Source organism: Janthinobacterium sp. 64 (assembly GCF_002813325.1).
GTDB lineage: Bacteria > Pseudomonadota > Gammaproteobacteria > Burkholderiales > Burkholderiaceae_D > Janthinobacterium.
Window position 1 is genome coordinate 1,027,802 of record NZ_PHUG01000001.1, and the last position, 54,168, is coordinate 1,081,969.

A 54,168-nucleotide genomic window follows, 5' to 3' on the forward strand; every position below is an offset into this window, starting at 1 on the left:
CACCATTTCGGCAGGCATCGCCATGGGCGTGCCGCAACGCCGCGCGGAAGAATTCAGCTTTGCCCTGGCCGTCGTGCTGACGCCGGCCGTGCTGGCCAAGGAAGGCTGGCGCTTTTACCAGGCCGTGGCAAATGGCAGCCTGGACCATCTGGAACACGGCAACAGCCTGCTGCACCTGCTCGGTCCCAGCCTGCTGGGCATGCTGCTCTCGTTCCTGGCCGGATTGCTGGCGCTGCGCTGGCTGTCGCGCTGGCTGGAACAGGGTCGCTGGCATTTCTTTGGCGCGTATTGCCTGGCCGCTTCCATGGTGGTGCTGTACGTAGGGTAAAATCGCCGGGTTTCCAGTTTATACACACATCCCAGCCAGGTTTTACAGAAAGCCAACGATGAATTTCGCCGCCACCGCCGCCCTCTCCCTTGCCATGTCCACCGATGCCTTCGCGGCCGCCGTGGGCAAGGGCGCCGCCCTGCACAAGCCGCAATGGCGCGAGGCGCTGCGCACGGGCCTGATCTTTGGCGTCATCGAAGCCATCACGCCACTCATCGGCTGGGCCTTGGGCAGCGTGGCCGCGCCCTACGTGGAAGCATGGGACCACTGGATCGCCTTCAGCCTGCTGGGCATCATCGGCTTGCTGATGATACGCAATGCCCTGTCCGACGCCGACGAGGACGAAGCGCCTGCCCAGTCGCACTCGTTCTGGGTGCTGACCGTCACAGGCCTGGCCACCAGCATCGACGCCATGGTGGTGGGCGCTGGCCTGGCCTTGCTGGGCGCCAACATCGTCGTCACGGCCGCCGCCATCGGCTTTTCCACCTTCGTCATGGTGACCCTGGGCGTGATGCTGGGCCGCGTGCTGGGCACGGTGGCGGGCCGGCGCGCCGAACTGGTGGGCGGCCTGGTGCTGATCATCATCGGTTGCGTGATCTTGTACGAGCATATCGGCCATCCGGCCTGACGAAGGGCCGAGCAACGGGCGCGCACGCCACAGGTGCCGGCGTGGCCGGCGGCGCGCTTTGTGCTACAGTCATTGCTCTGCATTCCTGTCTCGCAAGGTGACCATCATGGAAACTCTGGAGCTGCTTTTTGCCGCGCTGGTGCGCGAAACGGCCGTATCGATACGCGACCACCATGTCCCTTTTGCCATCAAGCACGACGAACGCGCCTATTTCGAGTGGATGGACGGGCACCCGATCAATGGCTATGTCCAGGAAGCGTATCGGGAGATCGAAGAAACCGCCCAGCAAATCCGCGCCATTCGCGCGGGGTGATGACGGCTGCCGCAAGCTACTGCGCGGGGGGCTTTGCGGCCTGCGATGCTCACCGTACTTATGTACGGTTGCGCTTCTTAGCCGCACATCCCCTCCGCTCGCTACGCTTGCGGCAGCCGTCGAGACGTTAGCTGAACCTTGGCTAGAATTGGCGGTCTTGATCAAAATCAAATGGCCCACTATTCCTATCGAATTGATGGCCCAATGCCGTGACAATGGGATTGGAGGTGAGGGACATGGATCAGCAACAAAAGCACCAGATCAGGGGTTATGAATTTCATGTGGCGGGAGCGCTGGAGAAGGATGGGCGCTACCGGGGCATGATTTTACTCAGCAAGCGCGGCGATACCCAGCAGGTGTATGCCAAGCCCGTACTGATCGAAACGCCGAGCAGTTTCAAGTCCGTGCATGCAGCCCTGATAGAAGCATCGGCGTATGCGCAGGAACTCATCTATAACGGCGCCATCAAGGCCTTGTTGCCAGCCGATGCTCAACTTGCTGGAAAACAGGCGCCGCAGCCTCCGGATTTCGTCGGCAACTGACGCAGGCAAGCCCATCCGGTCGTCCGGGGCGGCGCGTATAATGACGCGCTTTCCCGGATAAAAACTCAACACCATGGAATTTGTAAATTTACCGCTGGTCTTCCTCGTCGGCTGCGCGCTGATCGCCTTGCTGGCCAAGAAAAAGGGCTACTCGTGGTATCTGTTTTTCTTCGCGATTGCCGTGCCCGCCCCCCTGTTACTGCTGGCCTTGCCTTACGTACTGGGCGTGGAAACCGCATCGCTGACCTCCGTACGCCTGGGCGCCGCCCTGCTGCTGCCGCTTGCCGGCCTGGTGATGGCCCTGTGGGGCAAGCGCTAAGGCGATTTCAGCGTGCCGGCACGCCATCGGCCAGGCGCCAGCCGATCGACAAGGCCAATTGCTGCGCCTCTTTTTCATTGCTGCAATCGTCATAGTCGCAGGTATCCGCATACGCGCCGCGCGCCTGGTTCTGGCTGACATACGAGCCGACCCAGCGGCCGTCGCGGCGCTGGCTGGCCGTGGCGCTGATGGTAAAACCTTTGTGGATGGTGGGATTTTCAAAAGACATATTTCCTCCAGTGCAAGAAACGTCAATAAGCTGACTGGTCCCTACTGTGCGCCACGCGCCGCTGGCGGTCTGTACGTTTGATCACACACAGGTAGCGCGCACGCGGCTGCCCGCGCGTGGCCGGGCGATCGGGTATGATTTCGCCATGTGTGGACGATTCGATCAAAATGACACGGCGCGCGTGCTGGCGTCGTCTTTCGGCTGGACCGACGCGGTGTTCGACAGCGAGGCCGAGCCGCACCTAAACGTCTCGCCCGGCACCTACCGCCCCGTGCTGCATATCGAGGATGGCGTGCGCCGGGTCGACGACGTGTTCTGGGGCTACCGGCCCGCCTGGGCTGCACAGGCCGTGCCCGCCCCCGGCAAGAAAAAAATCCCCATCGCCATCAATGCCCGTCTGGAAAAACTCGCTGGCGCCTACTGGAAGCCCTTGCTGCGCGCGGGGCGCGGCATCGTCTGCGTGCATGGCTGGTATGAATGGACGGGAGAAAAAGGCGCGAAGCAGCCGTGGCACATCCACCGCCGCGACCGCGCGCCCCTGTTCCTGCTGGCGCTGGCCCATTTCGGGCCCTGGAAAGTCAGCCGCGAGGAAGCGGGTTTCGTGCTGGTGACGGCCGACAGCCTCGGTGGCATGGTCGACATCCACGACCGCCGCCCCGTGGCCGTCAGCCTGGAAGACGCGCACCGCTGGCTGGCCCCCGAGCTCCCCCCCGAGCAAGCGCTGCACCTGGCGCGCAGCTGCATGCTCGACGTGGAACTGTTCGAATGGCATGCCGTCGACAATCCGCTGGTGCCGTCCACCAAGGCCAGGACACGCTCAACGCCTGCTGCGCAAAGCGCGTTTGACTGGGGAACGGACTAAGGCAGGCGCGCCAGGCGGCGCCACAGCGCCTCCATGGGCCCTTGCCGAAAATGGCGCAGCCAGTAGCGGCTGAGCAGCACCTGCCCCGCCATGATCACTAGCACCAGGCCCAGCATCTCGGCCGGACGCAAACTGGCGCCCCAGCCCAGGCCCGGCCCCTGCAGCAACCAGGTGCCGATCACCGATTGCAGCAGGTAATTGCTCAGCGCCATGCGTCCCACGGGCGCCAGCCATGCCCCCAGCCAGCGCAACATGAACGGGCCAGCCAGCATCAATGCCGCCACGTAGCCGGCCGCCAGCACGGGGCCGCCGGCGAACAGGGCCACTTCGAACAGGGCCGTATCGAACACGGTTTGATAGGGATCAGCGACCTGCCACGCGATGGCGCCCGCCGCCAGCAGATTGAATGGCAAGCCCAGGCCCAGTCCCACGGCGCAAACGCGGCGCCACAGGCGCCGGTGGCGCTGCGGCTGCGTCAGCCAGCCACAACGCACGGACAAGATGCCCAGCAAGAACAGCACGATGACGTGCGGCAGCATGACGGTGGCGTACAGCAAGGAGACGAGGAAATCGTTGGCGCGCAGCCTGGCCACGGCCCATGCGCCGCCTTGCGTGTAGGTGGCGTAACGCTCCGCAAAGCCTTGCAGGTCGCGCGCGATGTCCGGCGCACCGCCCTGCTGGCCCACGGGAATCAACAGGCACATGAATAACAGAAAACCGGCGGCGACCAGCCAGGCGCGGTTGCGTATGCGGCTGAGCCTGGCGGATGCCAGCGGCAGGATCAGCATGCCGGCAACGGCGTATGAAGTCAGCACGTCGCCGCTCCAGATGAGGAAACCGTGCAGCAGGCCGAACACCAGCAGCCAGCGCAGGCGGCGCCGGTAGGCCGCTTGCGCCTGCTCCCAGCTGCCCAGTTGGCGCTGCAGGGAACGTGTCTGCAGGGCAAAGCCGGCGCCAAACAGAAACGCAAAGATGGGATAGAACTTGAATTGCGCCAGCGCCGCGACCAAAAAAATGACAAGCTGGTCCAGCACGGGCGGCTGCGCCGGCAAGGTGCCGTAGCGCAAGGAAATCGTGCCCCAGGCAAAGCCCCAGATATTGACCAGCAAAATGCCAAACACGGCGATGCCGCGCAGCACGTCGAGCTGCAGCAATCTGCCGGGCTTGGCGACCACGGTGTTCAGGGCCGCGCCAGGGTCGGGTAATCGGTGATCTGCAGGCTGAAGCCGGACGCATCCGATTGCAGGCGCGCCTGGCCGCCGAACGGCAAGGTGACACGGCGGCGGATGTGGCCGAATTCCAGCCCCGTCAGCACGGGCACGGGAGAGCGCTGGCGCACATAGGCCAGCATGGCATCGAAATCGTAGCCCCTGTCCATGGGACTCAATTTATAGGCGGAAAAATCACCGAGCACGATCGCGTTCTGGCGCTGGAGCACGCCCGCGTGCAGCAATTGCAGCAACATCCGCTCGACGCGGTACGGGTGCTCGTTGACGTCTTCCAGAAACAAAATGCCGCCATCGACCTGGGGGAAATATGGCGTACCGAGCAGATGCACGAGCATGGCCAGGTTGCCGCCCCACAAGGTACCCACTGCCTCGACCTGCGGATTGTCCTCCGCCGTGCCAGTGACTACATGCGTGGGACCGGCCAGGCAGGACCACAGCTGGTCGAGCGTAAACTGTTCCGTTTCATCGCGCGTAAAATCGTCGCAGAGCATGGGGCCGGCAAAGCTGGCGCGGCCCGTTTTCGCCAGCAAGCCCATGTGGAAGGCCGTGAAGTCGCTGTAGCCGACAAACAATTTACGACTATCGGCCATGGCCTGAAAATCGATGTCGGGCAGGATGCGGCTGATGCCGTAGCTGCCGCGCAAGGCGAGCACCACTTGCACGTCCGGGTCGGCGGCGGCCGCGTTCAGCTGCGCCAAACGGCCCGCATCCGTGCCGCCGAAGCGCTGGAAGGTGTGTTCGGGGTCGTAGTAATTGTGGACGGTGGCGCCTTGCGCCTGCAAGCGGGCGATGCCGCGCGCCACGGCAGCTTCGTCGGGCGCACAACCGCCCGGCGCCACGATGGCGATGCCAATCTCAGGTGTCTTCAAAATGCCCGTGCCTTCAAAAGTGGTCGGCGCGCCAAGTAGCTTTTTAAGCTGGCTGGGAGCGCATCTGGGGCGCCATCTTACCTTGCAGATGCACATCGATCAAGGCGAGCAGGCGCTCGATCAGCTGGGGCGGCATGTCGTGTCCCATGCCTTCGATCACTTCCAGCCGGGCGCCTGGAATCAGCGCCGCCGTATCGATGCCGCAGGCGACGGGGATCAAGGGGTCGTCCGCGCCATGGATCACCAGCGCCGGACAGCTGATGCTTGGCAACAAGGCCGTGCGCTCGCCCGAGGCGGCAATCGCCACCATTTGCCGCGCCACGCCTTCCGGGCAACTGCCGCGCTGCAGCGCCGCCTCGATGCGCTGGTACAGCAGCTTTTCCGACACGGGATAGGCGGGGCTGCCGATGACGCGCACGGTGGCCGCCATGTGCGCCATCAGTTCGGCGCGGCTGGCGTTGCGTTTCGGACGTTGCAATAGCGCATTGCGCGCCGCCCGCGTGGGGCCGGGCAAGCCGCGCCGGCCGCTGCTCGACATGATGGACGTCAGGCTGAGCACCCGCCGCGGCGCGCGCGCCGCCATCACTTGCGCGATCATGCCGCCCATCGACACGCCGATCACGTGCGCCTGAGTAATACGCAGGGCCGCCAGCAAGTCCAGCGCATCGTCCGCCATGTCATTGAGGGTATAGGAAGTTTTCAGGGGCCAGCCGATGAGGTTTTTCACGTAGGCCAGCGGCAGATATGGTTTGCCCGCCTGCGCCATCTTGCTCGACAGGCCGCTGTCGCGGTTGTCGAAACGCACAACCCGAAAACCTTGCTCGACGATGCCTTCGACGAAGTCCGCCGGCCAGGCGATCAGTTGCATGCCCAGGCCCATGACCAGCAGCACGCACGGATCGTTGGGGTTGCCGTGGCTTTCATAAGCTATGTTGAGGCCGTTCGCCATGATGGTTGCCATGATTGCCTCTCGTACAGGAACCAGCACGCAGGCACGATCGCTGCGGCCTTGGACTCAGCATACCACTATTGTGATCTTGCCATCACGACTCATGCGAAAGTCGAACTCAATTGTTGCCGCGCCGGTACGCCGGGCGGCAACGGTGCCGCTACTTACTTGGCCTTAGGCAAGGAATCGGCCAGGTCCACCCAGCTTTGCGGCTGCGGCTTGCCGCGCTCGCGCACGCCGAAGAAGGAGACCACTTGCGTGCCGTCGTTGTCGAAGAACTCGACGGAAGTGACGCCACCGCGCTTGACGACCCAGCCGCTGCGCAGGGCCGTGTCGCGGATGTGCAGGTTGAAGTCCGGGTCCAGCACGTTGAAGAAACCGCCGGCGGCCATGGTTTTTTCGATCTTGCCGCTGTAGATCTGCGTCAGACCTTCGTTACCCAGGAATACCATGATGGCGACCTTGTCCTTCGCCGCGTTTTCCAGCAGGGTGCGCAGCGCTTGCGGCGTCACGCGCTCGACCACGCCGGCCGGCGCCAGGCGCAAGGCCTGTTCACGCGTCAGGTGGAATTCGCGCATGATTTGCGCGAACTGGTGCACGTCCGTCATGTCTTTCCAGGCCAGCTGGAATTCCTTGACGTCGATCTCGGCATCCGGCTTTTCCGCCGCTTTCGGTGCCACGGCCAGCACGTTCAATTCCGCGCTTTGCTGCGGCAGGCGGAAGGTCGCCACCAATTTATCGTAGACGGCCACGCCCGGCTCGTTGCGCACATAAATCTTGTGCACGGCCGTGCCGTTGGCATCAAAAAATTGCAGACTGCGCGTGGGCTTGCCATCGCGGCCCGCTTGCTCCACGGCAAATGCATATTTCCAGTTTTCAAAGTGGAAACGCAGGTCGATCTGGCCGCCCAGGTAGCCACCGGCGATATTGCGCTGGCGCGCTTGCGTTTCCGGGTCCTTGGCGTCGGCCTGCTCGGACTTGTCGCCCGCCTGCTTGAACTTGCTGGCCACGCCCGTCGTTTCGATGACGCCGTTTTCATTGCGCGTGATCGCCTGCACCACGCCCAGGTCCAGCGCGGCGCGCATGATTTCGCGTGGCTGGTTGCCGTCGGCCTGCAGGCGCGTGACGCCCTTGCCGATGTTGGTTGCCAGCAATTGCGCTTCGGACACACCCAGCGCGCGCGCCGCGTCGCGGATCTGCAATTTCGGCTGATCGGTGCGCAACGTGGACCAGCGTTCCGCCAGGGTGGCTGGGGCCGCGCTTGCGTTTGCAATCAGCAGGCTGCCTAGCAGGGATAGAACGAGTTTGGATAACTTCATAGAGAGACCATTCAATCAAACATGGAAAAAAAGAGGGGCAAGCACCCCTCCCCGGTAAAAATTTAGAAATTGACGCTGAGGCTGGCGGCGACGTTGCGGCCCGGCTTGGCATAGCGTTCGATCTCGGCGCGATTGGCGGCCGTGGTGCCGGCGGACAGGCTGCGCGCGGCGGCGTAATCCCAGTACTTGCGGTCCGTCAAGTTGTACACGCCGACGACGATCTTCGCGTTCTTGTGCACGTTCCAGTAGGTCGACAAGTCAAAGATGGTGTACGACGGCACGGTGAAGCGGGGCGCGGTCGTGCCCATCAGCAAGTCATTCGGTGCCTGTTTGTCGCCCGCATGCACGGCCGTCAGGGCCAGGCCGAACAGTTCGCCCACATGGTCGTAGCCAAAGGTCAGGGCCGACTTGGCCGGCGCCACCGAGGCCAGGCCGCCGCTGTCGCCCATCAGGGTATTGAAGGAGCGGCCCTTGGCCACACCGGTCGCCAGGTCGACGTGGTAGCCCTGCATGGCCGGCGCCCAGGCGCCCAGTTCCGCGCGCAGGGTCAGCTCGGCGCCCCAGGTACGGGCATTGCCGATGTTTTCCGGACGGAACAGGCCCTGGGTGATGGTGGGATAGTTGACCGGGTCATCTTCCTGCATCACATACTCGATCATGTTTTTGTATTCCGTCTGGTAGACGGAGGCGTGCATGCTCAAGCCCTTGACGACGTCACCCTTCAAGCCCAGTTCATAGGCCTGGCTGGTTTCCTTGCGCAAATTCGCATTGCCCAGCACGGCATAACCCCTGCCCGTGCCCGTATAGCTGATGGAATCATAGGTGCCCGTGCGTTCGGCCGCCGTCGGCAGGCGCGTGCCGCGCGTCACGGTGGCGTAGGCATTCATTTGTGGCAAGACTTCCACGGACAGGCTCAGGCTGGGCGTGAAATACGTGTCGCTCTGCTTGCGCACCTCTTTGGATGCGCCCGGCACGCCGATGGCATAGCCTTGCAGGTTTTTCGGCGCGTCCTTGCGGTAGTCGGCACGCAAGCCCGGCGTCAGCACGGCTTTCTTGCCAGCAAGATCAAAGCTGAGGTCATCGCGCACATACACGGCCAGCTTGCCCGTATCCATGTCGGCCATGCGGTTCTTGCTGGTGATCTGATGCTGGCCCGTGGCGATGATGCGACGGTCTTCGCGCCACGGACGCCGGGTTTTCAGCTGTTCCAGCTGGACGCCGTACAACAGCGCGTTGTCGGCGTTGAGCTGCTTGAACGCTTCGGACGTGACGCCGATGCTGTCATTCTTGAAGCTCGTTTCAATGGAACGCTGCGCCGGGCTGCCAAAGGTGTAGCGGCCTTGCGTCTTGTCATCGGTGTTCGCATTCTGCAGATACACTTTCGACGTCAGGCGATCGAACAGGGCGAAATCCTTCAGTACCACGTCGTGGCCCAGGCTCACGCGCGTGCGTTTGGTGCTGGAATCCTGCTGCACGCCGGTCGGATAATACGTGCTGACTTTGCTGCGCAGATCGCGCTTGTTCTTGCGCTCGAACATGTCGACCGTCAAATCGAGCTTTTGTTCGCCAGGCAGGGTCCACACCAGCTTGGACAGCAAGGCATTCGAATGCCAGTCATCGGGGTTGGGCGGCGTGGTGCCGCGGCTGTCCGTCTGTTCGCCATCGCGGTGCACGTACACGGCCAGGCCTTGCAGATTGGTGCCGACCCTGGCGGCGCCCGTCAGCGTGTGCGCATTGCTGCGGTCGGCCGTGGCGCGGCCGTATTTATAGGCGACATAATGATCCCGCCCCTCGCCCAGGTAATCTTCGGGCGACTTGGTGATGAAGGCCACGCCGCCGCCCAGGCCGGGATTGGCGCCGCTGGCGGCCGTCGTGCCCGAATCGATGCGCACTTCGCGGAAGGTTTCCGGGTCAAAATAATCACGGCCCGTGGCGAAGGCGTTCAGGGTGTTGCCGTCAGGCTTGGGTGCCGCATCCGGCAGGGAAATGCCGTCGAGCTCCAGGCTGACCCGGTTGCCTTCCAGGCCGCGGATGTTGTAACCGGTATTGCCCGAACCATCCCACACGCTGCCGCTGCCCGAGGCCGCCGCTGGCGCGGTAATCAAAGGCAGGTAGCGCACGATGCCGCCCATGTCCGTGACATTGCGGCGCTCCAGGTCATCCGCCGTGACGACCGTCCTGGTGCCGGCGCGGCGCTCATAGTCCTGCTTGGCATTGACGACGATTTCCGGGAAGACAGGCAGCTTGGCCGGCTCCTGCGCGGCCGTGCCCGCGTTGATGGCGGCATTTTGCGCGCAAACCGGCAGCAGCGGCGCGGCGAACAGGCCCAGCAAGGCGGCGCGCAGCACCAGGTTGTGGCGGCGGGCAGGAACGGGAGATACGACGGGCGCAGCGGAGCGCTGCAGAAGCACTGTAGTCATGATGATCCGGTTTAAGAGTGGAGGCTGGCTCTTGAACCCGGATCGATAACGAAAGTGTTAACGATGCATAAGGAAAGTTTGCTGGCGAAAACAATACTGTAACACGAATCATTCTCATTTGAGAATGACAAAGTAGTCTATACAGATGTTATTTCGCAACAATTATAAAAAATGCCAGCCGGGAGGGCTGGCACGGCTGGCAAGACCTGACTAACAGGCCGGCGGATGGGCCAGCTTGCGCGCTTCCGACTGCGCGCGACGGCGCTCGACAAAGAAACGCTTGAGGAAGGCGCCGCACTCATCGGCCAGCACGCCCCCGATGATCGCCGTCTGGTGATTCAGCGCCGGCTGCTCGAACAGGTTCAGCACGGAACCGCAGGCGCCCGTCTTCGGGTCGCCCGCGCCATACACCACGCGCGCCAGGCGCGCATGCAGCATGGCGCCCGAGCACATCACACACGGTTCCAGGGTCACGTACAGTTCGCAGCCCGGCAAGCGGTAGTTGCCCAGCTTTTCAGCGGCCGCGCGCAAGGCCATCACTTCCGCGTGCGCCGTGGGGTCGTGGCGGCCGATGGGCTGGTTGTAGCCGACGGCGATGACTACACCATCCTTGACGACGACGGCGCCGACGGGCACTTCACCCAGGTCCCACGCGTGCCGGGCCTGCTCCAGGGCCAGCTGCATGTAGCGCGCGTCCTGCGCGCCAGCGTGCGTTTCAGTCATCGGTCACTTCTGCCCAGCAATTCGGCGTTTCATGCAGCACCAGCTTATGCAGGTGCAAGCCGGTGCCGAAATGGTCGGTAAATGCCGCTTTCAGGATCTCGAAGGCGATGCGCGCCAGGTTTTCCACGGTCGGAATGCGGTCGATGACGACGGTTTTATGGTCGGGCAGGCTGGCCAGGAAGTCGCGCACGGCCGTGTCTTTTTCGTAGACGAGGAAGGCGTGGTCCCAGACGTCGACCAGATGCTGCTTGGCCAGGGTTTTCACATCGGAAAAGTCCATGATCATGCCATTGTCGGAATTGCCTTCCGCTTCGATGACCTTGCCGACCAGGGTGATTTCCACCGTGTAGCGGTGGCCGTGCAGGTTGCGGCACTGGCTTTTGTGGTCGGGAATGCGGTGGCCCGCGTCGAATTCGAGCTTGCGTGTAATAGTCAGCATGTTATTTTATTAAGGTATTTGCAGGAGTTTATGGGTTTGCAGGCTCAGCTTCCACTTCGGGTTGCTTTTGCACGTCTCGATGGCCAGCTGCATGTTGTGCGCGGCCAGGGGACCGTCCATCGCCTGCACGAAGAAGTTCTCGAAATCGAGTCCTTCGTAGGCGGCCAGGTCTTGCTGGAACTGGGGAATGACCACCTTGATTTCATTGCCTTTGTGTACGACCAGTGTCGACCCCATCTTCGGGCTGACGCAGATCCAGTCCACGCCGGGCGGCACAGGCAAGGTGCCGTTGGTTTCGATGGCGATGGTAAAGCCCACCGCATGCATGGCGGCTATCAGGGCCGTGTCCAATTGCAGCAGCGGCTCGCCGCCCGTAAACACCACGTATTTGCTCGGTGCATAGCTGGCAGGCCACAGGCTGTCGATCAGCGCGGCCAGTTCCTCGGGCGTCCTGAACTTGCCGCCCAGTTCGCCGTCCGTGCCGACGAAATCCGTGTCGCAGAACTGGCACACGGCCGTGGCGCGGTCGCTTTCGCGGCCCGTCCACAGGTTGCAGCCGGAAAAGCGGCAAAACACGGCCGGACGGCCCGCGTGCGCGCCTTCGCCCTGCAGGGTGTAAAAAATCTCTTTGATGCTATAAGTCACTGTATTTCCTAAGAGCTGGCTGGCGTCATCGCGCAAGGCGAGCGCATCGCGTCCGGCGCGCTGCGCCGTCACCGCAAAAGCCGATTGACAACCCTCTATTATATGCCGCCGCGACACTTCCCGTGCAAATGCCGTGGCCGCCATCTGGCGCCGCGGTGTCAACGGGCAAGAAAGCCACAGCGGCAGGCATAACTGCGTAGCTTTTGCGTTTAGACAATATAAATAACCCATAGTTAATATATTTTCTGTAAGAACATTGCCCGTTGGAAAACATTTAGGGAGCAAGGACATGCTGCAACGCTGGATACGCCTGCCGTACCGCCTGAGCATTCTGGCCTGTCTGGCAGGCAGCGCCCTCGCCGCCTTGCACGCCGGATACGCGGCCGGGACGATGCCGCAAGTCAGCCTCCCCGCCCCTCTGCTGATGGTCTGCGCCATGCTGCTCATTGCGCTGGCGCTGGCGCTGTTGCTGTGGCGCCAGCGCCGCCTGGCGCTGCGCCAGCGGGCGCTGGAACAGCTGCGCGCCGACGCCGAGCAGACGCGCCTGGCCAGCGGACAGCGCAAGGCGCGCGAACAGGAACGCCTGCGCATCGGGCGCGATATCCACGACGACCTGGGCCAGCATTTGCTGACCCTGAAAATCGACCTGTCCATGCTGCAGGCCAGCGCGCATGGCGCGACGCCCCAGCTGGCGCGGCAACTGGCCGTGATGGTGCGCAATGTCGACCAAAGCATCGCAGCGCTGCGCCGCGTCATCCACGACCTGCGTCCACCCGCCCTCGATGCCGGCCTGCAAGCGGCGTGCGACGGCTTGCTGGCGGACTTTCAGCGCAGCACGGGCATCGATTGCAGCTGCGATTACCGGCTCGACGCCGCCGCCGGCAGCGCGCACGGCGCCCTGCTGTACCACGCGCTGCAGGAAGCGCTGGCCAATATCGCCCGCCATGCGCACGCCACGCATGTCCAGCTGTGCCTGCAACAAACGGGCGACACCCTCGCCTGCCGCATCAGCGACGACGGCGTCGGACTGACCGGTTCGCCGCCGCGCCTCGGTTGCGGCCTGTCCGGCATGCATGAGCGCGTGGCCGCCGCCGGCGGCAGCCTGCACATCGCCAGCCACAGCGGCGCGGGCACCACCTTGCACCTGTCGCTGCCCCTGCCAGACTGCCGCCACGATGAAGCGATGCTCCATCGCTGAAAATATTGCCCAATATCAACACCATCGCTACTCCACGCTGCATCATGGCCAAGGAGCCAGCCTCCCCCCCATTCACGCCCAGGAAGGATGCATTCATGCCGGATAGTCACGCACATGCCAGCGCATCGCCGTATGGCGAAGCCCAGGGTTTCGCCGTCAAGATGATGGAATTGCTGGTGGTGCCCACCTTTGTCCTCGACGCGCATGGGCGGGTGATGATCTGGAACCGCGCCTGCGAGCAGCTGACGGGGGTGCCGGCGGCCGAAGTGCTGGGCACATGCGAGCCGGGCCGCTGCTTTTACAACGACGAGCGCCCCACTCTGGCCGACCTGCTGCTGGCCGGACGCGGCGGCGACATGCGCGCGCTGCATGCCCAGCAGCAATACCGCAGCAGCACGGGCAGCAATCTGTGTGCGGAAAACTGGTGCGACATGCCGCGCACGGGGCGGCGCCGCTACCTGGCCGTCGATGCCAGCCCCATCTACGGCAATGGCGACGACCTGATCGCCGTGGTCGAAACGCTGCGCGACATGACGGACGAAAAGCGCGCGCACGTAGAACTGGAACGCCTGGCCACGCGCGACGGCTTGACGGGACTGGCCAACCGGCGCTGCTTCGACGACACCATCCTGGCCGAATGGCAGCGCGCCCAGCGGCAAGGCCAGCCATTGTCGCTGCTGATGGTCGATGTCGACAATTTCAAGGAATACAACGACAGCCACGGCCACCAGGGCGGCGACCTGTGCCTGCGCAAGGTGGCCGGCGCCGTGGCCAGCGAAATGCGCACCAACGACCTGGTGGCCCGCTACGGCGGCGAAGAGTTTGCCGTGATCCTGCCGAACCAGTCGCTCAAGGGCGCGGCCATCGTGGCCGAACGCATCCGCCAGCGCGTGGAGCGGCTACAACTGCCGCGCAAGCGCGCCGATGCTGCCAGTGCGTGCGCCTGCGTCACCGTCAGCATCGGCGCCGCCACGGCCCTGCCCGGCCCCGGCACACAACCGGGACAATTGATACACACGGCCGACTGCGCCCTGTACCGCGCCAAGCACCTGGGCCGCAACCGCATCAGCTTGCCGGAAACGACGCTGACGTAAGCAACAAATTCGCGTCCAAGTAACACGATCAAATAACACGACCAAATAACACGACCAAATTTGGTGTATATTTGGTCCTGTCGCAGTTTATCTCATTCGGAGCCGCCATGAACCTCAAGGAACGCATCAAGCCGATCTCCTATCTCAAGGCCAATACGACGGAAATCGTCAACAGCTTTGACGCGGGCCAGGATGAGCCCATCATCATCACGCAAAATGGCGAAGCGAAGATGGTCGTGCTGTCGATGCACGCCTACCAGGAAGGCAAGCGGCAAGCGCAGCAGATGCAGGAACAGCATGCGTTCATGAAATTGATCGCCATGGGCAACCAGGACATCGCGCGCGGCGACGTGGTGTCCGAAGAAGACTTCCTGTCCAGCCTTGACCAAGCTTGAGATGGCGCGCATCGTCGTGCTGAACAGCGCGCAAGCCGATTTCAATGAGCTGCGCAGCGACTTCAAGGCGCGCCATACGGCCGCCGCCTACGCGCAATTCCTCTGCGCTTTCCGGCAATTATTGGCTGACCTGAAAACCTTTCCCGACAGCGGCACGCACGTCGAGGCCGCCCGTGAAGTGGGCATGGATGTGCGGCAACGCCTGTGCGAAGAGATCCGTGTGATCTACCACCACGACCGCGCGCACGGCATCGTGTACATCCGCATGTTCCTGCCCGTCCGGCGCGATTTTCTCAGCCACCTCACCAAGCGCATCCTGCGGCCCGACTCTTAGCCCCTATGCAGGGCGGCACGAATCTTCTATGCTGCGGTGTTGCACTTTCATAACATCCAAAAAAGAAGGAGCCCCCGTGTCAAGAATCATGCCCGCCTTATTACCCGCTTTTGCCCTGGCCCTGTCGGCCATGGCCGCGTCGAACCTGGGCGCCGCGCCCGTCAAACCGGCCACCGCCCACAGCACCCCTGCCAGCAAGGCCGATCTGCTGCCGTTCAAGGCCACGGAAAAGACCCTGGCCAATGGATTAAAGATCATCATCGTGCCGACCGGTTTCCCGAACCTGGTCTCGCTGCAGATTCCCGTGCAGACGGGTTCGCGCAATGAAGTCGAGCCGGGCAAGTCCGGTTTCGCGCATTTTTTTGAACACATGATGTTCCGCGGCACCAAGGCGTATCCGCCTGAAAAATACCAGGAAGTCATCACCCGCGCCGGCGCGCGCCAGAACGCCTATACCAGCGACGACCTGACCAATTACCACACGACGTTTGCCAAGCAAGACCTGGAAACCGTGCTGAAGGTGGAAGCGGACCGCTTCCAGCACCTCGACTACGCGGAAGACGCGTTCAAGACGGAATCGCGGGCCGTGCTGGGCGAATACAACAAGAACAGCGCCAATCCCGTCTCAAAACTGTTCGAAGTCATGCGCGACAGCGCCTACACGACGCATACCTACAAGCACACGACGATGGGTTTTATCCAGGACATCGAAGACATGCCGAACCAGTACGCGTACTCGAAGATCTTCTTCGATCGCTGGTACCGTCCCGAGCGCACCACCATCATCATCGCCGGCGACGTGGAACCGCAGCAAGCCATCGCGCTGGTGGAAAAATACTGGAGCGCCTGGCAGCGTGGCAAGCAGCAGGCGGCCGTGCCCGTGGAACCCGCGCCGCGCGGCCCCGTCTACAAGCACGTGGCCTGGCCCACGCCGACCCTGCCGTGGGTGGCCGTGGGCTTCCACGCGCCCGCGTTTTCCGTGAAGGACAAGGACCAGGCGGCGCTGGCAACGTTGCTGTCGCTGTCGTTCGGCCGCACCTCGCCGCTGTATAAACGCCTGGTGCAAAATGAGCAAAAGGTCGACCAGTTGTTCGAGATGACGCCGGACCGGGTCGACCCGACCCTGGCCGTGCTGGGCGCACGCGTAAAAAACATCGACGACGCCGTCTACGTGCGCGACGCCATCCTCGCCACCGTGGCCCAGTTGCGCGATACGCCAGTGAGCGAAAAAGACCTGGCGGACGCCAAGTCGGCCGAAAAATACGGTTTGATCCGCTCGCTCGACAACACGGAGCAGATCGCCGGCACCCTGGCTTCCTTCGTGCATTTCGACCGTTCCTACGCCACCATCAACCAGTACTACCGCCTGATCGACACGCTCACGCCGGCCGACCTGCAGGCCGCCGCGCGCAAATACCTGACGGACGACGGCCTGGTGGTGACCACCCTGTCAAATCAGCCGATGGCCGCCGCCATCGCCACCACGCCTAAGCTGGCCAGCCTGCTGCCGGCCGCCTCGAACGCGAAATTTGACGTGCTGGTGCAAAAGTCCGCGCTGCCGCAGATCCGCTACAAGCTGCTGTTCGCGGCCGGTTCCGCGCAAGACCCCAAAGGCAAAGAAGGCCTGGCCGCGCTGACGGCCGCCATGGTGGCGTCCGGCGGCTCGTCCGAGCGCAAGATCGACGAAGTCAACCAGGCCCTGTTCCCGCTGGCCGGCAGTTTCAGCCAGCAGACGGACAAGGAAATGACAACGTTTACGGGCTCCATCCACCGGGATAACTGGACGCAGTTCAACGCCATCGCCCTGCCGCTGCTGCTCTCGCCCGGTTTTCGCGAAGACGACTTCCGCCGCCTGAAGGATGCGCAAAAGAACGCGCTGCTGCTGGACCTGAAGGACAATAACGAAGAAGAATTCGCCAAGGAACGGCTGCAAACGAATGTGTATGCGGGCACGCCGTACGGCCACCCGGTGCTGGGCACGGTGGCCGGCATCGACGCCATTACGCTGGACGACGTGAAACAGTTCTGGAAGAGCGCGTATGCGCAAGGCGCCGTCAAGGTGGGCATTTCCGGCGACGTGTCCGACGCCATGACGGCCTCGCTGACGCAGGCGCTGGGCAAACTGCCGGCCGGCCCCGGCTTGGCGGCCACCGTGAAACCCGCGGGCCGCAAGGCGAACGGCCTGGAAGTGGAAATCATCGAGAAGAACACGCGCGCCACGGCCATTTCCTTCGGCCTGCCATTGGAAGTGACGCGCACGCACCCGGACTTCCCCGCCCTGTGGCTGGCGAAAACGTGGCTGGGCGAGCACCGCGCCTCGAATTCCTACCTGTACCAGCGCATCCGTGAAATTCGCGGCATGAACTATGGAGATTATGCGTACATTGAAGCCTTCCCGCGCGGCATGTATCAATTCTTCCCGAACCCGAACCTGGGCCGCAAGGCGCAGCTGTTCGAAATCTGGATCCGCCCCGTGGCGCCGGACAACGCCCACTTCGCCCTGCGCGTGGCCCTGACGGAATTGAGCAAGCTGATCGACAACGGCCTGACGCAGGACGACTTCGCCACCACGCGCGACTACCTGATGAAGAACGTCTTCGTCATGACGTCGACGCAGGACCAGCAACTCGGTTATGCACTCGATTCGCAATGGTATGGCACGCCGGAATTTACCAAGCTGATGCGTGATGGCTTGTCGAAACTGACGGTACAAGACGTCAACCGCGCCATCAAACAGCATCTGTCGGCGAAGAACCTGTCCGTGGTGATCGTCGCCAAGGATGCGGCCGGCCTGAAGGAAAAGCTCGTCAGCGACGCGTTTTCTCCCATCAAGTACGACGGCAACAAGCCCCAATCCCTGCTCGATGAAGACAAGGTCATCGGCGCGATGAAGCTGGGCATCAAGCCGGAAGCTGTCACCGTCACGCCGGCGGCGCAGGCGTTCGCCAGGTAAGCCGGCGCTGTATCAGGCCCATCCGATGCAGGCCGTCGGATGGGCCTGCCTCCGAGGATGAGCAGGCTTGAACACATCAACGACGCTACGGTGAAGGATCCACAGTGCCATGCTGCCATATTGACCATATCGCCATCACGGCGACAACGCTGGAAGCGGGTGCCGAGCTGGTGCGGCTGGCGCTGGGGGTGGAACCTCAGGCTGGCGGAGCGCATGCCCGCATGGGGACGCATAACCTTCTGCTGCGGCTTGGCGATTCTGTCTACCTGGAAGTGATCGCGCCCGACCCCAGCGCGCCGCTACCGTCCAGGCCCCGCTGGTTCGCGCTTGACACCCTGGCCGCCAATGCGGCGCCGGCACTCGCCACCTGGATAGCCCGCACTGCCGATATCGAGGCAAGCGTTGCGGCTTGTTCGGAGCCACTTGGCAATATCGAAGCCATGAGCCGGGGTGCACTGAACTGGCTGATCACCATTCCCGATGATGGCGCATTGCGCCTGAATGGGGTTGCCCCGGCACTCATCGAGTGGCAGGCGGAAGCGCACCCGGCGGCCAGGCTGCAGGATCATGGACTGTCCCTCATCAAGCTTGAACTGTTTCATCCCGAACCGGAACGCATTGCGCGCTTGCTGCTATCGCTGGGCCTTGATAGCCAGGTGGCTGTGCACCCGTCGACAGGGGAACGCGGCCCCCGCCTGGTGGCCCACATCAACACGCCGCAGGGGCTGCGCCAACTGTAAGACCGGCGGACGATCAAGCGCGCCCGCGCTTGCCAACGTCACTCGAACGGATTGGCCACCGACGTCACCTCGGGCGGTGGCAACTGGTCCGGCAGTTCCTGCTTTTCCAGCTGCGCCACCACGTCGGCCAGCAGCTTTTGCAGCTGCTTGGCCAGGGCCAGGCCCGGCTTGTCGAGGGTCAGGTCGATGTCGCCGCTGAGGCTGATGCGGTCGATGCGGTTTTCGATGCTCAGATTGCCGATTTCCAGCACATCGCTTTCATTGGCGTAGGGGACGAATTTCTTTGCGCACATGGTATTTCCTCTCAAAGGCGATTACTTTTTGGACTTGCTATTGATCTTTGGCAAACTCAGCATGCGCAACTTTTGCTGGCGCGTCAGCGACGGTAACAGATCGATGCCTATCCTGTCTTCCAGTTGCGCAATGCTCAGCATTTCATATTGTTTGGTATCGGCGTTTTCTATGAAGTAGGCGGCGCCGGCGCGCTGGCGCGGGCTGTACACGGCCTTGTACAGATGACTGGGCACAATGACTCTTCCCACCTTGCGCAGGTTGCCGCCAATGAAAGCCGGCCCCGTGATCACGTACAGATCGCCCTCTTTCTTCGCCATCTTGCGCACGGCGCCTTCGATGCCGGCCCACACATAGCGGTTGTTGCGCGCATCCTGCGGCACCATGTTGGCCAGGGTAAAGCTGTCGCGCTGGCTCTGGCGGTCCGGCATGTCGCCGTTGGGCGCCATGTGGCCACGGTCGAAGCCGCTGCGCGCATAATCGGCCAGTTCCGCGCGCTGGGCGGCGGGCAGCTTGCGTTCGGCATGGAAGGAGTTTTCGCGCGACAAGTCCTGTGCCGCTTCCAGATTGTTCGCCGTCAAGTGCTCGGCCGACCACAGGGGCGTGCGCGTGATCCCCGAGTGCATCACGCCAAACACGTTGTAGCACAGCTCTTTGGTCGCCACATCCAGCTTGGGGTTGGTGATTTCCGGCTTGCGGCCATCGACATAATGGGCGGGACAGGCATCGGCATGCGCCAGGTTCGCGGCAAAGGCGGACGCCAGCAAGCCGCACGCCAGGGTCAGCCTGGCGATCGATCGTTGAATCATATTTCCCTAAGTGAAATCGTTGCAGGCCAGCATTCTAGCGGACGCCGGCCCTCACCACAAACCGGCACCATCCTGCCGTGCGGCCCGGCACAGAGCTGGCGCAAATAAAGGCCAAGCGGCTGCGCACGGCCATTCATATCTGCTAAGATTGCCTTGATTCGTTCGCATCGACCATTCAAGATCTGGAGAGCATATGATCAAAAAGACCCTGCTGCTGATCGTCGTCGTCGTCGCCGCCATCCTCGGCTATGCCACCACCAAGCCCGACACCTTCAGTGTCCAGCGCGAAATCGTCATCAAGGCCCCGCCCGAGAAAATCGCCGGCCTGATCACGGACTTCCATTACTGGGCCGCCTGGTCGCCATGGGAAAAGCTCGATCCCGCCATGCGCCGCACCTTTACGGGCCCGGCCAATGGCCTGGGCGCGCAATATGCGTGGCAAGGCAATGACAAGGTGGGCGCCGGCCGCATGGAAATCACCGAAGCGGCCCAGCCGGAGCGCACCGTCATCAAGCTCGACTTCCTGAAACCGTTCGAAAGCCACAACACCACCACGTTTACCATGACGCCCGAGGGCGACGGCACCAGGGTGAACTGGACCATGACGGGTCCCAGCCCTTACGTCAGCAAGGTCATGACGGTGTTTGTCAGCATGGACCGGATGATCGGCAAGGATTTCGACAAAGGCTTGAACAACCTGAAGGCGGCGTCGGAGCGCTAAGCCTGCTCACCGCCAGACACAGGGCCTGCAAGGCCCTGTTTTCTTTGCAATTTCATTGCTGGAGTCCCCGTGAAACGTCTCATCCCAAGCGGCCGCCTGCTGGCCCCTCTCATGCTCGCGGCCTGCGCCGCGACCGCCCATGCCCAGGATGCGCCCGCCACAACGCATCCCGTTGCCGCAGACGCAATGGGGCTGGTCAAGGCGGCCGTGGTAGACATGCGCAACTGCAGCAAGGCGAAATACCCGCCGGGCACGCTGCCAGAGGTGGCGCGAGGCACGACTTTCCTGTCCTTGCTGATCGGCACCGATGGTGCGGTGCTGGAATCGCAGCTGGAACGTAGTAGCGGCCACCCCCAACTGGACGAAGCAGCGCGCGCAGCCCTCAGCATTTGCCGTTTCACGCCAGCGCAACAGAACGGCCAGCCAGTACAGCAATGGGCCACCGTCGCTTACGTATGGGAACCGGATGCCAGATAGGCGACGTCAGCTCAGAACTGCTCGATCCAGGCCGCCAGGTGGTCCGGCGTGAGCGCCGGTTCAGCCTGCACTACTTTTCCCTGCAAGCCCAGTTCCGTCTTGCTCAGCTGCAGAGACCAGCCGCGCCGCGCCAGCCACAGCAGGCTGGCTAGCCAGAATGCGTGGATGGACGAGACGGGCGTGGTGGTCGGTGTTTCCAGAAATTCCGTCAGCAAACGGCCATCGAGGAACAGGGCCGTGCCGCCCTGGTTGTGCAGCGCCGCGCCAAACACGGGCAGCAGCATGTCGATCGCCTGCTCCACGCCGCGCCCCGGATGCTCGCGCTCAAGCGTGTCGAGCTGCTGGCGCACGGCGGCGGCAAAGGCGGTGCCGCGGAAGGCTTCTGAACTGACCAGGTCGGCATAATCCATCAACAGCCAGTCCGGCTCGGGCGGCGTGACGCCGGCCGTCAGGGCCGCCGACAGATACGCTTCCACGGGCAGCTGCTGTTCCGGACCGGCCAGGCTGGCGCACAAGGCGTACAGGGTGCCGATGCGGTTGGCGACGGCTTGCCGCTGGCGCACCATCAGCTTTTCGCGCAGCAGCTGGGCGTGTTCATTGCGCAGCCGCGCCAGTTCCAAAGCCTGCTTGATTTCCATGCGCAGCGCCGCGATATCCCACGGCTTCTGGATGTAGCGGTGGATCTGCCCCTGGTTGACGGCTTCCACCGTGTGCTCCAGCTCGGAATACGCGGTGGTCAGAATGCGCACGATGTGCGGATGGCGGTCCCAGCAATACGACAGCAGCTCGTTGCCGTAGGCGCCGGGCATGCGCTGGTCCGACACCAGCACGGCGATGCGCTCGGCTTGCGCGTCGAGGATGCGCTTGCCCTCCTCGACCGAGGTGGCCGTCAGCACGTTGGCCAGCGGCGCGATAGCGCGCTGGAAATATTTGAGGGCGTTGGCCTCGTCATCGACATAGAGTATCGTCGGCAAGCCTAGTGCCGGCTCAAGCTGAGCCGGCAAACGCAGATTGGCGTCAATCATGCTCGTTCCTTATATGTACTGGAAAATTCAGGGTGACCGTGGTGGCACTGCCAGATTCGGTGGCGATATCGAGGTTGCCGCCGAACGATTGCATCATGCGATGGCAAAACACCATGCCCCAGCCCTTGCCTTCGCCGCCGCTGGCACTGACGGGGTCGAGCAACAGCTGTTTGACGATTTCAGGGGCGATGCCGGCGCCGTTGTCGCGCACCGTGATGCGGCCCGCATCGATGCGGATGCCGATCGCCGGATGCTCTTGCTCACCGGCCGAGCGCAAGGCGTTCGCCAGCACGGACGATAGAATCAGCGCAACGCAGTTGGGCGACTCGGCAATGGCGAAATCCTCGCCCTGCTCCACCGTGATGGCGGCGCGCTGGGCCGTGCTCAAGGGATAGCTGTCGAGCAAGGCGGCCAGCAGCTGGCGCGCGCTGCCGGCGCGGCGTCCGCCCTGCATGCCCGGCCCGGCGCTGGCCAGGCGCACCGTGTCGACAAAACTGGCCAGCACGGACAAACAATAGCGCGCATTGTCGTGCATCAAGGCGGCCGCTTCGCCGATCTCGGCCTGTGGTGCAGAGTCCGCCTGCGCGCGGCGCGCGATGCCGCGCGCAAAATTGGCGATGGCCGCCAGCGGCGTGTTCAATTCATGTGCCAGGAAGGCCAGCGACTCCTCCATCGCCACCAGGCCCTGGCGGCGCGCGGCGCGCTCGCGTCCCGTCTGCACGGCCAGTTGCAGCGCCGTTTGCATGGCGACCAGGTCGAGCGGCTTTTCCAGCAGGCGGAACAGCGAGCCGCCGTTGATCAGTTCGAGCAGCACATCCTTGTCCGCATACGCCGTCACCAGCATGCAGACGATGTGCGGATAGCGCTGCGCCACTTCCTGCAGCAGCTCGCTGCCCAGGCGATCGGGCATGCGGTAATCGGTGACGAGCACGTCTATGTTGGCGGCCTCATCTTTCAGCAAGGCCAGCGCCGCATCGACGCTGTGCGCCGTCAGCACGCGGTAACGCGCACCGATGGCGCGCTCGAAGTACTTGCAGGCGAGCGCTTCATCGTCCACGTACAGCACGCTGGCGCGGCTATCGTTGTCCATCAACGGCCCTCCCAGTCGGAGCGCTGCAAGTCGAAATTCATGCTGGCCCAGACACCCAGCTCGCTTTCGGCGCTGAGGGTGCCGCCGTGGCGCTCGATCACGCCATAGCTGATGCTCAGGCCCAGGCCCAGCCCCTGCCCCACTTCGCGCGTGGTGAAGAACGGTTCGAACACGCGCGCCAGGTTTTCCGGGGCGATGCCGGGGCCGTTGTCGCGCACGCTGATGCGCAAACGGTTCTCGTCCCAGCGGGCCGTGATGCGTATCTCGAACGGCGGCGCATTGCCCTTGCGCATGGACAGCACGGCATTGCCCAGCAAATTGATCAGCACGCCCACGATGGCCGCCTCGTCGCCGCGCACCAGGGTATCGACCGGCAAGTCGTGGCTGATGCTGACGTTCTTCGTTTCGTGGCCGACGAGGCGGATGGCGGCGTCGAGCGCGCTGCGGAACTGGAAATGCCCCGTTTCCAGCTGGTTGCCGCTCTTGCGGTAGGCAAAGGTTTTCAAATCGGACACGATGTGCTGCACGCGCAGCATGCCCTGCTTGGCGTCGGCCAGGCATTCGCTCACCAGCGCGCTTTGCCTGGCGGCCGGGTCTTCGATGGCCACCTCGATGGCCATCATGCAGAAATTCACGGGGTTGTTGACTTCATGCAGCATGCCGGCGGCCAGGGTGCCGATGGCGGCCATTTTCTCTTGCTGCAGCATCTGCCCCTTGATATCGGCCAGGCTTCTATTCGTCTCTTCCAGCTGGGTGTTCTTTTGCGCCACTTCCGCCTTCAGCTGGAACAGCATGAAGCGGGCGCGCTCATTGAAATAGGTGAAGACGGCGCTGATGCTGGCCGACATGATCAGGAACAGACAGTTGACGACAAACGTGGCCGGCAAGTCGAAGCCGCCCGCATGCCAGGCGCAAGCGGCCACGTACAGCAGGCAGGAAATGGCGCCGAAGACCATGTTTTGCCACAGGCCGAAGGCCAGCACGATGCCCGAGGAATAGATGGCCAGGGTCATGCCCACGTAATAGATCGAGGTGGCGCCTTCCGTGACGGCGATCATCCAGGCGATCATGATTTGCGGCAGGATCAGCCAGACAAAAGTCAGCCCCTGGATGCGGTCTTGCGCCCAGCGCGTGCGCATGGCCAGCACGACGCAAAAGATCAGCACGGACACGACGATGCGCGCAGTGGTAAACGCCGACTGTTTATCTGGATACAGCGCCGAATCGAGGCCCATGCCCAGCAGGATCAGCACGATGCCCGTATACGCCCCGCCACGGCTAAATTCCAGGCGGAAGTCGCGCAAAACGGCCGTGTAGCCGGCGTGCAGGCCTGGAGTATCCATCAAGGAATGCTCACTTCCGCGAACACATTCACGCCCGTCGCGTCGACATAGATTTTCGGCGCCGTCGCATGTTCGGGCAGCAAGGCCGACAGGCCCGCTTCATTGCGATAGATCAGATGCCATTCCAGCAAATGCTCCATGCCGAACTTGCCCGGATTGTCGGCGTGCACATTCGTCACCAGCAGCCGGCCACCCGGCCCCACGCGCGAGGCAAAATGCAGCAGCAGGCGCGCGCAGACCTTGTCGGACAGGTAGTCGAACAAGCCGGCGCAATACACGGCGTCGAAACTGCCAGGCAAGCCCGTGACGCCCGAGCCGTGGCGCCGCTTGAGCAGGTTGTGCACGGAGTCGTGCACATAATCGATTTCCACCACGCTGCCCGTGCGCTGCATGATGGTGGTCAGGCGCGCGCGCGTCCAGTCCAGGGTCTCGCTGCTGAAGTCGACCAGCTCGAAGGCCAGCCATTGCGCATCGGGGCATGTTTCCAGGAAACGCTGCACCTCGATGGCGGGGCCGCAGCCCACGTTGAGCACCTTATACACGCGCCCGGCAACACGCGCCTCGGCCGCCTTGTGCGCCAAAAACTCCGTCAGGATATCGATGCGGTTGCGGTGCGCCGTGGCGACGGCCGCCTGCAAAAAGGCCGCATTGACGATCTGAAAATACGTGCTCGGCCCCTGGCGCGGATCGTCGAGCAGCTGGTTGACCATCTGGTAGTCACCCGCATAGCCGAGCGGTTTCGTAAACGTGCGAAAGACGAACGGTGCGCGCAGGATCAGCGGGTGCAGCGCCGCCTGGGCGAACGCGCGGTGGGCCGGCGCCCGCTCTTCCTCGACCAGCGAGGCTTCCACCTCGAGCTGGCGCAAGTACAGCTGGGTTTGCTCCATCAGCGGCAAGGCCAGCTCGTCGAAGATGTCGGCGCGCAGGCGGCCATTTTCCTTCGGCAGCGAATCGGACAAGTCGACCTGCTCGACCCAGCGCGCCACTTCCGACAAAAAGGCGCGCATTTCGTTGACGACGATCTGGTAATCGCGGCGGATGCGGAAGCGCTCGCCCCAGCCCGCGACAAAGGCGCTGGACTCTTTCGCCACGGCGCCCTTGACCACCACCACGTCGCTCAGCTCGCGCCACTCGTCGATCAGGGTCACGGAAACGATGGCGGTCAGGCCCGTGTTGACGCTGCTGATGACGACGGCCTTGCCCACATAGGCGTTCTTTGCTCCCATGCGCACCGTCACATCATTGAGCACCTCGCTGACCTGCACAATCGAGTAGGGATTGTAGATTTCCATGACCAGCGAATTGCGCTGCAAGTTGAAAATCGTGCCGCGCACCGCCTCACCCTGGGTGTTACGGAAACTGACGACTGGATCGATCTGCGATTGTGAATACACGATTGGGCATTATCAAGTTGCCCGGCTGCCGGCGCACCACGCTGGGCGCACCAGTTTCCAGGCTGGGTTAAGGCACGGCACCGCGGTCGGCGCCGCCGCACCGGAGCGCCTCAAAGCGCGTCTGTTCGCTCTCTGATCGAGTGTACTATGGATGTGGCATAACGGGCAATTGTTCCCTCAGGAACGACCGTCCATGGCGCTGGCGCGCAACGGCTTCGATCATCCCGCGACGAACAGTGCCAGCGCGTGACGCAGCAACTGCGGCGTTTGCCCCGTCCAGCGCTTGAACGAGCGGCGAAAGTTGGTGGCATCATGAAAGCCGAGGTAGGCGGCCACGGCATCGTTGTCGTAGCCATGCGCCTGGAACAGATAAATCGCCTTGTGCGCGCGCACCTGGTCCAGCTCGGCCTGGAAATGCGTGCCATGGCGCGCCAGGTGGCGCTTCAGGGTGGCGGGGCTGACGCCGAATTCCTGCGCCGTGCGCTCCAGGGTCGGCGCGCAGCGGATGTTCTCCAGCAGGTAGTCGTACAGCGCGCCGAGCAGGCTGGCGGCGGGTACGGGTGCCAGCGCCGCCGACCGCAAGGCCAGCGCGGCCGCCGTCGCATTACCGCGCGGCCAGGGTTTATCGAGCCAGCTGGAGTCGATGAGCATGGCGTCGACCTGGCAATCGAAACGCAGCGCCTGACCCAGGTGCACTTCATGCTGCTCCACGTGGCGGGGCCGCGCGCGGTTGAAGCAGAAGCGCCACGGCAGGGACTCCCCCGCCAGCCAGCGGCACATGGCCGCCAGCGCCGTCATGTGCATTTCCACCAGAAACGGCAGCTGGCTCGGCGCGCCGTACGCATCGACCCAGTACAGCACGTGCAGCTCGCCCGCTGCGCGCAAGCGCGGCTGTAGCAGCGGACACAGCAAGGTATGAAAATCGCACAGGATGCTGAGCGCCTGGCGCAGATTCTGCGCCTGCAGCAAGGCATGGCTGGCCGCGCCGTAATGGCCGGGCAGCATTTGCTGGCCCAGCATGAAGCTGGTGTCGGCACTGTCCAGGCCACGCGCCACGTTGGCCAGCAATTGCAGGTATTGCGCGGCGCTGACCTGGCTTTCCGCAGACGGCAGCGCGCCGCCGTCGAGGCCCGTGCCCTTGAGCAGCGGCGCCACAGCCAGCTCACGGCTGCGCGCGTAGTCGAGCACCAGCGCCGGCTGGTGATGGGCCGCGATGCTGGGGTCGCCTTGCTGGTGCAGCGGCATCAGGCAGGCGCGGCGGCACTGATCCCGGCACCGGAGCGCGGCGTTTCCACGGCCCGGCTCAGCTCGGCCAGCACCACTTCCGGCACGCCATCGGTGAGCGAACAGGCATGGCGCAGGCTCAGGCGGATTTCGCGGTTGTCATTGGCATGGTGGCGCATCTGCCCCACCATGGCGCACAGGTGGCGCGCCTTCACGGCCGCATCCTCGCGCGACACGCCCGGCATCAGCACGGCGAAGCGGTCGCCCGCATAGCGGCACAGCAAATCGTCATTGCGCAAGTTCAGCAACAGCATGTGGCCCACGGCTTGCAGCACGCGGTCGCCTTCGCGATGGCCGTATTCGCGGTTAATCAGGTGAAAACTGTCGATGTCGAGCAAGACCAGTGCGCAATCGAGGCCGGGGCGGCGTTCCTGCTCCAGGCGCATCTGCGTGCGCAGGTAGCTGGCGTCGGCCAGCTGCGTGATGCGGTCGAAGGCGCGGTGGTCGCGGAACAGGCGCTCGCGCTTTTGCAGGTGTTCATTCAGGCGAAACTGTTCCTGGCGCCAGTAATACATGCCGATGGTCAGCACCAGCATGCCAAACGGAATCAGCGCTTCGAGCCAGTTATCCCACACGGCGCTCTTGTCGACGGCAAAGAATTCGTCGAGGCAATCGGCCCAGGACCCCAGCATGATGGCGCACAGGCCGCCGGCGATCAAACTCGTCACCCGTCCCCGTGGACGGCTGCTGAGGGTAAACAAGAACCAGATGCCCGCCATGACGGCCGTGCCGCCTTCGCAGACGATATCCATCCACTTCCAGATGGCAAACGGTTTAACGTGGCCTAGTGTGGCGTACAGAAAAAAGAACAGGGGCAATGCCAGCGCGGCGGCAATCAGACTGTTACGGTGCAACGGCAGCATGTGGGGAACCTTTAAAAGTGGTGCTGTCGCCACGATAGCGCCCGCCCATGACGGCACGATGACATACGCCACGCCCGTGCGGCAGGTGCAAACGGCTCAGCATTACCAGCGCAGCGCGTGCAAATCCGGCACGCCGCATCCCATGCGCCCTGCGGCGGCAGGTCATTTCAGCTCACCACGTTTCATTTCTGGCCGGAAAGCGTCCATCTGCCCTTGTTTTCAGGGTGGCCAGCCCTTGCCTGTCACGCAACCGTCATATTTGCTGCCTAGAATCCGCCCGGTTCCCTACCCCTAACCGAGCTCTTCATGAAAACCTTGCACACTCCGACTCCCTCCCCGCTGCGCCTGACGGCCCTGGCCCTCGCCATCATGGCCGTCTTCAGCGGTCCAAGCCAAGCACAAGCGCAAGATGCGGATGGCTTGCCGGCCGCCACCGTCGTCGTCAGCGGCCAGCGCGCCAGCCTGCGCAACGCCATCGCCGCGCAAGAGAAAGCCGACAACATCATCAGCGTCATCAGCAGCGACGATATCGGCGGCTTGCCCGATAAAAACGCAGCCGAAGCGCTGGCCCGCTTGCCGGGCGTGTCCGTGCAGCGCGACCAGGGCGAAGGCCGCTACATCACGGTGCGCGGCCTGGGGCCGGACTTGAACGCGGTGACCATCAACGGCGCGCTGGTGCCGTCGCCGGAAGCGGGCCGCCGCGCCGTGGCGCTCGACATCCTGCCGGCCGGCCTGATCCGTACACTGGAAGTCTCGAAAACGTTACTTCCAGAAATGGACGCCAATTCGCTGGGCGCCACCATCGAAGTCAAATCGCTGTCCGCCTTCGACTTGCCGGGCAAGCTGCTGTCGGCCAACGTGGGTGCCAGCCATGATGAAAAGACGGGCAAGACCAGCCCCAGCGGCGGCGCCCTGTGGGCCCAGCGCTTCCTCGATGGCAAGCTGGGCGTGGCAGCCGGCCTGAGCGCGGAAAAGCGCTCGTTCGGCTCCGATGACGTGGAAACGGGCGGCGCCTGGAGCAAGGGGAAATTATCCAGCCTGGAGTTGCGCGACTACCTGCCCGTGCGCAAGCGCGGCGCGCTGGCCGTCAATCTCGATTACCGCCCCGAAGCGGGCAACAGCTGGTTCTTGCGCTCTTTTGTGAGCGAATTTTCCGACAATGAAGTGCGCGACCGCCTGACCATCAGCAATATCGCGGGCGGCAGCCTGGCCGAAGGAGCCACAGCCAGCGCGCGCGCCGAGCGCCGCATCCGCCAGCGCAAGTACACGCAGCAAGTGCGCTCGCTGGTGCTGGGTACGCAACAGAAATCGGGCGACTGGACGCTGGACGTGAAAGGCGGCCTGAGCCGCGCCACCGAGGACACGCCGGAATCCCTGAACGACGGCCGTTTCCGCGGCCTCAGCAACTTTAGCGGCATCAGTTTCAATGGCACCGAGCAACCATTGTTGAGCGGCCCCGCCTCGCTGTACGATCCGGCCAGCTACGCGCTCAACGCCATCACCCTGCAAAAACGCTACTCGAAGGACAATGAACACCATGCACGCATCGACCTGGCGCGCAAGTTCGACATCGCCATCCTGAAGTTCGGCGCGAAAGTCAGCCGCCGCGAAAAGACCAATGACACGGACCAATGGGCGTACAACAGCAGCAAGGCCACGAGCGGCAATTACTGGGGCGCCGGTTCCACGTCAATGAGCAACTTCGTGCAAGGCCACAACCTCGATTACGACCTGGGCAACATCGGCGTGGCGCTGGACCCGGCCCTGATACGCGCCCGTGTCGCGGGCCTCGACCGTACCAAGGCGCGCCTGGCCACGGAATCGATCATCAACGACTACCGCATGCATGAAGACATCAACGCCATGTATGTGCAAAACAGCTACGACTTCGACGCCTGGCACATCCTCGGCGGCGTGCGCGCCGAGCGCACCAGCTTTGAGGCTGCCGGCTCGCAAGTGGACAGCGCCGGCGTCGCCACGCCCTTGACGCGCGAACGTTCGTACACCAACTGGCTGCCGAACCTGCAAGCCCGCTATGACGTCGATCAAAAGACCAGCGTGCGGGCCGCGTGGACGCAAGCCGTCGTGCGCGCCAACTTCAGCCAGCTGGCGCCGGGCATCAGCCTGGCCAGCAACACGGAAGCCGTGATCGGCAACCCGGACTTGAAACCGCTGAAAGCCAACAACCTGGACCTCGGTATCGAGCGGGTGCTGGGCAATGACGGCGTGATGTCGGCCTACGGTTTCTACAAGGACATCAAGAATTTTACCTACACGACGAATCTGGCCGGCACGGGTCAGTGGGCCAATTACACCTCGGCCACCTCGTATGCGAACGGCGACGCGGCCAAAGTCAAAGGCATCGAACTGGCCTACATGCAGCCGCTGCGCATGCTGCCGGCACCGTTCAACAAGTTGCTCGTCGGCGTCAACGGCACCCTGAGCACCTCAAGCGCGCAAATCGGTCGCTACGACAAGGCGAGCAAACAACAGATGAATCGCGACATCCGCCTGCCGGGCCAGTCGAACCAGGTCATGAACTTGATGCTGGGCTATGAAACGGGCCCCGTCAGCGCCCGCCTGGCCCTCAACTACAAGTCGCCGTATCTGCTGGAAATGGGCAACGATATTCTCGATCCAAGCCAGGACCATATCGTCGACAGCCAGAAGCAGCTCGATTTCTCGCTGTCGTACCAGATCAACAAGCAGTTCCAGGTGGTCTTTGAAGCGGCAAACCTGAACAACGAGAAATACTATGTCTACCAGGGCACGAAGCAATACAACGTGCAGAATGAACAATACGGCCGCACTTTCAAAGTGAGCCTGAAAGCCAGCGCCTTCTGATGATGATGTTACCTACCATGAAAAAAACCGTACTCTGCAGCGCCTTGCTGGCTGCTTTTTACCTCGCGGGCACGGTGCAAGCCGCGCCGGCCCAGGCTGTTCCTTCCTTCACACAGGAAGCGGAAGAGCTGGCCCGCCTGCCCGGCGGCGGCTGGTTGACGTTAGACAAACACGGCTTGCGCTTGTTCAACGCGGCCGGCCAGGAACAGGACCGCATCGCCGTGCGCGCCAAGCAGCTCGACACGCGCATCGATGGCGGCAAAGTGCTGGCCGTCTTCCTCGAAGCGGACACGCAGCGCCCGCTGCCCGTGACGGTCGATGTGCCGGCCGGCAAGCTGGTCAAGCTGGCGCCGTTTCCCGTGCCGACGTTTTCCGTGGAAGCATCGTGTTTGTACCGCGACGCGCAGCAGCTCGATCATCTGTTCTTGATCGGCAAGGATGGACAAGCGGAACAGTGGGTGATGCAGGGCGAACAGCGTCAGCTGGTGCGCAAGCTGGCCTTGCCGCCGCACGCGAAACATTGCCGGGTCGACGATGGCGCGCAGCGCCTGCTGGTCAGCGAGGCCAACATGGGCGTGTGGGCGTATGACGCCGAATCCGAAGGCATGGGCAAGCGCGAAGTCGTGGCCCTGCGCAAGCCGTATGGCCAGCTGGATGGCGGCGCTGGCGCGCTGGCCGTGTTGCCCGGTGGCGTGGCCGTGCTCGACGGCAAGGCGGAAAAGCTGCGCCTGTTTGCGCATGAAGCTGGCAAATGGACGGCACAGCCAGCCCAGGCGGTGGCCCTGAACGTGCGCAAAGGCGACAGCCAGCTGGCGCTGGACAAGGAATCGCTCTTACTGCGCGGCAAGAACGGTTGGCAAGCGCGGCCCTTGAAGTGGACAGGCAAGGCGGAAACCCAAGCAGCGGTAGCCTTCATCGCCCCGCAAGCGCAGACGGAACCGATGGCGCGCCAGGGCGACGCGGCCGACGACCCGGCCATCTGGCTGGCCAGCGATCCTGCCAATACGCGCATCCTCGGCACCAACAAGAAGCAAGGACTGCTCGTCTACGACCTGCAAGGTAAGCAAACTCAGCTGCTGGAAGTGGGCCGTTTGAACAACGTCGACGTGCGGCAGAACATCAGCTTTGGCGGCAGCAAGGTCGACCTGGCCGTCGCCACCCAGCGCGACGACAACAGCATGATGCTGTTTACCATCAATGCCAGCGGCGACGTGGCGGAAGCGGGCCGCTTCCCTACCGGACTGAAAAGCATCTACGGCATGTGCCTGTATCAACCGGCCGGGGGCGGCGTGCAAGCATTCATCAACGACAAGGACGGCACTTTCCAGCAATACAGCATCGGCCTGGAAGGCAACAAGTTCAGTGCGACTCTGTTGCGCAGCTTCAAGGTCGCCACGCAACCGGAAGGCTGCGTGGCCGACGACGCCAATGCCAGACTGTTCCTGGGCGAGGAAACGCGCGGCATCTGGACCACCTCGGCCGACGCCGCCAAGCCCGATGCCCTCACCATGGTCTTGCCCGTGGGAGCGCACCTGACGGCCGACGTGGAAGGCATGGCCATCTACCGCCAGCCGGGCGCCAAGGCCAACACCGGCTACCTGATCGTCTCCAGCCAGGGCGACAGCAGTTACGTGGTGCTCGACGCCAAAGCGCCGTACAAAGTGCGCGGCCGCTTCAAGGTGGGCTTTAACTTGCCGGCCGGCATAGACGGCACCTCGGAAACGGATGGCCTCGACGTCACGTCCGCCAACCTGGGCGGCGCGTATGCGCAAGGCATGCTGGTGATCCAGGACGGCTACAAGCGCCTGCCGGACGGCCCGCAGAACTTCAAGTATGTGGCGTGGAGGGATGTGGCGAAGGCCTTGAAGCTGGAGTAAGTCAGCAACAGCTGGGGCCGGCCCCTTCGGGAGCGGCCCCAGCACTATGTGCGCGGCATATCGATATGAAATGGCAGCCGCTTGCCGCATAAGTCCACCATGCCCGACACAAGCAGGCGTCGCGCCGACAATTCAATGATGTTGACGGCCGATACGTCGCCGTACTCCATCATATAGATACCCGACTCGTCCGCCTCGGCATGCGTATCGGGCATCCCGATCGCAAACGCTCCTTCCTGCCCTTGCGGCATGCGCAAGCCGTGCAGGAAAAACGCCGGCGGATACAGCGCCCACGACCATGGCGCATCATCGGGCTCGGTCAAGCGCATGAACACATCATCATCCCCATGGATATCGATGTTCAGTTCCACCATGCCAGTGCCGTCTTCTTCCAGGCGAATGCTTGATTTCGCGATATCCACTTCAAAATTGGTGTCGCCGATACTAAAAACAGTCATTCAATACTACTCCGGGTTAGAGGTAACTATACGGCGCGACAGGCAGCAAGTGCGGCTGCAATCGGTGATTGCAACACTGTAAGCTGAATCTGTCGTGACAGAGATGGTCTGCATCGGCTCAACATCATGATGGCAATGATTAACATCGACAGCTTGTCGGTCATCTTTACACTTGCTCCTCGACTGCCACGGGCAATTTCTGAGCAACCCTTGATTTAACAGCGCTCCCACGGACTGGCATGGTTAATGCGTAGCGAGTCCCATGATGCCAACCCGGGAATTTCCATGCTCAATACACTACACAAATCGTTCGCTGGCGCGCTGGCCGCACTCATACTGCTCGCGCTCGCGCTCGCACACAACGCGCACGCGCTGCCGCTACTCACGCTCACGCCAACACAGACCACCATGCCGGTCTCGGCCGGTGGCAGCGTCCAAATCACCGGCAGCATCATCAACCGGACCAACACGGCGCTGGACGCGACTGACCTGTTCCTGAATTTCGGCAATTTCGATCCAGGCGCGCTGACGCCACAGCAAACGTTGGGACTGGTCCTGTTCAGCATTCCCAGTTTTTCGTTCAGGGACAATGTTGCCCTGTTCACTATCGACGTGGCGGCCAACGCGCTGCCCGGCGCGCATACGCTCGACGTGATGCTGCAGGACCTTAGCGGCAACTTCTCCGACGTCGTCAGCTTCAGCTTCCTGGTCGACCAAGTGGTGGCCGTATCGGAGCCGCCCACGCTGGCCATCATGCTGGCCGGCCTGGCCGGCATGACCGGCATGACCGGCATGATGCTTTGCCGTACTCACTCCAACCATGGGGGCAATCATGGCTAGCAAGCCACAGATCGTCACGGGCAACGCCACGGTCATCAACACCGGCGAAGACGTCATCGTCTCGGTCACTGTGACCAACATCGGCAGCGAGACCGCCAGCAAGGTATTCCTGACCGGCGCCACATTGGGTGCGGCACCGCGTATCAGTCCGCAGAATTTTCCAGTGTACATCGGTAGCCTGACGAACGAAGGAAGCGGCAGCATAGGCGCCAGATTCAGCCACATTGGGCTAACGCCCGGCCAGCAATATCTGCTGACCCTGCGCGGCACCTACGAGGCCGGCGGCACGCTGGGCTTCGTCGTCAATCGCTATGTGATGATTCCGCAGCCGGCGCCGTATGCCTCGCCGCGTCTGCGCTCGCATGTGAACGTACTGCTGAGTAACGCCACGTGGACCTACACCATCTTCAACGACGAGCCGCTGGGCAGCTCCTTGTACATCGCCGCCTTCCACCTCGACATCGTGGCACCCACCACCGTCACCGGCACGCCAAACGGCTGGCAGTCCGAGTCCGACCTGATGACCTATGTGGGCTGGATTTCCGGTGATGCCCATATCGCGCCCCAGCAAGCGCTTGGCGGTTTCGAGATCCAAAGTCCGACCGGGCGCTCCGAGTCCACCTCCTACAGCCTGATCTCCTGGGACCATGCGGCCAACAATGCCGGACCGGTGGGGCTGGACACGGTACTGTCGCCATCCAGAGCACGTTAGGTGAACCACATGAAAACCTCAGACCATACAATACTCGATGACATCGCACGCACGCTCGCTGGCGTCACCTCGCGCCGCGCCGCACTGAAAATGGTCGTGTTCGGCCTGGGCGGCATGACCCTGGCCCGGTTCGGTATCGGCAACGCTTGGGCGGCGCGCAATTGCCTGTGCAATAACCGCGTGTACGACTCCGCCCTTGCCTGCTGCACGCCCAACGGCGTGGTGCAAAAGCACCCCATTGCCAATCTGGCGCACTGCCCTTCCCGCACCGCCAACCTGACGCATACCTGCACCGCCAATGGTTGCGGCGCGGCCGGATCGTGGGTGCCGCCGCCGCAAAGTTACTTCGGCGTCAGCTTCGTTCCCGCTTGTAATACTCACGATTGTTGCTATGACAAGTGCAACGAGAACAAGACAGCGTGCGATACCAGCTTCCTTAGCGCGCTTAACGCTATTTGCACCGCCGCCTTTCCCGGCACGGGCAGCATACAGAACATCAAGCGCGGCGGTTGTCTGTCCCAGGCGCAGACCTATTACACCGCGGTGTCCTCGTATGGCCAAAACGCGTATGACGACGCCCAGAGGCTCTCGTGCGACTGCTGCCCGCCTGAGGCTTGCCGCACCTGCGCCGGCGGCAGTTGCGGCGCCTTCCCGGCATGCGTCGGTGGCGGCGACTGCGTGTGCTTTACGACGCCGAATGGCTCGGGCGTCTGCGTGCACGGCAATACTCCTTGTGCCGGTTTGCCCACCTGCAGCTCCAACGACGATTGCCCACCGGGATACGGTTGCGCCGGCTCAAATTGTTGCGGCGGTACCGCACTGTGCGGGCCACTGTGCTCCGACCTGACGAACTCATCGACCATCTCGCCGTTTGGTGGCGCTCGACGTTACGATGGACCTACCCTGGGAGGAAAGAGATAATGGACGCATTTATATTGCCATGCACCGTCTTACGCCTGCTGTTAGCCGGCGTCTTGCTGATGGCCGCTGCCGGCAAGCTGCTGCACCGGCAAGCGTACGCTCAAACGCTGGCGGAATTCGGTATTCCCACTGCGTTGCGGCCGCAGCTGGCGTGGCTGATGCCGATGTGCGAACTGGCGATCGCCTTCATGCTGACGCTGGCGATGTCCACGTGGTGGAGCGCCATCGCCGGCGCCGCACTGCTGGCGCTCTACAACGCCGTGCTGGCGTACAAGCTGCTGCAGGGCCAGCGGCCCAGTTGCAACTGCTTCGGTCAGCAGGACGCCACGCCGATCGGCCCCACTACGCTGCTCAGGAACGGGGTACTGCTGTCGATGGCGGGCGCATTGATTTACGCTGGTCCGGCATACGCGCATGCGCCTTTATGGCCGCATCTGGCCGAGATATTGCTCACGGCGCCGACGCTGTCGCTATGCGTCGCCGTGATGGCGCTGCAATGGTGGCTGCTACAGCATGCGCTGCGCCAGAACGGGCGCCTGATCTTGCGCATGGATACGCTGGAGCTGCGACTCGACGCCGCCAACATTGAGCCACTGCATGCGGTCGAGATGCGGCCGCGCGGACTGGCAATCGGCAGCATGGCGCCGGACTTCGCGCTGCCGGAAATGGGCACCGGCGAATCGATTACGCTGGCGCAGCTCAGGTCTGCCGGCCTGCCGGTGCTGCTGGTATTTTCCGACATCGCCTGCGGCCCTTGTGCCGAACTGGCGCCGCGCATTGAGCGTTGGCATCGGCAATACCAGGGTTGCATCAGCATCGCCGTCATCCTGCGCGTCGATGCCGGACAGCTGCACCGTCCACATACGGCCGGCTCCTGCACCACGCTGCTGCAAGAGGACCGCAAGGTATCCGAGCGCTACGACGCGCTGGTGACTCCGAGCGCTGTTCTCGTGTCCGCCGAGGGAACGATCGCATCGCATCTGGCGCTGGGATCAAAAGACATATACGATCTACTGGAGTCAACCGCACCGCAGATCGATGAAAACCGGAATATCGCCGCTTAAATCCCCACGACAGGCAAGCCGGCTACTGCTGACGGTTGGCATTTGCCTGCACCTGATCACCGCATTATTTCTGGCCAACGGTGGCGGCGTCGTCTTTCGGGCGGCGCTTTGCGCCTGGTCGCTGGCGCCCTACCTATTGCTGGCACTTGCGCAACAGCGCAGCAAGACTTGCGGCGCTCTGCTAGCCGGCGCCTTGCTGATGCTGCTGCTGGACGCGCACACCTTCTGGTCGGTATTCGTGGCCCCGCAAAGCTCCACTGCCGCATTGGCTCTGCTAATGGCGCCGTTGTTCAACCTGTTCTGCATAGCGCCGTTATCGATTGCAGCCAACGTGTGGCTGGGCCGCAGGCGATAATTGTTACCGATGTTAAGAATCAAAATGCTAAAGGCCGTTCGATCAGCAAGGGCTCTTTCTGTCCATGCGCAAGCAATGCTACAACTGTAGCGTATTTTGCAACATGGTCTCCAGAAAAGAAGCCGCGATCCACCCGCCATGTCAGCAAACGCACAGTGAAATCTCCGCAGCTTACCAATCTGCCAGCGACTGCCAGCCTCAGGCGTATTAAAATACCGCCCCATGACCTCCCCCGCCTCGACCTCCCCTCTCCCCGACAGCATTTTGCTCCCTTCGCTGGCCGTATTGGGAGGGCAGATTTCCGTCAACCTGGGGGCGGCGATTGCGAAAAACCTGTTTCCTGTCATTGGCGTGGAGGGGATTACGGCGTACCGGGTGGGGTTTTCAGCCTTGATTTTGCTGGCCATCTTCCGGCCATGGCGTTTCCGGCTGACGCGCAAGGATGTGCTGAACTTGCTGGTCTACGGTTCCGTGCTGGGATTGATGAACTTGCTGATTTACCGGGCGTTTGCGTTGATACCGATCGGCATTGCCGTCGCCATCGAGGTGACGGGGCCGCTGGCCGTGGCCATGCTGTCATCGCGCCGGCCGCGCGATTTGCTGGCCGTGGCATGCGCCGTGTTCGGCCTGTATTTATTGCTGCCACTGCAGGGCAGCCCGGGCAGCCTGGACCCTGTCGGCGTGGCCTATGCGCTGGGGGCGGCACTGTGCTGGGCGCTGTACATCATCTTCGGCAAGCGTGCCTCGACCTTGCAGGGCGGGCAAGCCGTGGCTTGGGGCATGACGGTGGCGGCCATGGTGACGGTGCCCATCGGCATCACCTATTCGGGCACGGCCCTGCTGGCGCCGTCGATTGCCTTGATGGGCCTGGCCATTGCCATGCTGTCCAGCGCCCTGCCGTACTCGCTGGAAATCTTTGCCCTGCGCCGTTTGCCCCAAGGCGTGTTCGGCATGTTCAGCAGCGCTGCGCCCGCCGTCAGCGCACTGGCCGCCATGGCCGTGCTGGGAGAACTGCTGAGTCTGACGCAGTGGCTGGCCATCGCCTGCATCGTGTTCGCCTCGGCCATGGCGGCGTTGGGCGCCCAGGGCGGCAAGCGCTAGAGCGGCATTCCCCCCTCCTGCACCGCTGTCTGCGCCGCTTCCTCGTATCCAAGTCCGTGCTGGCGAGCAGGTTTTGACGTGCGCCTGTAAAATGCGTCATCGCTTGCCACACATTGCCACACATTGCCACACATCGCATGCCCGCCTCACCGATGACATCCACCTTTCGCTCGCTCTTCTCTCTTGCCTCCGCAGGTCTGCTGCTGACGCAGGCCGCCATCACGCAGGCCGCCACCGCTCCCGCCAACCTCACGGGCAATGCCGAAGCGGGCAAGATGGCGTTTCGCAAGTGCGCCTCCTGCCATCAGGTAGGGCCATCGGCGCGCGGCGGCTTCGGTCCCAAGCTGACAGGCGTGATCGGCCGCAGAGCCGGTGCTACCACCGACTATAAATACTCGGCGGCCATGAAAAACGCGAACATCGTCTGGACCGAGCAAAACCTGACCGGCTTCCTGAAAGCGCCCAGCGACTTCATTCCCGGCAATAACATGCGTTTCTGGGGCATTGGCAATGCGCAGCAAGTAGCTGACCTGCTGGCCTACCTGCGCACGCAATAACGCCGTCCCATTTGCACAGGCAATGGAGCCATGACGCCAGATCAAGCTTCCAGCGCTTGCAACACCCCTTTGCGCTTTTTGTGCGCGGCCTCGTAGGCACGCAGCCGCTTGCGCTGGGCCTCAGACAGGCCATCCAACTTGTCGCGGATCTGCGCCACCGTCAACTGCGGGTAACCGGCGATGGGCAAGTCCTGCTGTGACGCATCGGCGCCAGCACCGCCAGCTTTCTTTCGCTGCTGCGCCTCGCTCGTTTCACCGGACTGAGCCCTTTGCTTGTTCACGATGCGCGCCGCGACTTCTTGCTCGCGGCCCGGATAGCGTCCTTCCTGCTTGAAGTCCTTTTCCAGCTTCCTGAATTCGCGCTCGCGCTTGGGATTGGCACCGACAGGCATACGCCCCCCTAGGGCTTGGCTGGCAGCTTGCGCACGCACAGGTAAATGGAATACACCGCCGCCAGCCCCACCAGCACATATACGCCGCGCGAAGCCGTCGTCATGGCGCCGAGGATGCGGGCCACGATGTCGATGTCGAACAAGCCCACCAGCGCCCAGTTCAAGCCGCCCACGATCAGCAGGATCATGGAGATCCAGTCGACCACGTTCAGACGCTTTGCCGTCATTTCCTCGTTTGCCGCACCGTCCGATCCTGCCTGAATATTCGCCATCTCAGCCTCCTGTAAGAAGATACGACCCGCCGCCGGGTCTGTGCAGAAATCAGTGTAGGCGCGGCACCGCCATGCGCCAGTCGGACGATACCGGGGTTCGAGGTAGGACGAGTCTGGAATGAGGAGGGTGATTTTATCTGGCAATCATTTCGACAATCGTTGCCCACTGTTGCTAAACAAGCAGTGACAAATTCCAATATGGAAATATTTATAGATTACTTAGTATTGCACTGCTACACTCATTTCACCCCCGGCAACGTCAGGGGCAACAGCGCCGCACCGACCCGCTCGCATGGGCTGCGGTCACCATGGGACAACAGCTGAGGGGACATGAATATTTCAAACATACGCATCGGTGTACGCCTGACAACGGGTTTTTTGCTGGCATCGCTATTGCTGGCCGTGGTCGTCGGCATCAGCACGTGGCAGCTGGCCACGGTGAGCGGGGAAATCGACGGCAGCGTGAACCAGCGCTATGCGCGCATCGAGCAATTGCAGGCCACGCGCAAGCGCACGCAGGAACAACCCGCCCTGCGCGACATCGACCAGCAGATCGCCACGCAATCGGCGCAGATGCGCACGGCAGCCGAGGCCGCCATGGCCCGCGCGCACGATACCAGCGTGCTGATCATCGTGCTGGGCCTGATCGGCGGCTTGCTGAGCCTGGTTACGGCCTGGTTCATCAGCAGCGGCATCGTGCGGCCCCTGCGGCACGCCGTCAAGGTGGCGCGCAAGGTGGCCGGCGGCGACCTGAGCGGCAATATCCGCGTCGAATCCGGCGATGAGGTGGGCCAGTTGCTGCAAGCGCTGAAAGACATGAATGCCAGCTTGATCACTATCGTGGGCGACGTGCGCGGCGGCACGCAGGACATCGCGGGCGCCTCGGGCGAAATTGCCGCCGGCAACCTGGACCTGTCGCAGCGCACGCAGGCGCAAGCCAGTTCGCTGGAGCAGACGGCCGCCTCGATGGTAGAGCTGACTGGCACCGTCAAGCAAAATGCGGACAATGCGCGGCAAGCCAACCAGCTGGCCCAGTCAGCCGCCGACGTGGCCGGCAAAGGGGGCAAGGTGGTGGCTGAAGTAGTCGACACCATGAGTTCGATCAATGCTTCATCGAAAAAGATCGTCGATATCATCGGCGTCATCGACGCGATCGCCTTCCAGACGAATATCCTGGCCCTGAATGCGGCCGTGGAAGCGGCACGCGCAGGCGAACAGGGACGCGGCTTTGCCGTCGTGGCCGCCGAAGTGCGCACCCTGGCCCAGCGTTCGGCCGGCGCGGCGCGGGAAATCAAGCAGCTGATCGGCGACTCCGTCGAGCGGGTCGACGCGGGCGCGCGCCTGGTCGATACGGCGGGCGCCACCATGCGCGACATCGTGGCCAGCGTGCATCGCGTGACGGACATCATGGGCGAAATCAGCATGGCCAGCGGCGAACAATTGTCCGGCATCGAGCAAGTCAATGCCGCCATCGTGCAGATGGAGCATGTGACGCAACAGAACGCCGCGCTGGTGGAACAGGCGTCAACGGCGGCGGCCAGCATGCAGCAGCGCGCCCAGCAACTATCGGGCACGGTGGGCATCTTCAAGCTGAGCCGTGACCAGCTTCCCACCCAGGCGGCGCACGGCATCAGCCTGGTGGCCGTTCAGGCTACCCAAGCGGTTACCGCGTCTGCAAACCGGCCTGCCGCAAGCGTTAGAGCGCGGCTGAAAGCCTGAGTTCCCCGCCTGCGTTCCCCACTATAGTTGCTTGTACATGATGGTGGTGGCGTCCAGCCGGTCGCTGGCAGGCGCCAGCGCATAGGCGGGGATGCTGCCCGCCACCACGTAGCCGAGCGACAAATACAGCGCTTGCGCATGGTCGCCGCTGCGCGTGTCCAGGGTCAGCAGACTGCGCGGCAAGCGGCGCGCCGGTTCTTCCAGCGCCTGCATCAACTGGCGGGCGAGGCCGAGGCGGCGGTAAGCGGGCGCGACCAGCAGCTTGCGCACTTCGGCCCGGTGCGCCTGGTTGGGATTGGTATCCCAGTCCAGCTGCACGGCGCCAGCCACCCGACCATCGACTTCGGCCACCAGCAGCAGGCGCACGCCGCGCGTGACGGCCGGCAACACGTTATCCGTCCAGAACGCCTGGCTGGCCGCCACGTCGAAGGGAAGAATAAAACCGATGCTGGCACCGTCGTGCACGCAGGCGTGCAGCAGCGCGCCCAGTTCCGGCAAGCTGGCGAGAATATCGGTGGGCGAAAAATGGCGTAGCGATGCGGGCATGGTGGCCTCAGACAAGAAAGAGAAAGTAGCGGGCGCCGCTGTCTGGCGGCGTCGCAAATGCGCTGACGCCCTGCAACTGGTAGCGCAGGCAATCGCCAGGCATTAAATCGTGCGAGCGGCCGTCGACGGTCACGTTCAGCTTGCCTTCCTGCAGCAACAGGTGGTGTTCCATACCGGGCCGGGGCGTCGCCGCGTAGGTGATCGTCACGCCCGCGCCCAGCTCGCATTCGAGCGCTTCGCCGGCCAGGGCGCGCGACGGGGGCGAGACGCAGCGGCGGATAAAACCGCTGTCCGGGTCCGTCCACACGGTTTGCTCAGCCCGCCGCAGCAGCGGTGGAAAATCGTCTTCCACCATGCGCAGCAGGCGCGACATGGCCAGGCCATACGCGGCGCACAGCTTGCCCAGCACGTTTGTCGTCGGGCTGACTTCGCCATTTTCCAGGCGCGACAGGGTGGCGCGGCTGACCTGGCTGAAAGTGGCCAGCTGGTCCAGCGACCAGCCCCGCTCCACGCGCAACTGTTTCAGGCGCGCCGCCAGGCGCTGTTCCGTATCGTTCTCTATGAGTGCAGCATTTTCCATATAAGAGAATTTATCCCATATATGGAAAAACATCAAGCCAGGCGCGAGGCGTGGCGGCACAGCTCCAAGAATCCCGTCAAACGGGGCGAGAGGATCTTCCTGGACTGGCGAATCAGATAAAAGTTGCGCTCCAAGGGCGGCAGCATGGTGTCCAGTTCCACCAGTTGTCCGCTGGCCAGCAGATCGGCCACCACCACGCGCGACAGGCAGGCGATGCCGAGACCGGCCGCCGCGCCATATTTGATGGCTTCCGAGTTACTGAATTCGCCTGCGGCGCGCAGATAGTGCAGATACGGCACCAGCGCCTGCTCCACGGCTTCGCGCGTGCCCGAGCCCGCTTCGCGCAGCAGCCAGCCCGCCTGGTTCAGCTCCGCAAAGCTGAGCAGATGATGCAGCTGCGCCAGCGGATGCGTGGGCGCGGCCACGATCAGCATCTGGTCCGTCAGCCACGGCTCCACGAGCAAGCCCGCTTCATGGCACGGCCCTTCGATCAGGCCGATATCGACACGGAACTCCGCCACGGCGGCGGCGATGTCGGCCGTGTTGGCAATCGTCACTTGCGGGATGCTGCGCCCGTACTGCTGCGCCGCCTGGGCCAGGATCTGCGGCAGCAGATAAATGCCTATCGTCGTGCTGGCGCCGATCTGCAGGCTGACGGGCACGGACGGGTCGGCGCCCGCGAACTGGCGTTCGATGCTGGCGGCCCCGTCGCGCATCTGCCGCGCCTGCGGCAGCAGCAGGCGGCCATTGTCGTTGAGCAGCAATCGCTTGCCCACCCTGTCGAAAAGTTGTGCGCCCAGCAAGGTTTCCAGCTCGTTCAGGGCCGCGCTCGTGGCCGATTGCGACAACGCAATCAACTCGCCAGCCGCGCTGGTGCTGCCCGTGTCCGCCACGGCGAGGAAAATCTGCAACTGCCGCAAGGTCAACGCCATCTCGCATACTCACTTAATAGGTTAAAGATACAAAAACAATCCGTTTTACCATTTAATCGGCGAACTGTACAGTCATGCCATACGAACCAAGAACCATGGAGTACGGCATGTCTTCCTTATCCACAACAACTACAACAAGTGTCAGCGACCGCTATGGCCGCCTTCTGCCGGGCCTGCTGCTGAGCGGCGCCATCGCCTGGGGCGCCATCGCGCTGGGCAAGCTGGAATGGATGCAAAGCCACGGCATGAGCGCCCTGACCCTGGCCATCATGCTGGGCATTGTGCTGGGCAACAGCGTGTATGGCCGCCTGGCGCCCGCCTGCGGCGCGGGCGTGGCCTTTTCCAAGCAGACTTTATTACGACTCGGCATCATCCTGTACGGCTTCCGTTTGACCTTCCAGGATATCGGGCAAGTGGGCCTGGCCGGCATCGCCATCGACGCGCTGGTGCTGGCGTCCACGTTTGGCCTGGCCATGTTCCTCGGCACCACAGTGTTCAAGCTGGAACGCAACTGCGCCATCCTGATCGGCGCGGGCAGCTCGATCTGCGGCGCGGCGGCCGTGATGGCGACGGAACCCGTCGTCAAGGGGCGCAGCGAAGACGTCACCGTGGCCGTCTCCACCGTTGTTGTGTTCGGCACCATCGCCATCTTTTTGTATCCCGTGCTGTACCAGCTGAATCAAGGCTGGCAGGTGCTGGGCGCCACGCCCACGGCGTTCGGCGTGTACATCGGCTCGACCGTGCATGAAGTGGCGCAAGTGGTGGCAGCCGGCAAGTCCATCGGGCAGGAAGCGGCGAATGCGGCCGTGATCGCCAAGATGGTGCGCGTGATGATGCTGGCGCCGTTTCTCGTCATCCTGTCGGCGGTGCTGGCACGCGGCAAGGCCAAAGCTGGCAGCCACGACAAGGCCGCCAAGCTGGCCATTCCCTGGTTCGCCTTCATTTTTATCGGCGTGGTCGCCTTCAATTCGCTGGGCTTGCTGCCAGCGGGCACCGTCGCCACCATTACCGAACTCGATACGGTCCTGCTGGCCATGGCCATGGCGGCCCTGGGCTTGACGACGCATATGTCGGCCATCCGCCGCGCCGGCATCAAGCCCCTGCTGCTGGCCGGCTTGCTGTTCTGCTGGCTGATCGCCGGTGGCGCCGCCATCAACCACGTGGTCGCCAGCCTGTTTGCCTGAAGCTGAGCCTGGTTCAGGCCGGGGCCGCTGACGCAGGAGCCGAAAACTTCGTACAATAGATGTGTTTTGACTCTCAATCCGGCTTCGGCCCCACCCAGGAACATCCATGCATCTCTCGAACTGGCTGCTTTTCTGCAGCGTCGCCCTGCTCGTCACGTTTTCTCCCGGCCCGGCCGTCTTGCTGGCCATCTCGAATGCTATCGCCGTCGGCCCGCGCCGCGCGATGATCAGCAGCATGGGCAATGGTTTTGGCTTGTTCATCATTTCCGGCGTGGCCATGGCCGGCATGGGCGTCGTGCTGGCCACCTCGGCCACGGCCTTCATGCTGCTGAAGCTGGCTGGCGCTCTGTACCTCGTGTATCTGGGCATCAAGCAATGGCGCAGCAAGACCAGCGTCGTGGCCGATGCCCCCGTGGTGGCCGGCGCGGCGAATCCCAATTCGTTCTGGAAACTGTTCCGCCAGGGCTTGACGGTGGCGCTGACCAATCCGAAAGCTATTTTGTTCTTCTCGGCACTGTTCCCGCAATTCATCACGCCGGGCGAACCGGTGGCCATCCAGTTCACCGTGCTGACGACCTCGTTTGTGGCCTGCGCCATGCTGGCCCACTTGTTCTACGCCAACCTGGCGCGCCTGCTGAAAACCCAGCTGGCCACGCCGGGCCGCGCCAAGCTGTTCAACCGCATCACGGGCGGCGCCTTCGTGCTGCTGGGCCTGAGCCTGCTGCGCTTGCGCGCCAAGGCGGCGTAACTAGTCCTTTTCCGTCAAAAACGCCTCGATGCTGGCCGCCAGGGCCAGCGGCGTTTCATTCATCGGATAGTGTCCCGCATTGCCCAGTACTTCCAGCCGGGCTTGCGGGTACCTCGCCAGATAGGTGCGGCGCATCAAGTCCGCATCGAAACGGGGATCGTGTTCGCCCACCAGCGCCAGCAACGGTAGTGCCACGCGCGCGGCCTTGATTTCCTCACTAAAATCCGTCCCGCTCCAGGCGAGGAAATAAGCGGCAAACGCGGCCGTATCCGCACTTTCCCACGAGTACTGCGCCTTCCAGTCCAGCCAGGTGGCAGGCAAGCGCCCTCCCGTGCTGCGGTTGATGATGGCGCGCCGCGCTTGCTTATTGCCGCTGGCATCGAGAAACAGTTGCCGCGCCGCCGCGTCAAAGTCCACGCCGCAACTGGGCACGGGCGCCACGGCCACCAGTTTGCGCAGGCGCAAGGGCGCCAGCAAGGCCAGCCGTTCCAGCGCCATGCCACCCATCGAGTGGCCCACCACGCTGAAGGTGGCCAAGCCCAGCGCATCTGCCAGCGCCAGCGCGTCGCGGGCGACCTCTTCCATCGAATACTGTCCCGCCGCGCCGCGCATGCCGCCATAGCCGCGATTGTCCATGAAGACATAGCTGAAAGCGTCGCCGTCGAGGGCCGCTTCCATCGGCGCAAACGCGTGCGCGTCGCCAAACCAGCCGTGCAGGACGATGACGGCGTGGGGCCCATGGCCTATGCGATGATAGCTATTGTGCATGTTCACTCCCGAAAAAGAGTGCATGGTAAGCGGTCTTTAAACGGCCTGCCTTCGATAGCAGGTCAAATACTGTAGAGTGTGGGCCATGGATGATTTTTATACGGAAGTGCCGCGCCCCTTGATCGCCACGGCGCGCGACTATGCGGCTGATGCCGTCTTTCCCAGCCACAGCCATGCGCGCGGGCAATTCGCCTATGCGGCGCGCGGCGTCATCAGCGTGCACACGCCGCAAGGCAACTGGCTGGTGCCGCCGCAACGGGCTTGCTGGGTACCGGCAGGACTCGTCCACGGCATGCACATGCATGGTGGCGTGAGCATGCACAATGTCTTCATTGACGAGGCAACGATCGCCAGGATGGACTTGCCATCCGAATGCCAGGTGATCGATGCCTCGCCCCTGCTGCGCCAGTTGCTGGCCGAGGCAGTAATGGTCGACGCCCTGTATGCGGAAGCGTCGCGCGCCGGACGATTGATGGCCTTGCTGCTCGATGAAATCGCCGCCATGGCGCCCCTGCCCCTGAGTGCGCCCCTGCCGCAGGAACCGCGGCTGGCACGGCTGTGCATGGACATGCTGCAGCAACCGAGCCTGGACAGCAAGCTCGATGCGATGGCGGCGCAAGCAGGCATGAGCCGGCGCACCTTTACGCGCCAGTTTCGCGCCCAGACGGGCCTGGCCTTTGCCCAATGGCGCCAGCAAGCATGTTTGCTGGCCGCCATCACGCGGCTGGCCGAGGGGCACGCCGTCACCCGGGTCGCGCTCGACCTCGGCTATGCCAGCCCCAGCGCCTTCACGGCCGCCTTCCGCCGCGTGCTGGGCCAGGCGCCCAGCGAGTATCTAGCCTAGGAAATCATGGCGGCGATGCGCTGGCCCAGCGCCTGCGCCAGTTTCTGCACATGGTAGCCATCGACAAAGCCGTGGTGCGCCTGCGCGGAAAACGGCACGCGCATGCGTCCGTCTTTCTGCGCGGGGCCGAACTTGCCCCAGGTAAAGGTCGGGATGTCGGCATCGCGGTGGCGGCAGATCGGGTGCTCGATGGCCGCCAGTTCCAGCCAGGGCAGGCAGGTGATGAAAATATTGTTGCGCTGCTCGCGCTCGCTCTCTCCCTCGCCCGTGTTGATCAGCGCGCAACTCGCTTCGGCGAGGCGCTTCGCTTCCAGGCTGCGCACGATGAATACATCAAGCTGGTCCGTCATGGTGAAACGCGTGTAGTTGAGGTTCTCGTCGCCATTGATGACGGTGTACGAGGCAGGGAAATCGTCGATGCGTATCACTTCGCCCTGGTAGATGCGGTACATGAAATTGTCGATTTCCCTGACCGTATTGAGCAGGCAAAACAGGAAAAAATGAAACACGGGGATGTTCCGCGCCTTGCAGTACGGCCGGAAGTCCGGCACGTCGAGCTGGAAGTTGATGTTGACGAGGGGATTGTCGAACGCGCGGAACAGATCATAGCGGTCGCGCCGCTTTTCAAAATTTTTCATGCGACGAGTGTAGACGATGGTGGTGCTGGCGGGCAAGTCACGCCGTATCGGCTTGCCAGTAACCTGCCAGGGCGGCCAGGGCATCCTGTCCAGGCAGGCTCTCATCCACCTGTACGACAAACGTCAGGAATTGCACGACGGCCTGTCTTTGCGCCGCATTGAAGCCGGCGTACTTCGCGATCGCATACGCGCGCGAATCCTGGTTCCGTTCAGACGGTGAAAGCGCATGTACTGTCATTCCGAGCACATCTGTTTCCCAGCTTGCCCGATGCTGATATGCCACAGCGTAGCGCATGTATGCCGGCAAATAATACAGAAATTCCTCAGCCTCCATATGCGCGAGCAAACCTTCGCCCTCCTCGATTTCAGCATCGGGAATCTCTTGCCAGATCGAATCGACTCGATCCCTGCCGCTTGCAGCCCATTCCCTCTCGCTGATGTCCTCCGACATACCGTATTTATCCGTCAAGAGAAATTGACGCAAAGATGTTTCCGGGCGCTGCGTACCAGCGAACGCGCGTTCAATGCAGGCAATCAGGCTGGCCGCGTCCGCCGCGGCCGTCGATACTTTATCTGAACAACTCATTAAAAATCCTTGGATATCCCCAGAAGCGCCCGGGCCACCTCGGCCACGCCCTCTTCCACCTCACCAGGCGTCGGCATCAGGGCGAAGCGGGTCAATTCCCCGTTCAAGGCATGCTGCGTATCGTGTTTATCGCGCGGCAATGGCAGAGTCATGCGTGGTGTCATATGGCGGCGCCTTGTGCCAGTCCCCGCTGCACCTTCCACGCCAGCGGCAAGGTCAGCAGCAATACGGCCGCCAGCGCCAGCAAGGCCGTGGGCACGCTGGTATGGTCGCCCAATGCGCCGAACAGCACGGGCGACAGCGCCCCGCCGCCGATGGTGCCCGTGTAAAACAGGGCAAACGCGTGCTCGCGCTTGCCGGCCTCGGCCAGTTCCGGCACGGCGCCGTACAGCACGGACGAAGTGCCGTTCAGCGCCAGCCCCAGCAGGGGCAACATGGCCATGACGCCGGCCAGCGGCAGCCACAGGGCCGCAACGATCAGCAGCGAGGTCATCGATTCTGTCAGCCACACGGTCTTCATCATGCCGATGCGCGCCCCCAGGTAGCCGCACAGCAGCTTGCCGAAGGCGCCGCCGACGAACAGCAGAGAGAGCGCCACGCCGATGCCGGCCGTGCCCGCGCCCTTGCTTTTCAGCAGGAATGGCAAAAAGGTGAGAAAACCCATGCGCACGGCGCTGTCCAGGGCGCCCGTCGCCAGCAGCGCTCGGAAGCTTGCTTTGGAGCCTCTGCCAGTGACGGGTTTGACCGCTGTCTTCTGGCTGGCCTGGATGTCTTCCGGTTTCGGCAGCAGCCACCACAGCAAGCCGGCCGCCGCCAGCCCCAGCAAGCCCAGCAGCGAGACGCTGGCTTGCCAGCTGCACACCAGCAGCAGCAAGCCCACCAGCGCGGGGATCAGGGTCTTGCCGATGTCGCCGGCAAAGTTGTAGTGCGACAGCGCTTCCTTCACGCCGCCGCCCGCCTCGTGCGTATCGGTGACGATGGACGAGGCCAGCGGATGCTGCGTGCTGGCACCCAGGCCGCCCAGCAGCAAGGCGAGCAGCAGCATGGCCAGACCGCCCGCCTGCCCCGCGACCAGGTAGGCCACGCCGGCCAGCGCCGTGCCGCCCACCAGCATGCGTTCGCGTCCCCAGCGCCTGGCCATGCGGCTGGCCAGCAGCTGGAAACCGGCCATCATGCCCGAGTACGATCCCCGCAGCAGGCCCACCATGGCGTAACTGATGGCAAACTGCGCCTGCCAGATGGGCAGCAGCACATAGATTACGTCCGTCAAACCGTCATGCACGGCATGCGCGCTGCAGGCGGCGAACAGCGAACGGCGGCGGCGCGATTTGTCGGAAGGATGGGCTTCGGCAGACAAGGCGGCAATGGATGGTTCGGTCATGACTGTACATGCGGGGCATCAGGAGGCGATCAGCTTACTACAAATTGCAAATTGGCATCTTTGCCGTCTCGCCAGCTACTTGCCAGTCCTGACCTGGTCCTCCCACTGTGGGCTTGCGTCACAAATTACGCCGCGCCGACGCCATCGCGTGGTATAACTACGCTGAATTTTCATCAGAAGCGGTGCAACCATGACGTCCTCCAGCGATACATCGGGCCAGACCGGGAAAAAGGCAGGCTGCAGCCAGTGCCGGGACGCCGGGCCGCTCGGCTTCGATTTCACCTTTGCCTATCAACCGATCGTCGAACTGTCCACGCGCTCGATCTTTGGCCACGAAGCGCTGGTGCGCGGCCCCAACGGCGAGTCGGCTTACTCGGTCTTGTCCCAGGTCAATGACGAAAACCGTTATGTGTTCGACCAGGCTTGCCGCGTGCGCGCCATCGAAGGCGCGGCCCGGCTGGGCATCCAGGAATATCTGTCCATTAATTTCTTGCCAAATGCCGTGTACCGTCCCGAAGCGTGCATTCAGGCCACCTTGGCGGCGGCGCGCGAGCACAACTTCCCCATCCGCCGCATCATCTTCGAGGTAACCGAGGGCGAAGAAGTGCGCGACCGGCCTCACCTCGTCAACATTTTTCATGAGTATCGCCGCTTCGGCTTCCAGACGGCCATCGACGACTTCGGCGCCGGCTACGCGGGACTGACCCTGCTGGCGGAATATCAGCCGCACATCATCAAGATCGACATGGAACTGGTGCGCGGCATTGAGGCCAGCGCGCCCAGGCAGGCGATCGTCAGGGGCATCGTCGCCATTTGCAAGGAACTCAACATTCAAGTCCTGGCCGAGGGCATCGAAACGGCCGCCGAACGCGATTGCCTGAGGACGATGGGCATCGACTTGATGCAAGGCTATCTATTTTGCAAGCCGGCATTGATGGCTATCGGCGTGATCGACCCGGCAGCGTGGTGACAGGCGGCAGTCACCACGCCCCGAGCTGTTCCAGCCTTACTTGCCCATCGCATCCTTCTTCATCTCGTCCTTTTTCATTTCATCCTTCTTCATGCCGTCTTTCGCCATGGCATCTTTTGCCATGCCATCCTTGGCCATGTGATCCTTTTTCATGTGTTTCTTGGCCATCGGCTTGTGCATGCCGTCCTTGTCCATCGCATCCTTGTGCATGGCGTCGGCCGTGGCAGGCTTGGCCATCGCGTCTTTCTGCATGGCATCCTGGGCGAAGGCTGCGCCCGACATGAGGATGGCGGAAGCGAGGACGGCGGTGAAGGTGGTGATCGTGGTTTTCATGATAAGTCCTTGTCTCTGGGTTAAATGGGCAAGTGCCCGGTGTGAAAGCGACTGCGGTGCTACAGGTGTTGCCAAAAGTGATCAAGATCCGCCGAACCAGTTGTAGCCCTGATTCTCCCAATACCCTCCCGGATACGCATTCGTGACGAAAATGGCCTGGATGTGCTTGGGATTCTTGTAGCCCAGCTTGGTCGGCATGCGCAGTTTCATCGGGTAGCCGTATTTCGGCGGCAATTCCTGGCCGTCATACGTCAAGGCCATGATGGTTTGCGGATGCAGGGCGGTGGCCATGTCGATGCTCGTAAAATAATCGTCGGCGCACTGGAAGCCGACGTATTTCGCCGTCGTGTCGGCGCCCACCCGCTTGAGGAAATGGGAAAACGGCACGCCGCCCCACTTGCCGATGGCGCTCCAGCCTTCCACGCAGATATGGCGCGTGACCTGCGTTTCCTGCGGCAGGGCGCGCAGCTGCGGCAAGGTCCACGACTTTTTGTCGGCGATCAAGCCGCTCAAGTCCAGGCGCCAGGCGTCGCCATCGACCTCTTCCACTTCATCCTCGCCGTAATAGGCATTGAACGGAAACGGCCGCGTGATCATCGAGTCGGGATAGGTGGGCGCCAGCTTATTCGGGTCGAACAGCCAGCCCTGCACCTTGTCGTTGAAGCGCGACACCGCCGTCAGTGCCGCGTCGATGCTGGAGGCGTCGTTGACATTGCATCCCGTCAGCAACGACAGGCCGCCCAAGGTCAGGCTGCGCTGCAGGAACAGGCGTCGCGACGGTTGTTTAATCTGGCGCAAGGCGTCGGCCAGCATGGCTTGGCCCTCTTCTTGCCCGAGGATGGCTTTTATCATGATCATCTCCTTAGCGGCCGCGCAGCATGGCGACCAGGGTGCGCGGCACCAGCGCCACCATCAGCAGGTGCACGCCGACAAAGCCCGTCAGCAGCGCCATGGCGATGAAGTGGACCCTGCGCGCGCTCTCGTAGCCGCCCAGCAACTCGCGCAGCAGAGGGAATTGCACGGATTTCCACAGTACCAGGCCGGACAGCACCAGCCCGATGCAGTCGAGCATGACGAACAGATAGGCGGCGCGCTGCACCATGTTGTAGCGGCGCGGGTCCGCATGGGCCAGCCTGCCCTTCAGCGCGGCGGCGAAATCGGCCAGCAGCAGGCGCGGCGACAGGGGAAAGAACTGGCGCCGCAGCCGTCCCGATACGATGTTAATCAGCAGATACAGCAAGCCATTCGCCATGAGCAACCACATGGCGGCGAAATGCCATTGCAGGGCGCCGCCGAGCCAGCCGCCCAGGGTCAGCGCGCGCGGCAATTCAAAGGGGAAGAATGGCGCCGCGTTGTAGATGCGCCAGCCGCTGGTGGCCAGCACGACCACGGCCACGGCATTGAGCCAGTGCGTGAGGCGCAGCCAGGCGGGATGGATCACGCTTGCTGGTCCGTTCATCACAGTACTCCCTTCGCGCACGATGCCGTGCTGACGGCTTGCAGGATGGTGCTGCTGTCGGCCCGCTGCACGATCAGGCTGGCCGCCATCTGCGCCATGGCCGGGGCTACCATCGCCACGCTCAGGACGGGTAAAAGCAGTGTTGCAAGGCGGTGCTTGATGTCCATGGTCTTTACCCGGTATATTGAAAAGAAGCGTGCTTGCCTGTCAATTCGCCGCACCCTGTGGATTGGTTACAGCCGCCGGCAAATAATTCGATATTTATTTTTTTCAACGCCTGTCACCAAAGGCCTGCATGCAACGAATACCGGTAAGCGAACACCTGCATGGCACGGAATTGCGGCTGCACGGCTTGATGCTGCGCGGGCTCGACGGCGATGCGGCGGCGTATCGCAGTTTCTTGCAGGCAAGCAGCAGCCATTTGCGCGCGTTTTTCCGGCGCCGCCTGCAGCGCTGGCCGGACGAGGTGGAAGATCTGGTGCAGGAATGCCTGCTGGCCATCCACAACCAGCGCCTGACGTATGACACGGGCGTGCCGCTGACGTCGTGGATCCATGCGATCGCGCGCTACAAATTGATCGACTGGCTGCGCCGGCATGGGCGGCGCGAGGCGCAGCACCAGCCGTATGACGAAGAAGATAGCGCGCAGGAACTGTTTTCCAGCGCCGATGCCGAGGCGGCCGAAGCCAGCCGCGACCTGGGCAAGCTGCTGGCCACCTTGCCGGCGCAGCAGCGCGACGCCATCGTGCATACCAAGCTCGACGGCTGGTCCGTGCGCGACACGGCGGCCTCCATGGGCATTTCGGAAGCCAGCGTCAAGGTGGCAGTGCATCGCGGCTTGAAGGCGCTGGCGGTCAATTTAAGGAGTGAAGGAAGCGCACCATGAAAACCGATGACTTGATCACCATGCTGGCCAGCGGCCCCGACGTGGCCGCCGCGCCGCCGCCCGGCACGCACTGGCGCGCCGCAGGCACCGTGGGCGCCGGCCTGCTGGCCAGCGTGGCCCTGATGGCCATGCTGCTGGGCGTGCGCCCCAACCTGGATCAGCTGGCCCTGCTGCCCGACTTCTGGATCAAGGTGGGCTTTGTCGCCTGCCTCTGCCTGGCAGCCTGGCAGGTCAGCCGCCGCCTGTGCATGCCAGGCGCCAGCACACGCGCCCTGCCCCTGCTGATCGCCATGCCCCTGCTGCTGATGTGGGCGCTGGGTGCCATCATTCTGCAGGAAGCGCCGCCCGAACAGCGGGCCGAACTGTTCTGGGGCGCCACCTGGCGCAGCTGCCCCTTGCTGATCGCCACCCTCTCCTTGCCCATCCTGGCCGCCGTGCTGCGCCTGATGCGCCAGCTGGCGCCCACGCGCCTGCGTCTGGCCGGCGCGGCCGCCGGGTTTGCCGCCGGCGCCCTGGCGGCGCTCGTGTATTGCCTGCATTGCCCCGAGCTGGCGGCCAGCTTCGTCGGCTTCTGGTACGTGCTGGGCATGCTGGTGCCGACCGCCATCGGCGCGGCCCTTGGTCCCAAAGTGCTGGCCTGGTAAGCCCATGGCCTCCTGATCGAAGGCGGCTCTGGCTGGCCGCCTTCGAGGTGCCGACAGCGTCGTGGTAGTGGCGCGTCACGTGCACGCTGCGCTGCTCTTAGCAGCGCCAGCGCACAAGCTGCCTGCTGTTTGCGTTTTCTCAATGGCATCGCGTCTGCCCTTTTTATGATGTCAGTACAGGCTCTTGCGGGATACATACAGGCAAGCTGGCTGCCTGGATTGAGCAATTTTCAAGGAGCGAGCGTGGACCTGGGCGACAGCAGCGGCAAGGCGAGCAAAACCGCCACGGCGGCCGTGCGCAAGCGCGACGTGCTGCCGTATATCCTGCTGTTCATCTTGCTGGCGGGCTTGCTGGCCGTGCTGGCGGGCGCCCTGCTGCCGCCGTACTACCACGCGGTGCCGGCATTGCTGTGGAGCCTGGGCTTTTGCGTCAGCGGCATGCTGCTGGGATTTCTGTTCGGCATCCCGCGCAGCCTGCCATCGGGCACCGTCAACGCCGCGCCGCCCGACGAGCGGGCCAATGGCAAGGGCCGCCCAACGGACGAGCTGCCGGCCGCGGGGGCCGATGCGGTGGCCAGCAATACCCTGTTTTTGGGCACGCCCACGCCCATGGAAATCAATTCCAACCTGGTGGAAGTGTCGGACTGGCTGACGAAAATCATCGTCGGTGTGGGTTTGATCGAGCTCAAAAGCCTGCCCGGCAGCGCGCGCAGCATGGCCGCCTTCATCGCA

General features: G+C 63.1%; 63 protein-coding genes (2 of these 63 only partly in view). 31 read left to right on the plus strand and 32 right to left on the minus strand.

The annotated features are described in order from the left end of the window. The 5 genes from CLU91_RS04515 to CLU91_RS04535 form a co-directional block, all read left to right on the plus strand. On the plus strand, window positions 1–328 hold the 3' end of the coding sequence (locus CLU91_RS04515) for an undecaprenyl-diphosphate phosphatase (protein ID WP_100873179.1). It extends 527 nt beyond the left edge of the window; only the last 328 of its 855 coding nucleotides appear in the window; its start codon lies off the left edge, out of view; its stop codon occupies window positions 326–328. Window positions 329–386: 58 nt separating this feature from the next. Further along, window positions 387–956 (plus strand): manganese efflux pump MntP, encoded by a 570-nt coding sequence (gene mntP, locus CLU91_RS04520; RefSeq protein ID WP_100873180.1) that lies wholly within the window; start codon window positions 387–389, stop codon window positions 954–956. 106 nt (window positions 957–1,062) lie between these two features. Further along, on the plus strand, window positions 1,063–1,269 hold the full coding sequence (locus CLU91_RS04525; protein ID WP_096235588.1) for a hypothetical protein: 207 nt from the start codon (window positions 1,063–1,065) through the stop codon (window positions 1,267–1,269). A 236-nt stretch (window positions 1,270–1,505) separates the two neighbouring features. Beyond that, window positions 1,506–1,811: a hypothetical protein gene (locus CLU91_RS04530; RefSeq protein WP_100873181.1), complete on the plus strand. Its 306-nt coding sequence runs from the start codon at window positions 1,506–1,508 to the stop codon at window positions 1,809–1,811. A gap of 73 nt (window positions 1,812–1,884) precedes the next feature. Then, the gene (locus CLU91_RS04535; RefSeq protein WP_100873182.1) at window positions 1,885–2,130 is read left to right on the plus strand and encodes a hypothetical protein; all 246 of its coding nucleotides are present in this window, start codon (window positions 1,885–1,887) and stop codon (window positions 2,128–2,130) included. A gap of 7 nt (window positions 2,131–2,137) precedes the next feature. On the opposite strand, the gene CLU91_RS04540 is transcribed toward CLU91_RS04535, so the two are convergent. Next, a complete protein-coding gene (locus CLU91_RS04540) occupies window positions 2,138–2,359 on the minus strand; it encodes a hypothetical protein (RefSeq protein ID WP_100873183.1) in 222 nt (73 codons plus the stop codon). Window positions 2,360–2,504: 145 nt separating this feature from the next. On the opposite strand from CLU91_RS04540, the gene CLU91_RS04545 reads away from it, so the two are divergent. Then, complete coding sequence (locus tag CLU91_RS04545; RefSeq protein WP_100873184.1) at window positions 2,505–3,221, plus strand: SOS response-associated peptidase; 717 nt, start codon at window positions 2,505–2,507, stop codon at window positions 3,219–3,221. Here the strand turns inward: CLU91_RS04545 and CLU91_RS04550 are convergent. The 8 genes from CLU91_RS04550 to queE form a co-directional block, all read right to left on the minus strand. Continuing rightward, window positions 3,218–4,396, minus strand: coding sequence for a DUF418 domain-containing protein (locus tag CLU91_RS04550; RefSeq protein WP_232730624.1), 1,179 nt, complete (start codon window positions 4,394–4,396; stop codon window positions 3,218–3,220). The genes CLU91_RS04545 and CLU91_RS04550 overlap by 4 nt on opposite strands. A gap of 5 nt (window positions 4,397–4,401) precedes the next feature. After that, window positions 4,402–5,319 (minus strand): muramoyltetrapeptide carboxypeptidase, encoded by a 918-nt coding sequence (gene ldcA, locus CLU91_RS04555; protein WP_100873186.1) that lies wholly within the window; start codon window positions 5,317–5,319, stop codon window positions 4,402–4,404. A gap of 43 nt (window positions 5,320–5,362) precedes the next feature. Then, window positions 5,363–6,280 (minus strand): alpha/beta fold hydrolase, encoded by a 918-nt coding sequence (locus tag CLU91_RS04560; RefSeq protein ID WP_100873187.1) that lies wholly within the window; start codon window positions 6,278–6,280, stop codon window positions 5,363–5,365. A 152-nt stretch (window positions 6,281–6,432) separates the two neighbouring features. Continuing rightward, the gene (locus CLU91_RS04565) at window positions 6,433–7,587 is read right to left on the minus strand and encodes a hemin-degrading factor (RefSeq protein ID WP_100873188.1); all 1,155 of its coding nucleotides are present in this window, start codon (window positions 7,585–7,587) and stop codon (window positions 6,433–6,435) included. A 62-nt stretch (window positions 7,588–7,649) separates the two neighbouring features. Beyond that, window positions 7,650–10,007: a TonB-dependent hemoglobin/transferrin/lactoferrin family receptor gene (locus CLU91_RS04570; RefSeq protein ID WP_100873189.1), complete on the minus strand. Its 2,358-nt coding sequence runs from the start codon at window positions 10,005–10,007 to the stop codon at window positions 7,650–7,652. Window positions 10,008–10,217: 210 nt separating this feature from the next. After that, window positions 10,218–10,730, minus strand: coding sequence for a tRNA adenosine(34) deaminase TadA (gene tadA, locus CLU91_RS04575; protein ID WP_100873190.1), 513 nt, complete (start codon window positions 10,728–10,730; stop codon window positions 10,218–10,220). Continuing rightward, window positions 10,723–11,169: a 6-carboxytetrahydropterin synthase QueD gene (gene queD, locus CLU91_RS04580; protein WP_035819191.1), complete on the minus strand. Its 447-nt coding sequence runs from the start codon at window positions 11,167–11,169 to the stop codon at window positions 10,723–10,725. Before queD ends, tadA begins: the two co-directional genes overlap by 8 nt. Window positions 11,170–11,178: 9 nt before the next feature. Continuing rightward, window positions 11,179–11,814, minus strand: coding sequence for a 7-carboxy-7-deazaguanine synthase (gene queE, locus CLU91_RS04585; RefSeq protein ID WP_100876576.1), 636 nt, complete (start codon window positions 11,812–11,814; stop codon window positions 11,179–11,181). Window positions 11,815–12,103: 289 nt separating this feature from the next. Between queE and CLU91_RS04590 the strand changes: the two genes are divergently transcribed. The 6 genes from CLU91_RS04590 (at window position 12,104) to CLU91_RS04615 (ending at window position 18,528) form a co-directional block, all read left to right on the plus strand. Next, window positions 12,104–13,012 (plus strand): sensor histidine kinase, encoded by a 909-nt coding sequence (locus tag CLU91_RS04590; RefSeq protein ID WP_100873191.1) that lies wholly within the window; start codon window positions 12,104–12,106, stop codon window positions 13,010–13,012. 95 nt (window positions 13,013–13,107) lie between these two features. After that, the gene (locus CLU91_RS04595) at window positions 13,108–14,106 is read left to right on the plus strand and encodes a sensor domain-containing diguanylate cyclase (protein WP_232730625.1); all 999 of its coding nucleotides are present in this window, start codon (window positions 13,108–13,110) and stop codon (window positions 14,104–14,106) included. A gap of 107 nt (window positions 14,107–14,213) precedes the next feature. Continuing rightward, window positions 14,214–14,501, plus strand: a complete 288-nt coding sequence (locus CLU91_RS04600) for a type II toxin-antitoxin system Phd/YefM family antitoxin (protein WP_100873192.1) — start codon at window positions 14,214–14,216, stop codon at window positions 14,499–14,501. Beyond that, window positions 14,488–14,835, plus strand: a complete 348-nt coding sequence (locus CLU91_RS04605; RefSeq protein ID WP_157814593.1) for a type II toxin-antitoxin system RelE/ParE family toxin — start codon at window positions 14,488–14,490, stop codon at window positions 14,833–14,835. Before CLU91_RS04600 ends, CLU91_RS04605 begins: the two co-directional genes overlap by 14 nt. An 88-nt stretch (window positions 14,836–14,923) precedes the next feature. Then, the gene (locus CLU91_RS04610; RefSeq protein WP_232730626.1) at window positions 14,924–17,788 is read left to right on the plus strand and encodes a M16 family metallopeptidase; all 2,865 of its coding nucleotides are present in this window, start codon (window positions 14,924–14,926) and stop codon (window positions 17,786–17,788) included. A 104-nt stretch (window positions 17,789–17,892) separates the two neighbouring features. Then, on the plus strand, window positions 17,893–18,528 hold the full coding sequence (locus CLU91_RS04615; RefSeq protein WP_100873195.1) for a VOC family protein: 636 nt from the start codon (window positions 17,893–17,895) through the stop codon (window positions 18,526–18,528). A gap of 38 nt (window positions 18,529–18,566) precedes the next feature. Here the strand turns inward: CLU91_RS04615 and CLU91_RS04620 are convergent, their stop codons facing one another. Both CLU91_RS04620 and CLU91_RS04625 read right to left on the minus strand, forming a co-directional pair. After that, window positions 18,567–18,821, minus strand: coding sequence for a hypothetical protein (locus CLU91_RS04620; protein ID WP_100873196.1), 255 nt, complete (start codon window positions 18,819–18,821; stop codon window positions 18,567–18,569). Window positions 18,822–18,842: 21 nt separating this feature from the next. Then, a complete protein-coding gene (locus tag CLU91_RS04625; protein ID WP_100873197.1) occupies window positions 18,843–19,628 on the minus strand; it encodes a DNA/RNA non-specific endonuclease in 786 nt (261 codons plus the stop codon). A gap of 193 nt (window positions 19,629–19,821) precedes the next feature. On the opposite strand from CLU91_RS04625, the gene CLU91_RS04630 reads away from it, so the two are divergent. Both CLU91_RS04630 and CLU91_RS04635 read left to right on the plus strand, forming a co-directional pair. Continuing rightward, on the plus strand, window positions 19,822–20,349 hold the full coding sequence (locus CLU91_RS04630; protein ID WP_100873198.1) for an SRPBCC family protein: 528 nt from the start codon (window positions 19,822–19,824) through the stop codon (window positions 20,347–20,349). 69 nt (window positions 20,350–20,418) lie between these two features. Then, window positions 20,419–20,826: an energy transducer TonB gene (locus CLU91_RS04635; RefSeq protein WP_157814594.1), complete on the plus strand. Its 408-nt coding sequence runs from the start codon at window positions 20,419–20,421 to the stop codon at window positions 20,824–20,826. Window positions 20,827–20,837: 11 nt separating this feature from the next. On the opposite strand, the gene CLU91_RS04640 is transcribed toward CLU91_RS04635, so the two are convergent. The 6 genes from CLU91_RS04640 to CLU91_RS04665 form a co-directional block, all read right to left on the minus strand. Next, complete coding sequence (locus CLU91_RS04640) at window positions 20,838–21,851, minus strand: response regulator (RefSeq protein WP_100873200.1); 1,014 nt, start codon at window positions 21,849–21,851, stop codon at window positions 20,838–20,840. Further along, the gene (locus tag CLU91_RS04645; protein WP_100876578.1) at window positions 21,844–22,941 is read right to left on the minus strand and encodes a hybrid sensor histidine kinase/response regulator; all 1,098 of its coding nucleotides are present in this window, start codon (window positions 22,939–22,941) and stop codon (window positions 21,844–21,846) included. Before CLU91_RS04645 ends, CLU91_RS04640 begins: the two co-directional genes overlap by 8 nt. After that, window positions 22,941–24,284 carry a sensor histidine kinase gene (locus CLU91_RS04650; RefSeq protein WP_100873201.1) on the minus strand — a complete coding sequence of 448 codons (1,344 nt, stop codon included), beginning with the start codon at window positions 24,282–24,284 and terminating at the stop codon, window positions 22,941–22,943. Before CLU91_RS04650 ends, CLU91_RS04645 begins: the two co-directional genes overlap by 1 nt. Next, window positions 24,284–25,678 (minus strand): class I SAM-dependent methyltransferase, encoded by a 1,395-nt coding sequence (locus CLU91_RS04655; RefSeq protein WP_100873202.1) that lies wholly within the window; start codon window positions 25,676–25,678, stop codon window positions 24,284–24,286. The genes CLU91_RS04650 and CLU91_RS04655 overlap by 1 nt, the downstream gene beginning before the upstream one ends. Window positions 25,679–25,897: 219 nt before the next feature. Continuing rightward, complete coding sequence (locus CLU91_RS04660; RefSeq protein ID WP_100873203.1) at window positions 25,898–26,923, minus strand: AraC family transcriptional regulator; 1,026 nt, start codon at window positions 26,921–26,923, stop codon at window positions 25,898–25,900. Beyond that, window positions 26,923–27,825 carry a GGDEF domain-containing protein gene (locus tag CLU91_RS04665; protein ID WP_100873204.1) on the minus strand — a complete coding sequence of 301 codons (903 nt, stop codon included), beginning with the start codon at window positions 27,823–27,825 and terminating at the stop codon, window positions 26,923–26,925. The genes CLU91_RS04660 and CLU91_RS04665 overlap by 1 nt, the downstream gene beginning before the upstream one ends. A gap of 306 nt (window positions 27,826–28,131) precedes the next feature. On the opposite strand from CLU91_RS04665, the gene CLU91_RS04670 reads away from it, so the two are divergent. Further along, window positions 28,132–30,669, plus strand: coding sequence for a TonB-dependent receptor (locus CLU91_RS04670; protein ID WP_100873205.1), 2,538 nt, complete (start codon window positions 28,132–28,134; stop codon window positions 30,667–30,669). A 17-nt stretch (window positions 30,670–30,686) separates the two neighbouring features. Beyond that, on the plus strand, window positions 30,687–32,546 hold the full coding sequence (locus CLU91_RS04675; protein ID WP_100873206.1) for a phytase: 1,860 nt from the start codon (window positions 30,687–30,689) through the stop codon (window positions 32,544–32,546). 44 nt (window positions 32,547–32,590) lie between these two features. Here CLU91_RS04675 and CLU91_RS04680 read toward each other — a convergent pair whose 3' ends face one another. Beyond that, window positions 32,591–32,968: a hypothetical protein gene (locus CLU91_RS04680; protein ID WP_157814595.1), complete on the minus strand. Its 378-nt coding sequence runs from the start codon at window positions 32,966–32,968 to the stop codon at window positions 32,591–32,593. Window positions 32,969–33,289: 321 nt separating this feature from the next. Here CLU91_RS04680 and CLU91_RS04685 point away from each other — a divergent pair, with 321 nt between their 5' ends. The 7 genes from CLU91_RS04685 (at window position 33,290) to CLU91_RS04715 (ending at window position 38,554) form a co-directional block, all read left to right on the plus strand. Further along, the gene (locus CLU91_RS04685) at window positions 33,290–33,844 is read left to right on the plus strand and encodes a hypothetical protein (RefSeq protein ID WP_100873208.1); all 555 of its coding nucleotides are present in this window, start codon (window positions 33,290–33,292) and stop codon (window positions 33,842–33,844) included. Continuing rightward, window positions 33,837–34,556: a hypothetical protein gene (locus tag CLU91_RS04690; protein ID WP_100873209.1), complete on the plus strand. Its 720-nt coding sequence runs from the start codon at window positions 33,837–33,839 to the stop codon at window positions 34,554–34,556. The genes CLU91_RS04685 and CLU91_RS04690 overlap by 8 nt, the downstream gene beginning before the upstream one ends. Window positions 34,557–34,565: 9 nt before the next feature. Beyond that, window positions 34,566–35,477, plus strand: coding sequence for a hypothetical protein (locus tag CLU91_RS04695; protein WP_157814596.1), 912 nt, complete (start codon window positions 34,566–34,568; stop codon window positions 35,475–35,477). Further along, window positions 35,477–36,541, plus strand: coding sequence for a peroxiredoxin family protein (locus CLU91_RS04700; protein WP_198521244.1), 1,065 nt, complete (start codon window positions 35,477–35,479; stop codon window positions 36,539–36,541). The genes CLU91_RS04695 and CLU91_RS04700 overlap by 1 nt, the downstream gene beginning before the upstream one ends. Then, complete coding sequence (locus tag CLU91_RS04705) at window positions 36,516–36,896, plus strand: hypothetical protein (protein WP_100873212.1); 381 nt, start codon at window positions 36,516–36,518, stop codon at window positions 36,894–36,896. Before CLU91_RS04700 ends, CLU91_RS04705 begins: the two co-directional genes overlap by 26 nt. Before the next feature lie 222 nt (window positions 36,897–37,118). Further along, on the plus strand, window positions 37,119–37,997 hold the full coding sequence (locus CLU91_RS04710) for an EamA family transporter (protein ID WP_198521245.1): 879 nt from the start codon (window positions 37,119–37,121) through the stop codon (window positions 37,995–37,997). Window positions 37,998–38,149: 152 nt separating this feature from the next. Beyond that, on the plus strand, window positions 38,150–38,554 hold the full coding sequence (locus tag CLU91_RS04715; protein WP_100873213.1) for a c-type cytochrome: 405 nt from the start codon (window positions 38,150–38,152) through the stop codon (window positions 38,552–38,554). A 41-nt stretch (window positions 38,555–38,595) separates the two neighbouring features. On the opposite strand, the gene CLU91_RS04720 is transcribed toward CLU91_RS04715, so the two are convergent. Both CLU91_RS04720 and CLU91_RS04725 read right to left on the minus strand, forming a co-directional pair. Continuing rightward, window positions 38,596–38,946 carry a hypothetical protein gene (locus CLU91_RS04720; RefSeq protein ID WP_100873214.1) on the minus strand — a complete coding sequence of 117 codons (351 nt, stop codon included), beginning with the start codon at window positions 38,944–38,946 and terminating at the stop codon, window positions 38,596–38,598. Window positions 38,947–38,954: 8 nt separating this feature from the next. Next, a complete protein-coding gene (locus tag CLU91_RS04725) occupies window positions 38,955–39,218 on the minus strand; it encodes a DUF378 domain-containing protein (RefSeq protein WP_198521246.1) in 264 nt (87 codons plus the stop codon). Between the two features lie 330 nt (window positions 39,219–39,548). Here CLU91_RS04725 and CLU91_RS04730 point away from each other — a divergent pair, with 330 nt between their 5' ends. After that, entirely contained in the window at window positions 39,549–40,937 is a 1,389-nt protein-coding gene (locus CLU91_RS04730; RefSeq protein ID WP_100873216.1) for a methyl-accepting chemotaxis protein, read from the plus strand. 21 nt (window positions 40,938–40,958) lie between these two features. Here CLU91_RS04730 and CLU91_RS04735 read toward each other — a convergent pair whose 3' ends face one another. Genes CLU91_RS04735 through CLU91_RS04745 form a run of 3 tightly spaced genes read right to left on the minus strand, consistent with a single transcriptional unit; the run spans window position 40,959 to window position 42,995 of the window. Continuing rightward, window positions 40,959–41,483 carry a GNAT family N-acetyltransferase gene (locus tag CLU91_RS04735; RefSeq protein WP_100873217.1) on the minus strand — a complete coding sequence of 175 codons (525 nt, stop codon included), beginning with the start codon at window positions 41,481–41,483 and terminating at the stop codon, window positions 40,959–40,961. Between the two features lie 7 nt (window positions 41,484–41,490). Beyond that, a complete protein-coding gene (locus tag CLU91_RS04740) occupies window positions 41,491–42,063 on the minus strand; it encodes a helix-turn-helix domain-containing protein (RefSeq protein WP_100876580.1) in 573 nt (190 codons plus the stop codon). A 32-nt stretch (window positions 42,064–42,095) separates the two neighbouring features. Beyond that, entirely contained in the window at window positions 42,096–42,995 is a 900-nt protein-coding gene (locus tag CLU91_RS04745; RefSeq protein ID WP_100873218.1) for a LysR family transcriptional regulator, read from the minus strand. Window positions 42,996–43,102: 107 nt separating this feature from the next. On the opposite strand from CLU91_RS04745, the gene CLU91_RS04750 reads away from it, so the two are divergent. Both CLU91_RS04750 and CLU91_RS04755 read left to right on the plus strand, forming a co-directional pair. After that, complete coding sequence (locus CLU91_RS04750; RefSeq protein WP_232730627.1) at window positions 43,103–44,179, plus strand: YeiH family protein; 1,077 nt, start codon at window positions 43,103–43,105, stop codon at window positions 44,177–44,179. Between the two features lie 106 nt (window positions 44,180–44,285). Further along, window positions 44,286–44,927: a LysE family translocator gene (locus CLU91_RS04755; protein WP_100873220.1), complete on the plus strand. Its 642-nt coding sequence runs from the start codon at window positions 44,286–44,288 to the stop codon at window positions 44,925–44,927. On the opposite strand, the gene CLU91_RS04760 is transcribed toward CLU91_RS04755, so the two are convergent. Next, complete coding sequence (locus CLU91_RS04760; protein ID WP_100873221.1) at window positions 44,928–45,695, minus strand: alpha/beta fold hydrolase; 768 nt, start codon at window positions 45,693–45,695, stop codon at window positions 44,928–44,930. Window positions 45,696–45,780: 85 nt separating this feature from the next. On the opposite strand from CLU91_RS04760, the gene CLU91_RS04765 reads away from it, so the two are divergent. Then, window positions 45,781–46,539 (plus strand): AraC family transcriptional regulator, encoded by a 759-nt coding sequence (locus CLU91_RS04765; RefSeq protein ID WP_100873222.1) that lies wholly within the window; start codon window positions 45,781–45,783, stop codon window positions 46,537–46,539. On the opposite strand, the gene CLU91_RS04770 is transcribed toward CLU91_RS04765, so the two are convergent. The 4 genes from CLU91_RS04770 to CLU91_RS04780 are packed head-to-tail and all read right to left on the minus strand — an operon-like array spanning window position 46,536 to window position 49,144. Continuing rightward, window positions 46,536–47,177: a CatA-like O-acetyltransferase gene (locus tag CLU91_RS04770; RefSeq protein ID WP_100876581.1), complete on the minus strand. Its 642-nt coding sequence runs from the start codon at window positions 47,175–47,177 to the stop codon at window positions 46,536–46,538. The two genes, CLU91_RS04765 and CLU91_RS04770, sit on opposite strands and share 4 nt — an antisense overlap. A gap of 37 nt (window positions 47,178–47,214) precedes the next feature. Continuing rightward, window positions 47,215–47,763 carry a DUF6714 family protein gene (locus tag CLU91_RS04775; protein ID WP_100873223.1) on the minus strand — a complete coding sequence of 183 codons (549 nt, stop codon included), beginning with the start codon at window positions 47,761–47,763 and terminating at the stop codon, window positions 47,215–47,217. Then, complete coding sequence (locus CLU91_RS27765; RefSeq protein WP_157814597.1) at window positions 47,763–47,927, minus strand: hypothetical protein; 165 nt, start codon at window positions 47,925–47,927, stop codon at window positions 47,763–47,765. The genes CLU91_RS04775 and CLU91_RS27765 overlap by 1 nt, the downstream gene beginning before the upstream one ends. After that, on the minus strand, window positions 47,924–49,144 hold the full coding sequence (locus tag CLU91_RS04780) for an MFS transporter (RefSeq protein WP_100873224.1): 1,221 nt from the start codon (window positions 49,142–49,144) through the stop codon (window positions 47,924–47,926). Before CLU91_RS04780 ends, CLU91_RS27765 begins: the two co-directional genes overlap by 4 nt. A gap of 190 nt (window positions 49,145–49,334) precedes the next feature. On the opposite strand from CLU91_RS04780, the gene CLU91_RS04785 reads away from it, so the two are divergent. Next, window positions 49,335–50,114, plus strand: a complete 780-nt coding sequence (locus tag CLU91_RS04785) for an EAL domain-containing protein (protein ID WP_100873225.1) — start codon at window positions 49,335–49,337, stop codon at window positions 50,112–50,114. A gap of 36 nt (window positions 50,115–50,150) precedes the next feature. On the opposite strand, the gene CLU91_RS04790 is transcribed toward CLU91_RS04785, so the two are convergent. From CLU91_RS04790 to CLU91_RS27770, 4 genes are all read right to left on the minus strand, one after another. Beyond that, complete coding sequence (locus CLU91_RS04790) at window positions 50,151–50,447, minus strand: pentapeptide MXKDX repeat protein (protein ID WP_198521247.1); 297 nt, start codon at window positions 50,445–50,447, stop codon at window positions 50,151–50,153. A gap of 81 nt (window positions 50,448–50,528) precedes the next feature. After that, the gene (locus tag CLU91_RS04795; RefSeq protein WP_100873226.1) at window positions 50,529–51,305 is read right to left on the minus strand and encodes a molybdopterin-dependent oxidoreductase; all 777 of its coding nucleotides are present in this window, start codon (window positions 51,303–51,305) and stop codon (window positions 50,529–50,531) included. A 4-nt stretch (window positions 51,306–51,309) separates the two neighbouring features. After that, window positions 51,310–51,906, minus strand: coding sequence for a cytochrome b/b6 domain-containing protein (locus tag CLU91_RS04800; protein ID WP_100873227.1), 597 nt, complete (start codon window positions 51,904–51,906; stop codon window positions 51,310–51,312). Then, window positions 51,906–52,073 (minus strand): hypothetical protein, encoded by a 168-nt coding sequence (locus CLU91_RS27770; protein WP_157814598.1) that lies wholly within the window; start codon window positions 52,071–52,073, stop codon window positions 51,906–51,908. The genes CLU91_RS04800 and CLU91_RS27770 overlap by 1 nt, the downstream gene beginning before the upstream one ends. A 128-nt stretch (window positions 52,074–52,201) precedes the next feature. Here CLU91_RS27770 and CLU91_RS04805 point away from each other — a divergent pair, with 128 nt between their 5' ends. From CLU91_RS04805 to CLU91_RS04815, 3 genes are all read left to right on the plus strand, one after another. Continuing rightward, a complete protein-coding gene (locus CLU91_RS04805) occupies window positions 52,202–52,792 on the plus strand; it encodes a sigma-70 family RNA polymerase sigma factor (RefSeq protein ID WP_100873228.1) in 591 nt (196 codons plus the stop codon). After that, on the plus strand, window positions 52,789–53,436 hold the full coding sequence (locus CLU91_RS04810; RefSeq protein WP_100873229.1) for an NrsF family protein: 648 nt from the start codon (window positions 52,789–52,791) through the stop codon (window positions 53,434–53,436). Before CLU91_RS04805 ends, CLU91_RS04810 begins: the two co-directional genes overlap by 4 nt. Before the next feature lie 243 nt (window positions 53,437–53,679). Beyond that, window positions 53,680–54,168: the 5' end (the start) of a response regulator gene (locus CLU91_RS04815; protein ID WP_157814599.1), read on the plus strand. It continues 732 nt past the right edge of the window; the window shows 489 of its 1,221 coding nt (coding positions 1–489); the start codon lies at window positions 53,680–53,682; its stop codon lies off the right edge, out of view.

Coding starts and splice junctions, on each gene's coding strand:
- mntP (WP_100873180.1), top strand. CDS start 387: ATGAATTTCGCCGCCACCGCCGCCCTCTCCCTTGCCATGTCCACCGAT.
- CLU91_RS04525 (WP_096235588.1), top strand. CDS start 1,063: ATGGAAACTCTGGAGCTGCTTTTTGCCGCGCTGGTGCGCGAAACGGCC.
- CLU91_RS04530 (WP_100873181.1), top strand. CDS start 1,506: ATGGATCAGCAACAAAAGCACCAGATCAGGGGTTATGAATTTCATGTG.
- CLU91_RS04535 (WP_100873182.1), top strand. CDS start 1,885: ATGGAATTTGTAAATTTACCGCTGGTCTTCCTCGTCGGCTGCGCGCTG.
- CLU91_RS04540 (WP_100873183.1), bottom strand. CDS start 2,359: ATGTCTTTTGAAAATCCCACCATCCACAAAGGTTTTACCATCAGCGCC.
- CLU91_RS04545 (WP_100873184.1), top strand. CDS start 2,505: ATGTGTGGACGATTCGATCAAAATGACACGGCGCGCGTGCTGGCGTCG.
- CLU91_RS04560 (WP_100873187.1), bottom strand. CDS start 6,280: ATGGCAACCATCATGGCGAACGGCCTCAACATAGCTTATGAAAGCCAC.
- CLU91_RS04565 (WP_100873188.1), bottom strand. CDS start 7,587: ATGAAGTTATCCAAACTCGTTCTATCCCTGCTAGGCAGCCTGCTGATT.
- CLU91_RS04570 (WP_100873189.1), bottom strand. CDS start 10,007: ATGACTACAGTGCTTCTGCAGCGCTCCGCTGCGCCCGTCGTATCTCCC.
- tadA (WP_100873190.1), bottom strand. CDS start 10,730: ATGACTGAAACGCACGCTGGCGCGCAGGACGCGCGCTACATGCAGCTG.
- queD (WP_035819191.1), bottom strand. CDS start 11,169: ATGCTGACTATTACACGCAAGCTCGAATTCGACGCGGGCCACCGCATT.
- CLU91_RS04590 (WP_100873191.1), top strand. CDS start 12,104: ATGCTGCAACGCTGGATACGCCTGCCGTACCGCCTGAGCATTCTGGCC.
- CLU91_RS04595 (WP_232730625.1), top strand. CDS start 13,108: ATGCCGGATAGTCACGCACATGCCAGCGCATCGCCGTATGGCGAAGCC.
- CLU91_RS04600 (WP_100873192.1), top strand. CDS start 14,214: ATGAACCTCAAGGAACGCATCAAGCCGATCTCCTATCTCAAGGCCAAT.
- CLU91_RS04610 (WP_232730626.1), top strand. CDS start 14,924: ATGCCCGCCTTATTACCCGCTTTTGCCCTGGCCCTGTCGGCCATGGCC.
- CLU91_RS04620 (WP_100873196.1), bottom strand. CDS start 18,821: ATGTGCGCAAAGAAATTCGTCCCCTACGCCAATGAAAGCGATGTGCTG.
- CLU91_RS04625 (WP_100873197.1), bottom strand. CDS start 19,628: ATGATTCAACGATCGATCGCCAGGCTGACCCTGGCGTGCGGCTTGCTG.
- CLU91_RS04630 (WP_100873198.1), top strand. CDS start 19,822: ATGATCAAAAAGACCCTGCTGCTGATCGTCGTCGTCGTCGCCGCCATC.
- CLU91_RS04640 (WP_100873200.1), bottom strand. CDS start 21,851: ATGATTGACGCCAATCTGCGTTTGCCGGCTCAGCTTGAGCCGGCACTA.
- CLU91_RS04645 (WP_100876578.1), bottom strand. CDS start 22,941: ATGGACAACGATAGCCGCGCCAGCGTGCTGTACGTGGACGATGAAGCG.
- CLU91_RS04650 (WP_100873201.1), bottom strand. CDS start 24,284: ATGGATACTCCAGGCCTGCACGCCGGCTACACGGCCGTTTTGCGCGAC.
- CLU91_RS04660 (WP_100873203.1), bottom strand. CDS start 26,923: ATGCCGCTGCACCAGCAAGGCGACCCCAGCATCGCGGCCCATCACCAG.
- CLU91_RS04665 (WP_100873204.1), bottom strand. CDS start 27,825: ATGCTGCCGTTGCACCGTAACAGTCTGATTGCCGCCGCGCTGGCATTG.
- CLU91_RS04670 (WP_100873205.1), top strand. CDS start 28,132: ATGAAAACCTTGCACACTCCGACTCCCTCCCCGCTGCGCCTGACGGCC.
- CLU91_RS04675 (WP_100873206.1), top strand. CDS start 30,687: ATGAAAAAAACCGTACTCTGCAGCGCCTTGCTGGCTGCTTTTTACCTC.
- CLU91_RS04685 (WP_100873208.1), top strand. CDS start 33,290: ATGCTCAATACACTACACAAATCGTTCGCTGGCGCGCTGGCCGCACTC.
- CLU91_RS04690 (WP_100873209.1), top strand. CDS start 33,837: ATGGCTAGCAAGCCACAGATCGTCACGGGCAACGCCACGGTCATCAAC.
- CLU91_RS04695 (WP_157814596.1), top strand. CDS start 34,566: ATGAAAACCTCAGACCATACAATACTCGATGACATCGCACGCACGCTC.
- CLU91_RS04700 (WP_198521244.1), top strand. CDS start 35,477: ATGGACGCATTTATATTGCCATGCACCGTCTTACGCCTGCTGTTAGCC.
- CLU91_RS04705 (WP_100873212.1), top strand. CDS start 36,516: ATGAAAACCGGAATATCGCCGCTTAAATCCCCACGACAGGCAAGCCGG.
- CLU91_RS04710 (WP_198521245.1), top strand. CDS start 37,119: ATGACCTCCCCCGCCTCGACCTCCCCTCTCCCCGACAGCATTTTGCTC.
- CLU91_RS04715 (WP_100873213.1), top strand. CDS start 38,150: ATGACATCCACCTTTCGCTCGCTCTTCTCTCTTGCCTCCGCAGGTCTG.
- CLU91_RS04720 (WP_100873214.1), bottom strand. CDS start 38,946: ATGCCTGTCGGTGCCAATCCCAAGCGCGAGCGCGAATTCAGGAAGCTG.
- CLU91_RS04725 (WP_198521246.1), bottom strand. CDS start 39,218: ATGGCGAATATTCAGGCAGGATCGGACGGTGCGGCAAACGAGGAAATG.
- CLU91_RS04730 (WP_100873216.1), top strand. CDS start 39,549: ATGAATATTTCAAACATACGCATCGGTGTACGCCTGACAACGGGTTTT.
- CLU91_RS04735 (WP_100873217.1), bottom strand. CDS start 41,483: ATGCCCGCATCGCTACGCCATTTTTCGCCCACCGATATTCTCGCCAGC.
- CLU91_RS04740 (WP_100876580.1), bottom strand. CDS start 42,063: ATGGAAAATGCTGCACTCATAGAGAACGATACGGAACAGCGCCTGGCG.
- CLU91_RS04745 (WP_100873218.1), bottom strand. CDS start 42,995: ATGGCGTTGACCTTGCGGCAGTTGCAGATTTTCCTCGCCGTGGCGGAC.
- CLU91_RS04750 (WP_232730627.1), top strand. CDS start 43,103: ATGTCTTCCTTATCCACAACAACTACAACAAGTGTCAGCGACCGCTAT.
- CLU91_RS04755 (WP_100873220.1), top strand. CDS start 44,286: ATGCATCTCTCGAACTGGCTGCTTTTCTGCAGCGTCGCCCTGCTCGTC.
- CLU91_RS04760 (WP_100873221.1), bottom strand. CDS start 45,695: ATGCACAATAGCTATCATCGCATAGGCCATGGGCCCCACGCCGTCATC.
- CLU91_RS04765 (WP_100873222.1), top strand. CDS start 45,781: ATGGATGATTTTTATACGGAAGTGCCGCGCCCCTTGATCGCCACGGCG.
- CLU91_RS04770 (WP_100876581.1), bottom strand. CDS start 47,177: ATGAAAAATTTTGAAAAGCGGCGCGACCGCTATGATCTGTTCCGCGCG.
- CLU91_RS04775 (WP_100873223.1), bottom strand. CDS start 47,763: ATGAGTTGTTCAGATAAAGTATCGACGGCCGCGGCGGACGCGGCCAGC.
- CLU91_RS27765 (WP_157814597.1), bottom strand. CDS start 47,927: ATGACACCACGCATGACTCTGCCATTGCCGCGCGATAAACACGATACG.
- CLU91_RS04780 (WP_100873224.1), bottom strand. CDS start 49,144: ATGACCGAACCATCCATTGCCGCCTTGTCTGCCGAAGCCCATCCTTCC.
- CLU91_RS04785 (WP_100873225.1), top strand. CDS start 49,335: ATGACGTCCTCCAGCGATACATCGGGCCAGACCGGGAAAAAGGCAGGC.
- CLU91_RS04790 (WP_198521247.1), bottom strand. CDS start 50,447: ATGAAAACCACGATCACCACCTTCACCGCCGTCCTCGCTTCCGCCATC.
- CLU91_RS04795 (WP_100873226.1), bottom strand. CDS start 51,305: ATGATCATGATAAAAGCCATCCTCGGGCAAGAAGAGGGCCAAGCCATG.
- CLU91_RS04800 (WP_100873227.1), bottom strand. CDS start 51,906: ATGAACGGACCAGCAAGCGTGATCCATCCCGCCTGGCTGCGCCTCACG.
- CLU91_RS27770 (WP_157814598.1), bottom strand. CDS start 52,073: ATGGACATCAAGCACCGCCTTGCAACACTGCTTTTACCCGTCCTGAGC.
- CLU91_RS04805 (WP_100873228.1), top strand. CDS start 52,202: ATGCAACGAATACCGGTAAGCGAACACCTGCATGGCACGGAATTGCGG.
- CLU91_RS04810 (WP_100873229.1), top strand. CDS start 52,789: ATGAAAACCGATGACTTGATCACCATGCTGGCCAGCGGCCCCGACGTG.